The sequence below is a fragment of the Pseudomonas cichorii genome (genome assembly GCF_019719005.1).
Classification (GTDB): Bacteria; Pseudomonadota; Gammaproteobacteria; order Pseudomonadales; family Pseudomonadaceae; genus Aquipseudomonas; species Aquipseudomonas cichorii_E.
In genome coordinates, this window is the sequence record NZ_JAIGPJ010000015.1 from 1 (window position 1) to 57,671 (window position 57,671).

Annotated in this window: 50 protein-coding genes, 2 tRNA genes and 1 pseudogene (1 of these 53 running past the window's edge); 24 read left to right on the forward strand and 29 right to left on the reverse strand. The window is 57.9% G+C overall.

Features of this window, described 5'->3' with window-relative positions:
* The first annotated feature begins 137 nt into the window (after positions 1-137).
* Entirely contained in the window at positions 138-365 is a 228-nt protein-coding gene (locus K5D32_RS13085; protein ID WP_221526883.1) for a YheU family protein, read from the forward strand.
* 3 nt (positions 366-368) lie between these two features.
* On the opposite strand, the gene csrA is transcribed toward K5D32_RS13085, so the two are convergent.
* From csrA to K5D32_RS13105, 4 genes are all read right to left on the reverse strand, one after another.
* The gene (gene csrA, locus K5D32_RS13090; RefSeq protein WP_025261121.1) at positions 369-572 is read right to left on the reverse strand and encodes a carbon storage regulator CsrA; all 204 of its coding nucleotides are present in this window, start codon (positions 570-572) and stop codon (positions 369-371) included.
* Positions 573-739: 167 nt separating this feature from the next.
* A complete protein-coding gene (locus K5D32_RS13095; RefSeq protein ID WP_216703678.1) occupies positions 740-1,072 on the reverse strand; it encodes a YnfA family protein in 333 nt (110 codons plus the stop codon).
* 91 nt (positions 1,073-1,163) lie between these two features.
* Complete coding sequence (locus tag K5D32_RS13100) at positions 1,164-1,979, reverse strand: SDR family oxidoreductase (RefSeq protein ID WP_095067436.1); 816 nt, start codon at positions 1,977-1,979, stop codon at positions 1,164-1,166.
* A 93-nt stretch (positions 1,980-2,072) separates the two neighbouring features.
* A complete protein-coding gene (locus tag K5D32_RS13105; RefSeq protein WP_221594123.1) occupies positions 2,073-2,450 on the reverse strand; it encodes a DUF2784 domain-containing protein in 378 nt (125 codons plus the stop codon).
* Positions 2,451-2,761: 311 nt separating this feature from the next.
* Here K5D32_RS13105 and K5D32_RS13110 point away from each other — a divergent pair, with 311 nt between their 5' ends.
* Complete coding sequence (locus K5D32_RS13110) at positions 2,762-2,920, forward strand: DUF3309 family protein (RefSeq protein WP_038399964.1); 159 nt, start codon at positions 2,762-2,764, stop codon at positions 2,918-2,920.
* Between the two features lie 71 nt (positions 2,921-2,991).
* Here K5D32_RS13110 and K5D32_RS13115 read toward each other — a convergent pair whose 3' ends face one another.
* The 3 genes from K5D32_RS13115 to K5D32_RS13125 all read right to left on the reverse strand — a co-directional run bounded on the left by K5D32_RS13115 (position 2,992) and on the right by K5D32_RS13125 (position 6,024).
* Entirely contained in the window at positions 2,992-4,650 is a 1,659-nt protein-coding gene (locus tag K5D32_RS13115) for a cation acetate symporter (protein ID WP_221575569.1), read from the reverse strand.
* Positions 4,647-4,958 carry a DUF485 domain-containing protein gene (locus K5D32_RS13120; RefSeq protein WP_221575568.1) on the reverse strand — a complete coding sequence of 104 codons (312 nt, stop codon included), beginning with the start codon at positions 4,956-4,958 and terminating at the stop codon, positions 4,647-4,649. Before K5D32_RS13120 ends, K5D32_RS13115 begins: the two co-directional genes overlap by 4 nt.
* A 211-nt stretch (positions 4,959-5,169) precedes the next feature.
* Positions 5,170-6,024, reverse strand: coding sequence for a glycine betaine ABC transporter substrate-binding protein (locus K5D32_RS13125; RefSeq protein WP_198725467.1), 855 nt, complete (start codon positions 6,022-6,024; stop codon positions 5,170-5,172).
* A gap of 1,150 nt (positions 6,025-7,174) precedes the next feature.
* Between K5D32_RS13125 and K5D32_RS13130 the strand changes: the two genes are divergently transcribed.
* Together K5D32_RS13130 and K5D32_RS13135 are read left to right on the forward strand one after the other, a co-directional pair.
* Positions 7,175-8,473, forward strand: coding sequence for a serine/threonine protein kinase (locus tag K5D32_RS13130; RefSeq protein WP_025261128.1), 1,299 nt, complete (start codon positions 7,175-7,177; stop codon positions 8,471-8,473).
* The gene (locus K5D32_RS13135; RefSeq protein ID WP_221575567.1) at positions 8,466-9,278 is read left to right on the forward strand and encodes a VacJ family lipoprotein; all 813 of its coding nucleotides are present in this window, start codon (positions 8,466-8,468) and stop codon (positions 9,276-9,278) included. The genes K5D32_RS13130 and K5D32_RS13135 overlap by 8 nt, the downstream gene beginning before the upstream one ends.
* A gap of 70 nt (positions 9,279-9,348) precedes the next feature.
* Here K5D32_RS13135 and K5D32_RS13140 read toward each other — a convergent pair whose 3' ends face one another.
* Positions 9,349-9,708, reverse strand: coding sequence for a DUF805 domain-containing protein (locus K5D32_RS13140; RefSeq protein WP_221600573.1), 360 nt, complete (start codon positions 9,706-9,708; stop codon positions 9,349-9,351).
* A gap of 295 nt (positions 9,709-10,003) precedes the next feature.
* On the opposite strand from K5D32_RS13140, the gene K5D32_RS13145 reads away from it, so the two are divergent.
* Complete coding sequence (locus tag K5D32_RS13145) at positions 10,004-10,858, forward strand: pirin family protein (RefSeq protein ID WP_221600576.1); 855 nt, start codon at positions 10,004-10,006, stop codon at positions 10,856-10,858.
* 65 nt (positions 10,859-10,923) lie between these two features.
* Here K5D32_RS13145 and K5D32_RS13150 read toward each other — a convergent pair whose 3' ends face one another.
* Both K5D32_RS13150 and K5D32_RS13155 read right to left on the reverse strand, forming a co-directional pair.
* On the reverse strand, positions 10,924-12,108 hold the full coding sequence (locus K5D32_RS13150; protein WP_221594128.1) for a patatin-like phospholipase family protein: 1,185 nt from the start codon (positions 12,106-12,108) through the stop codon (positions 10,924-10,926).
* Positions 12,109-12,141: 33 nt separating this feature from the next.
* A complete protein-coding gene (locus K5D32_RS13155; protein ID WP_221600578.1) occupies positions 12,142-13,074 on the reverse strand; it encodes a lipid A biosynthesis lauroyl acyltransferase in 933 nt (310 codons plus the stop codon).
* 121 nt (positions 13,075-13,195) lie between these two features.
* Here K5D32_RS13155 and minC point away from each other — a divergent pair, with 121 nt between their 5' ends.
* From minC to K5D32_RS13185, 6 genes are all read left to right on the forward strand, one after another.
* Positions 13,196-13,936 carry a septum site-determining protein MinC gene (gene minC, locus K5D32_RS13160; RefSeq protein WP_198725453.1) on the forward strand — a complete coding sequence of 247 codons (741 nt, stop codon included), beginning with the start codon at positions 13,196-13,198 and terminating at the stop codon, positions 13,934-13,936.
* Positions 13,937-14,166: 230 nt separating this feature from the next.
* Positions 14,167-14,979: a septum site-determining protein MinD gene (gene minD, locus K5D32_RS13165; RefSeq protein WP_025261135.1), complete on the forward strand. Its 813-nt coding sequence runs from the start codon at positions 14,167-14,169 to the stop codon at positions 14,977-14,979.
* A complete protein-coding gene (gene minE / locus K5D32_RS13170) occupies positions 14,980-15,240 on the forward strand; it encodes a cell division topological specificity factor MinE (protein ID WP_025261136.1) in 261 nt (86 codons plus the stop codon).
* 91 nt (positions 15,241-15,331) lie between these two features.
* Positions 15,332-15,967, forward strand: a complete 636-nt coding sequence (locus K5D32_RS13175) for an RluA family pseudouridine synthase (protein ID WP_221575562.1) — start codon at positions 15,332-15,334, stop codon at positions 15,965-15,967.
* 67 nt (positions 15,968-16,034) lie between these two features.
* A complete protein-coding gene (locus tag K5D32_RS13180) occupies positions 16,035-17,324 on the forward strand; it encodes a M18 family aminopeptidase (RefSeq protein ID WP_025261138.1) in 1,290 nt (429 codons plus the stop codon).
* A gap of 253 nt (positions 17,325-17,577) precedes the next feature.
* Positions 17,578-17,919: a hypothetical protein gene (locus K5D32_RS13185; RefSeq protein ID WP_221600579.1), complete on the forward strand. Its 342-nt coding sequence runs from the start codon at positions 17,578-17,580 to the stop codon at positions 17,917-17,919.
* Between the two features lie 117 nt (positions 17,920-18,036).
* Here the strand turns inward: K5D32_RS13185 and K5D32_RS13190 are convergent.
* Positions 18,037-18,750 (reverse strand): annotated as a pseudogene (locus K5D32_RS13190) (UTRA domain-containing protein); the annotation flags it as partial.
* A 350-nt stretch (positions 18,751-19,100) separates the two neighbouring features.
* Here K5D32_RS13190 and K5D32_RS13195 point away from each other — a divergent pair.
* The 6 genes from K5D32_RS13195 (at position 19,101) to K5D32_RS13220 (ending at position 24,456) form a co-directional block, all read left to right on the forward strand.
* Positions 19,101-20,168: an ABC transporter substrate-binding protein gene (locus K5D32_RS13195; RefSeq protein WP_200992513.1), complete on the forward strand. Its 1,068-nt coding sequence runs from the start codon at positions 19,101-19,103 to the stop codon at positions 20,166-20,168.
* Positions 20,169-20,250: 82 nt separating this feature from the next.
* Positions 20,251-21,057 carry an alkaline phosphatase family protein gene (locus K5D32_RS13200; RefSeq protein WP_221600580.1) on the forward strand — a complete coding sequence of 269 codons (807 nt, stop codon included), beginning with the start codon at positions 20,251-20,253 and terminating at the stop codon, positions 21,055-21,057.
* Positions 21,054-21,896 carry an ABC transporter permease subunit gene (locus tag K5D32_RS13205; RefSeq protein WP_221575557.1) on the forward strand — a complete coding sequence of 281 codons (843 nt, stop codon included), beginning with the start codon at positions 21,054-21,056 and terminating at the stop codon, positions 21,894-21,896. Before K5D32_RS13200 ends, K5D32_RS13205 begins: the two co-directional genes overlap by 4 nt.
* Positions 21,883-22,680, forward strand: a complete 798-nt coding sequence (locus K5D32_RS13210; protein WP_221575556.1) for an ABC transporter permease — start codon at positions 21,883-21,885, stop codon at positions 22,678-22,680. The genes K5D32_RS13205 and K5D32_RS13210 overlap by 14 nt, the downstream gene beginning before the upstream one ends.
* Before the next feature lies 1 nt (position 22,681).
* Positions 22,682-23,671 carry an ABC transporter ATP-binding protein gene (locus tag K5D32_RS13215; RefSeq protein ID WP_221575555.1) on the forward strand — a complete coding sequence of 330 codons (990 nt, stop codon included), beginning with the start codon at positions 22,682-22,684 and terminating at the stop codon, positions 23,669-23,671.
* Between the two features lie 131 nt (positions 23,672-23,802).
* Positions 23,803-24,456 carry an HAD family phosphatase gene (locus K5D32_RS13220; protein ID WP_221538541.1) on the forward strand — a complete coding sequence of 218 codons (654 nt, stop codon included), beginning with the start codon at positions 23,803-23,805 and terminating at the stop codon, positions 24,454-24,456.
* A gap of 107 nt (positions 24,457-24,563) precedes the next feature.
* Here the strand turns inward: K5D32_RS13220 and K5D32_RS13225 are convergent, their stop codons facing one another.
* Positions 24,564-25,526: an NAD(P)H-quinone oxidoreductase gene (locus tag K5D32_RS13225; RefSeq protein ID WP_221538543.1), complete on the reverse strand. Its 963-nt coding sequence runs from the start codon at positions 25,524-25,526 to the stop codon at positions 24,564-24,566.
* 336 nt (positions 25,527-25,862) lie between these two features.
* Here K5D32_RS13225 and K5D32_RS13230 point away from each other — a divergent pair, with 336 nt between their 5' ends.
* The 4 genes from K5D32_RS13230 to K5D32_RS13245 all read left to right on the forward strand — a co-directional run bounded on the left by K5D32_RS13230 (position 25,863) and on the right by K5D32_RS13245 (position 34,063).
* Positions 25,863-27,710, forward strand: a complete 1,848-nt coding sequence (locus K5D32_RS13230; RefSeq protein ID WP_221600581.1) for a hypothetical protein — start codon at positions 25,863-25,865, stop codon at positions 27,708-27,710.
* 114 nt (positions 27,711-27,824) lie between these two features.
* On the forward strand, positions 27,825-29,660 hold the full coding sequence (locus K5D32_RS13235) for a hypothetical protein (protein WP_221600582.1): 1,836 nt from the start codon (positions 27,825-27,827) through the stop codon (positions 29,658-29,660).
* A gap of 432 nt (positions 29,661-30,092) precedes the next feature.
* Positions 30,093-32,174 carry a carboxy terminal-processing peptidase gene (locus K5D32_RS13240; protein ID WP_221594827.1) on the forward strand — a complete coding sequence of 694 codons (2,082 nt, stop codon included), beginning with the start codon at positions 30,093-30,095 and terminating at the stop codon, positions 32,172-32,174.
* Positions 32,175-32,290: 116 nt separating this feature from the next.
* Positions 32,291-34,063 (forward strand): bifunctional diguanylate cyclase/phosphodiesterase, encoded by a 1,773-nt coding sequence (locus K5D32_RS13245; protein ID WP_221575550.1) that lies wholly within the window; start codon positions 32,291-32,293, stop codon positions 34,061-34,063.
* A gap of 70 nt (positions 34,064-34,133) precedes the next feature.
* Here K5D32_RS13245 and K5D32_RS13250 read toward each other — a convergent pair whose 3' ends face one another.
* From K5D32_RS13250 to K5D32_RS13320, 15 genes are all read right to left on the reverse strand, one after another.
* Entirely contained in the window at positions 34,134-34,499 is a 366-nt protein-coding gene (locus K5D32_RS13250; protein ID WP_198725418.1) for a hypothetical protein, read from the reverse strand.
* A complete protein-coding gene (locus tag K5D32_RS13255; protein WP_221575549.1) occupies positions 34,496-34,837 on the reverse strand; it encodes a helix-turn-helix transcriptional regulator in 342 nt (113 codons plus the stop codon). Before K5D32_RS13255 ends, K5D32_RS13250 begins: the two co-directional genes overlap by 4 nt.
* Positions 34,838-34,938: 101 nt before the next feature.
* Positions 34,939-35,391, reverse strand: coding sequence for a YkvA family protein (locus K5D32_RS13260; RefSeq protein WP_025261153.1), 453 nt, complete (start codon positions 35,389-35,391; stop codon positions 34,939-34,941).
* A 357-nt stretch (positions 35,392-35,748) separates the two neighbouring features.
* Entirely contained in the window at positions 35,749-36,498 is a 750-nt protein-coding gene (locus K5D32_RS13265) for an FKBP-type peptidyl-prolyl cis-trans isomerase (protein WP_198725413.1), read from the reverse strand.
* A 159-nt stretch (positions 36,499-36,657) separates the two neighbouring features.
* Entirely contained in the window at positions 36,658-38,058 is a 1,401-nt protein-coding gene (locus K5D32_RS13270; protein WP_221600583.1) for a DUF4329 domain-containing protein, read from the reverse strand.
* Between the two features lie 97 nt (positions 38,059-38,155).
* Positions 38,156-39,394, reverse strand: a complete 1,239-nt coding sequence (locus tag K5D32_RS13275) for a dipeptidase (protein WP_221600584.1) — start codon at positions 39,392-39,394, stop codon at positions 38,156-38,158.
* Positions 39,395-39,397: 3 nt separating this feature from the next.
* The gene (locus K5D32_RS13280) at positions 39,398-41,722 is read right to left on the reverse strand and encodes a TonB-dependent receptor (RefSeq protein ID WP_221600585.1); all 2,325 of its coding nucleotides are present in this window, start codon (positions 41,720-41,722) and stop codon (positions 39,398-39,400) included.
* A gap of 121 nt (positions 41,723-41,843) precedes the next feature.
* Complete coding sequence (locus K5D32_RS13285) at positions 41,844-42,278, reverse strand: RidA family protein (protein WP_025261158.1); 435 nt, start codon at positions 42,276-42,278, stop codon at positions 41,844-41,846.
* Positions 42,279-42,302: 24 nt separating this feature from the next.
* Positions 42,303-43,883 (reverse strand): FAD-dependent oxidoreductase, encoded by a 1,581-nt coding sequence (locus K5D32_RS13290; protein WP_221600586.1) that lies wholly within the window; start codon positions 43,881-43,883, stop codon positions 42,303-42,305.
* 22 nt (positions 43,884-43,905) lie between these two features.
* A complete protein-coding gene (locus tag K5D32_RS13295) occupies positions 43,906-44,853 on the reverse strand; it encodes an ABC transporter substrate-binding protein (protein ID WP_221600587.1) in 948 nt (315 codons plus the stop codon).
* A gap of 29 nt (positions 44,854-44,882) precedes the next feature.
* The gene (locus tag K5D32_RS13300) at positions 44,883-45,668 is read right to left on the reverse strand and encodes an amino acid ABC transporter ATP-binding protein (protein ID WP_221600588.1); all 786 of its coding nucleotides are present in this window, start codon (positions 45,666-45,668) and stop codon (positions 44,883-44,885) included.
* Positions 45,661-46,632 carry an amino acid ABC transporter permease gene (locus K5D32_RS13305; RefSeq protein ID WP_221600589.1) on the reverse strand — a complete coding sequence of 324 codons (972 nt, stop codon included), beginning with the start codon at positions 46,630-46,632 and terminating at the stop codon, positions 45,661-45,663. The genes K5D32_RS13300 and K5D32_RS13305 overlap by 8 nt, the downstream gene beginning before the upstream one ends.
* Before the next feature lie 78 nt (positions 46,633-46,710).
* Positions 46,711-49,116 (reverse strand): TonB-dependent receptor, encoded by a 2,406-nt coding sequence (locus K5D32_RS13310; RefSeq protein WP_221600590.1) that lies wholly within the window; start codon positions 49,114-49,116, stop codon positions 46,711-46,713.
* A 792-nt stretch (positions 49,117-49,908) separates the two neighbouring features.
* Positions 49,909-49,985 (reverse strand) — tRNA-Asp (locus tag K5D32_RS13315).
* Positions 49,986-50,006: 21 nt separating this feature from the next.
* Positions 50,007-50,082, reverse strand: a tRNA-Val gene (locus K5D32_RS13320).
* A 161-nt stretch (positions 50,083-50,243) separates the two neighbouring features.
* Between K5D32_RS13320 and rdgC the strand changes: the two genes are divergently transcribed.
* Both rdgC and K5D32_RS13330 read left to right on the forward strand, forming a co-directional pair.
* Positions 50,244-51,164, forward strand: a complete 921-nt coding sequence (rdgC, locus tag K5D32_RS13325; RefSeq protein WP_221600591.1) for a recombination-associated protein RdgC — start codon at positions 50,244-50,246, stop codon at positions 51,162-51,164.
* A gap of 82 nt (positions 51,165-51,246) precedes the next feature.
* The gene (locus K5D32_RS13330; RefSeq protein WP_221594580.1) at positions 51,247-52,212 is read left to right on the forward strand and encodes a bile acid:sodium symporter family protein; all 966 of its coding nucleotides are present in this window, start codon (positions 51,247-51,249) and stop codon (positions 52,210-52,212) included.
* A 45-nt stretch (positions 52,213-52,257) separates the two neighbouring features.
* Here the strand turns inward: K5D32_RS13330 and K5D32_RS13335 are convergent, their stop codons facing one another.
* Together K5D32_RS13335 and K5D32_RS13340 are read right to left on the reverse strand one after the other, a co-directional pair.
* Entirely contained in the window at positions 52,258-54,132 is a 1,875-nt protein-coding gene (locus K5D32_RS13335; RefSeq protein ID WP_221594579.1) for an MFS transporter, read from the reverse strand.
* A gap of 149 nt (positions 54,133-54,281) precedes the next feature.
* Positions 54,282-56,159 (reverse strand): membrane-associated oxidoreductase, encoded by a 1,878-nt coding sequence (locus K5D32_RS13340; protein ID WP_260407377.1) that lies wholly within the window; start codon positions 56,157-56,159, stop codon positions 54,282-54,284.
* A gap of 202 nt (positions 56,160-56,361) precedes the next feature.
* Between K5D32_RS13340 and K5D32_RS13345 the strand changes: the two genes are divergently transcribed.
* Positions 56,362-57,671 carry the 5' end (the start) of a PAS domain-containing hybrid sensor histidine kinase/response regulator gene (locus K5D32_RS13345; protein ID WP_221594578.1) on the forward strand. The gene runs 2,164 nt beyond the window's last position, so 1,310 of the gene's 3,474 nt are visible here — the first part of the coding sequence; it begins with the start codon at positions 56,362-56,364; its stop codon lies off the right edge, out of view.

Sequence of the window (57,671 nt, forward strand, 5' to 3'; positions counted from 1 at the left end):
CTGTCGTTGACATCTATAGGATGCCACCGTGGCGCATAGACGCCTCGGCGGGGGCGAGTCCATCTGATTACACGGGTATGGAGCGACTTCAGTCGCGAAGAGGCCTATCATCGCGGGCTACCGATACGAGAACCAGCATGCTGATCCCTTACGACCAACTCGAACCTGACACCCTGACCCGCCTGATCGAAGATTTCGTGACCCGCGATGGCACTGACAATGGCGACGATACGCCTCTGCAAACCCGCGTGCTTCGGGTGCGTCATGCCTTGAGCAAAGGTCAGGCAGTGATTTTCTTCGACCTTGAAAGCCAGCAATGCCAGTTGATGCCAAAGCACGATGTGCCCAAAGAATATTTCGACTAAGGCTCAGGCTGCAGGCGACTCGGGAGCGGCGGCCTGCTGCGAGAGCTTTCGGGCAATGCGCCGGAACACTTCGGCGCGATGGATCTTGATGTCTTTGGGGGCATCGATTCCGAGCCTGACCTGATTGCCGTTCACCCCGAGAATCTGCACGGTGATGTTGTCACCGATGGAAAACGATTCGCCAATTTCCCGCGTTAGTACAAGCATTTTCTGCCTCTCTTGTTATTGCAAAGAGTGCAGAGTGCGCCCACGAAAAGGTCGCTTCAATGAGGCGGCGGCAAATCAGTAACGCCCTTCAAGCTCGCCAGAACACACTGTCGGAAACGTCTTACTTGCAGACCAAACGAGTAGGAAAACTGCCATATCCCCGGCGTTCAGGACGCCGACCAGCGTGGCCCCAACAGGATGATTGTCGCGCCGATGACGCAAAAGGCGACACCCAGCCAGTCGCTGCTCAAGGGCCTGACCCGCTCGACCACGCCCAGCCAGGCAATCGACGCAATGATGTAAATCCCGCCATAAGCCGCATAAGCACGGCCTGCGTAGGCTGACTCGATCCGGGTCAGCAACAGGGCGAAGATCGTCAGGCTGATGAGTGCCGGAATGACCCACAAGGCACTCTTGCCCTGACGCAGCCACAGCCAGAATGCATAACAGCCGAATATCTCGAACAGGGCCGCAAGGAAGAACCAGAGGTAATTGAGCACGCCAGTCTCGTCAGTCAGAGTTTGAATGGCCGAACCCTAGCAGAAAAAGACTTTCCTGACCCCGGCCTTCAAACCCTGACAGGGCAACGGATCAGGCCTTCGTCTGCCGGGCCTTGGCGCGCATCTTGGCGCACATGGTGGTCATCTCGTCATAGAGCGCCTGGGGATGCTTGCGTTTCAAGGTCCAGGCATCACGCCCCTGCTCATGGGGCAGGATCATGAACTCGCCCTTGGCGACTTCGTCGAAGATGTAATCGGCAATGTCACTGGCGCTGATGGGCGAGCTTTCCAGCAGCTTGCCGACCTGAGCTTTCATCGCAGGCGTCGGGCCGCGGAAGGAGTCCAGCAGGTTGGTCTGAAAGAACGACGGACAGACCACATGCACGCCGACGCCCTGCTCGGTCAGCTCAACCAGCAGGCTTTCCGACAGCGCCACCACACCCGCCTTGGCGACGTTGTAATTGCTCATGGCCGGCCCCTGCATCAAGGCCGCCATGGAAGCGATATTGATGATCTTGCCCTTGCTGGCCTCCAGCAGCGGCAGGAATGCCTTGCAGCCTTTGACCACGCCCATGAGGTTGATTGCGATCTGCCAGTCCCAATCTTCCAGGGACAACTCGCTGAAGAAACCACCCGAAGCCACACCGGCGTTGTTGACGATGATATCGATGCCGCCAAAGCGTTCTTCGCAGGCTTGCGCCAGGGCCATGAGCTGGCTGTAGTCGCGCACATCGCAGCGCTGGGTAAAGCCTTCGCCACCGGCTTCGCGCACCATGGCCAGGGTTTCCTGCAAACCGGCATCGTTGACGTCGGACAGTGCCAGGCGCCAGCCTTCGCGAGCCCAGCGAAGTGCAATTTCACGGCCCAGACCAGAGCCCGCGCCAGTAATCATGATGCGATTTTGCATAGAGAGTGCCTTGTGGTTTGCAGGACGTTGTCTGGAGTGTAATCACAGCTGACGGTCTCTAATGCCACCATCAAGACGCTGAATGCCGGCCCCTCATGTCTGCCTGATACGACGCACGAAGCGGATCAGCAGCCAGCCATAGATCGCGGCATTGATCGATACCACGACTGCGCCCAGCCACAACTGGATCTGCGGTGTCAGCGCTGGCGGATAGATCAGCGGAATCAGGTAATGCTCGATGAAGCCACCGTCATAACCCTGCTGACCGGCCTTCTGGCGCAGGGAGTTTTCCAGGGGCGTCAGCGGGCAATACAGGTGAAAGAACTCCACCGAAGCCCCCCACACCATGGCCGGGACATGCAGAAACCCGATCCAGGGTCTGCGCAGTACCAGCAGACCGCCAAACAGCACGAACAGAATAAACAGCAGATGAAACACGACCACGGCATCCGCAGCGAATCGATAAGGCATGGTGCAATCCTGTGTAAAAGTTCCATTGTTTTCAGGTCAATCATTCAGCCATGAAACAGGAGAAGGCGTCATATAAACCCTGAAAAAGTTCAATAATTATCACCGGTAAAAATCAGGTATCAGACACCTCGAAAAAAATATAAGCCATTGATATAAAAGAAATTTTCAAACAAATTAAAAACCCGTGAAATATTTAGAACCTTTCAAGATTCGCAACAGTCGGATAATTCAAGCAGCGAAAATCATATACCTGCTGAACATTGCTTTAACTGCAAACGCCATTCGACACTGACGAAAAGAAGGAACTCATCATGGGCATAAGCACGATTCTTATCATCGTACTGATTCTGATCCTGATCGGTGGTCTGCCGGTCTTCCCGCACTCCCGTAACTGGGGCTACGGTCCTTCGGGTGTTGTCGGTACGATCCTGGTCATTCTGTTGGTGCTGGTATTGCTTGGCAGGATATGACCTTATCGGTCGCCCAATGAAAAAGCAGCCCTTATGGGCTGCTTTTTTTATCGCTGATGAAACCTGCAAGCTTAGTGTGACGATGCACCGCTGGCACCCAGACCAGTCTGCGAACGTACGAATTGCGGGTAGAACAGCGCACGCTCTTCGTCTGCAGCCTTGGACTTGTCGGTGATGGAGAAGAACCAGATACCGATGAAGGCGATGATGATGGAGAACAGCGCCGGGTACTCATACGGGAAGATGGCTTTCGGGTTGTGCAGGATCTGCACCCAGATGGTCGGACCCAGCACCATCAGCACTACAGCACTGATCAGCCCCATCCAGCCGCCAATCATGGCGCCACGGGTGGTCAGGTTTTTCCAGTACATCGAGAGCAGCAGAACCGGGAAGTTACAGCTGGCCGCGATAGAGAACGCCAGGCCGACCATGAACGCGATGTTCTGGCTCTCGAAGGCGATACCCAACAGGATGGCCACGACCGCCAGGGCGATAGTCGTCATCTTGGAAACGCGGATCTCGTCTTTCTCGTTGGCCTTGCCTTTCTTGATCACGCTGGCATACAGGTCATGGGACACTGCCGACGCACCGGCCAGAGTCAGGCCCGCAACCACCGCCAGGATAGTCGCGAATGCCACCGCCGAGATGAAGCCCAGGAACAGACTGCCACCGACCGCGTTGGACAGATGCACCGCTGCCATGTTGTTGCCGCCGATCAAGGCGCCTGCTGCATCCTTGAACGCCGGGTTGGTGCTGACCAGCAGGATCGCGCCAAAACCGATGATGAAGGTCAGGATGTAGAAGTAGCCGATGAAACCGGTGGCGTAGAACACCGACTTACGGGCTTCCTTGGCATCGCTCACGGTGAAGAAGCGCATCAGGATGTGCGGCAGACCCGCAGTACCGAACATCAGGGCCAGGCCGAGGGAGAACGCCGAAATCGGGTCTTTCACCAGACCGCCGGGGCTCATGATCGCCTCACCTTTAGGGTGAACGGCAACAGCCTGGGCGAACAGCTGGTTGAAGTCGAAGTTGACGTGCTTCATGACCATCAGCGCCATGAACGAAGCACCCGACAGCAGCATCACTGCCTTGATGATCTGTACCCAGGTAGTCGCCAGCATGCCACCGAACAGCACATACAGGCACATCAGGATACCGACCAGGATCACCGCAACGGTGTAGTCCAGACCGAACAGCAGCTGGATCAGCTTACCGGCACCCACCATCTGGGCAATCAGGTAGAACGCCACCACCACCAGCGAACCGCAGGCGGACAGGGTGCGAATCTCTTTCTGCTTCAGGCGATAGGAGGCCACGTCGGCGAAGGTGTACTTGCCCAGATTACGCAGGCGTTCGGCGATCAGGAACAGAATGATCGGCCAGCCCACCAGGAAGCCGATCGAGTAGATCAGGCCGTCGTAGCCAGAGGTGTAAACCAGTGCGGAAATACCCAGGAAGGACGCCGCCGACATGTAGTCGCCTGCAATCGCAAGGCCGTTCTGGAAACCGGTGATCTTGCCGCCTGCGGCGTAGTAGTCGGAAGCCGAGTTGTTCTTCTTGGATGCCCAGTAGGTGATGTAGAGGGTGAAGGCCACGAACATCACGAACATGATGATCGCCGGCACGTTCAGGGGCTGCTTCTGCACGGCGCCGGTCAAGGCGTCGGCTGCCATCAGAGCAGGTGCGAATGCTGCAAGGCCCAAGGCCGCGGAGAGACGACGGATCATTGCTGAACCTCCTTGAGGACTGCAGCGTTCAGTTCGTCGAACTCACTGTTGGCACGGCGTACGTAGATCCCCGTCAGAATGAACGCCGAGATGATCAGGCCGACCCCTATCGGCATGCCCCACGTAATGGTTGAAGTCGCACTGATCTTGGCTCCCAGAATATGAGGTCCATACGCAATCAAGAGAATGAATGCGGCATAGAGCCCGAGCATGATCGCCGAAAGAATCCAGGCGAACCGCTCTCTTTTGGAAACCAGCTCCTTGAAGCGCGGGCTGTTTTGAATCGAGAGGTAAATGCTGTCGTTCATTGTTTTTGTCCTCGCAGCACAGATGAGTTGTCACGTCTTCAACTTTAGTCAGGTCCGGCACGTACTCCAGACGACCTTAGTATTAGAACGACATTAATCATTGAAGCACTTCAAGGGACTTTTGCAGGTTCACATCGAACCCGGATAAACAAAAGGCCATCTGCCAGAAATGGCAGATGGCCTTGAACCATGCGATACAGAGGCTTCGCTGTTATTTAGCGGTCCATGCGGCTACACGCTCAGGGTGCTTGGCCACCCACTCCTTCGCCGCGGCATCAGGTTTGGCGCCATCCTGAATCGCCAGCATCACTTCACCAATTTCGTCCTTGGATTCCCACTGGAATTTTTTCAGGAAGGCAACGACGTCAGGCGCTTTCTTCTCCAGGCTCAGGCTGGCAACGTTGTCGACGGTTTCAGCAGCGCCGTATACGCTTTTCGGGTCTTCAAGAAAACGCAGTTTCCACTTGGCGAACATCCAGTGCGGCACCCAGCCGGTGACCACGATGGACTCCTTGCGTTTCTCGGCACGGGTCAGCTCGGCAATCATCCCGGCTCCCGAACTGGCCTGCAGCTTGTAACCGTCAAGGCCGTAGTCCTTGATGGCCTGGTCGGTCTTGAGCATCACGCCCGAGCCGGCATCGATCCCGGTGATCTTCTTCTTGAAGGAATCATCGGTCTTGAGGTCTTCGATGGTCTGGGCCTTGACGTACTCCGGCACGATCAGGCCGATCTTGGCGTCCTTGAAGTTCGGGCCGTAGTTCACGACCTGATCCTTGTATTTGGTGTAGTACTCGCCATGAGTGCCAGGCAACCAGGCCGACAGCATCATGTCCAGCTTGTCGGTGGCCACTGCCTGCCACATGATCCCGGCTGCAACGGATTGCAACTTGACGTCATAGCCCAGTTTTTCCTTGAGCACTTCGGCGGCTACGTGGGTCGTGGCGACACTGTCGGACCAGCCTTCGACGTAGCCGATGGTCAATGTCTTGGTTTCAGCAATGGCCAGCGTGGAGCTGGCGGCCAGTACCAGCGCGGCACCTGCCCCCAGAATTTTTCGCATATTCATCATCACGTCCCCGGAAGTTGCGCGCCGACGGATGTCGGGCTGCATTAACGTTGTTTTTCAGAGTCGCCCGTCATGCCCGGCTTTGGGGCAGACGGTGCCCTTCACGTTTCAGTCGTGCTCGCCCGCCATGACAGGCATCACATCAACTTCTCGATAATCAACCGGCCTGCAGATCGGACATGCTCTGTCAGCGACACGGAGGAACCGGGAAACGACACCACACAGCCATCAGCGACAATGCTCACGAAAAGCGTCAGCAAAGCCGTCTGGTTTTTGTATGAAACAAAACATGCGATCCCCCTCGCCCCCTTGCAGGGCCGGGACTGCGGGATGGGCCTCTGCCCCGTTCTGGTTCACTCAGGGCCGGGAAACAGAATGTGTTACCGCCCATGACCAGCTGCCACGCAAGACGGGTAACACGGAAACAATCGCATTGCCTTTCGCCCTTGGGCTTTACCGAGTTATTTTTCAAACCATTGTTTTTAAAGGACTTTAAAAAGTTGGCACAGCTTCTGCTATCTCTCTGGCACAACAAGAATAAAAACACGTAGCAAACCAACAAGAACAACACGAAACGGCTCTGACATAACAAGAACAACACGGACAGAGGCGCAGCTAACAGATTTTTTTGGAGTGGATAGGCTTTACAGGGACCTCTTGAACGAGAGGCCTCGCAACCGGACAGAGAACAATAAAACTACCTTCAGGTAGCTTCCCGTACCGGCTGGACCATGACGTTGTGCAGACCCATGGTTAAAGTGAATCAGCGCTCAAAAAAATACGTTTGCTCTTGATCCCGGATGGGGATCACACAAGAACGCAGTAAAGGGACTGGTCACCAAAAACAAGAACAGACCGCCCTATAAAAATAAAAAGAGCAGGCAAAAACACATTGGAGGAGAGCCCAGGCTCTCCTTTCGTGTTTTTGGCTTTTCAGCTGCAAGCTGCAAGCTGCAAGACAGACACGTCATTCCCCCCTTTGCGACATTAAAAATAACAAAAAAGCACGGACGCACATTCCAGGCTCCACAGAACGTGTATTGTTTCGCTGGATTTACACAGGTTCGTTCGCTCATAGGGCACTTTGGCACTACACCGGTGGTCATAGGCTGCATACCTCACCAGCACTTCTTTCCCAAGGGATTTAGTCATGCTCCGTTTTCTGCGCTTCGCTACCGTTTTAGGTGGCTTATGTTTGAGTGCGTCCGCTCTGGCGACCAACATTGATCCCGCCACCTATGGTTATCCGCTGACTAACCCGTTTGAAGCGACCATTGCGACCACTCCACCGGACATGCGCCCTGAACTGCCTGACGATGAAGATATCGATCAGGACGTCTACACGCTCAATCTGCACCCGGAACGCGAATTCATCCTGCCAGACAATTTCTGGGCGGTAAAAAAGCTGAGCTATCGCCTGGCCAGGCAAGACCATGCAGCACCGCTGATTTTCCTGATTGCCGGAACCGGCGCGCCTTATAACAGCACCCTCAATGAGTTCCTGAAGAAGTTGTATTACGGCGCGGGTTATCACGTCGTGCAGTTGTCCTCGCCCACCAGCTACGACTTCATGAGTTCCGCTTCGCGTTTTGCCACGCCGGGGATCTCCACGGAAGATGCCGAAGACCTGTACCGGGTAATGCAAGCCATCCGCGCCCAGCAGGCAGACTTGCCGGTGACCGAGTATTACCTGACCGGTTACAGCCTCGGCGCACTCAATGCGGCCTTCGTCAGCAAGCTGGACGAAACACGTCGCAGCTTCAACTTCAAGAAAGTCCTGCTGCTCAACCCGCCGGTCAACCTTTATACGTCCATCAGCAACCTGGACAAGCTGGTACAGACCAACGTCAAGGGTATCAACGACACCACGACGTTCTATGAACTGGTACTGGCCAAGCTGACCCGCTACTTCCGCCAGAGAGGCTACATCGACCTCAACGATGCGTTGCTCTATGACTTCCAGCAGTCCAAGCAGCACCTGACCAATGAACAGATGGCGATGCTGATCGGCACCTCGTTCCGTTTTTCGTCGGCCGACATTGCATTCACTTCCGACCTGATCAACCGTCGCGGCCTGATCACCCCGCCCAAGTTTCCGATTACCGAAGGCACCAGCCTGACACCGTTCCTCAAACGCGCCATGCAATGCGACTTCGACTGCTACCTGACAGAGCAAGTCATCCCCATGTGGCGCGCCCGCACCGATGGTGGCAGCCTGTTGCAACTCGTGGATCAGGTCAGCCTGTATGCACTCAAGGATTACCTGCACACCAGCACCAAGATCTCGGTCATGCATAACGCCGACGACGTGATTCTGGGCTCGGGTGACCTGGGCTTCCTGCGCAAGACCTTCGGTGATCGCCTGACCGTTTACCCATACGGCGGCCATTGCGGCAACATCAATTACCGCGTCAACAGTGACGCCATGCTGGAGTTCTTCCGTGGCTAAACGTCTTTTGCTCCTTGCCGCCATATTGTGCGCAGGTACTGTCCACGCCGCTGACGCGGACACCAGCAACAAAGCCCAGCACCCTGCCACCGTGGTGCGCAACCTTGATGCCGATGGTTTTACCCAGCCGCTGAAATCGCTGCAGTTCAATCCCGGCCTGGACCAGCGCGAATTCGAGCGCGCCTCCATCAACGCTCTGGAAGTCTACGACCCGCTGGAGTCCTGGAACCGTCGGGTCTACCACTTCAACTACCGCTTCGATGAGTGGGTCTTCCTGCCAACGGTCAACGGCTATCGCTACATCACACCGGGTTTCGTGCGCAGCGGCGTCAGCAACTTCTTCAGCAACCTGGGCGATGTGTCCAACCTGCTGAACAGCCTGCTGCAGTTCAAGGGCCAACGTTCCATGCAGACCACCGGGCGTCTGCTGCTCAACACCACCATCGGCATCGCCGGTCTGTGGGACCCGGCCACCATGATGGGCCTGCCACGCCAGACCGAAGACTTCGGCCAGACCCTGGGCTTCTATGGCGTACCGTCAGGCCCGTACCTGGTACTGCCACTGTTCGGTCCGTCGAACCTGCGTGACACCGGTGGCCTGGTGTTCGACTACGCCGCCGAAACCCAGATCAACTTCCTGAACGTGGCCGAGGTCAGCAGCGACCACCCGGAAATCACCCTGCTGCGCGCCATCGACCGCCGTTACGTCACCAGCTTCCGCTATGGCCAGCTGAACTCGCCGTTCGAGTACGAGAAAGTGCGCTACGTCTATACCGAGTCGCGCAAGTTGCAGATTGCCGAGTAACAAATGCGGCAATCAAAAACGCCCGGCCCAGGTTACCTGGGTCGGGCGTTTTTCATGACACCGTCAAACTTCAGTGAGGTGCCGGACCATAGTCGTTCACACCGTTGGTGCCCGGCAAAAACAGCAAGGATATCTGGGACAACGGACCCAGGATTGGAATAAGGCCAATAAACACACACCAGCCGCTGAGATTGATGTCGTGCAGCCTTCTGACGGTCAAAGAGAGATTGGTTATGAACATGGCCACGAACAGGACAGCGGTCGCAGGCCCGAGACCTATGCTCGGATCAAACCAGTCGTTACTGAAATCAATCACCAATGCCACCGCGACTAGCCCGATACAAAGCAGGGCGAAGACGAAGAATTCCATCCTTGACGCCCGGCCACTGAAATCGAATGTTTTTGCAAACGTGTTATACAGATGATTCATCCCTGCTTCTCTTCTTGATGGCTGTATTGGCATCCCGTGGTCAATGACTGACCACGGCCCCTCTAGCGGCGACCAATCTATCGATTTAAAAAAATAGGGATGCAGTCACCCTCCGAAACATCCGTAGGAAAAATCAACAAAGCCAAGACTCTCCATTCTTCGGACGCCATCGAAAGCCCACGGATTGTTTTAATCATCAGAAAAGCTGATTTATGTGCGCCAAAAATCAAACCCATCAATCGAAGCATTCACACTAAGATGGCACCATTCTCACTTGACCAGGAGTGCCCTTTTCATGGCTCAATTTCGTAAAGTGCTGTCGATCCAGGCTGGCCAACCGACTTCCGACGGGGCCGGTGTGCGCCTGACGCGGGTATTTGGCGGCCAGGGGGTCGAGCAGTTCGATCCGTTTCTGATGCTTGATGAGTTCGGTTCGGACAAGCCGGACGACTACATTGCCGGCTTCCCGCCGCACCCGCATCGCGGCTTTGAAACCGTGACCTATATGCTCGAAGGCCGCATGCGCCATGAAGACCATATGGGCAATGTCGGTCTGTTGCAGAGCGGCGGCGTGCAGTGGATGACGGCGGCACGGGGCATCATTCACAGCGAGATGCCCGAGCAGGAAGAAGGTGTGATGCGCGGCTTTCAGTTGTGGCTGAATCTGCCGGGCAAGAACAAGTTGATGGACGCCAGTTACCAAGACATCCAGCCGCAAGACATCCCGCGCCTGACCACCGAAGCCGGTGTTGAGGTGGTGGTGATTGCAGGCCGGTTTGACGATGGGAAGGCTCAGCAGGACGGTGCCGTGCAACGGCCGGATACCGAGCCGCAGTATTTCGACTTTCACCTGCCCGCAGGCCGCAGTATCAGTCCGCGACTTCCTGAGGGGCATCGGGCGTTGCTCTATGTGTATGAAGGCACTGTCGAAGTTGAAGGCTGCCCGCAGGCCGTTGGCGCAAGCCGTCTGGTACGGTTGGCCGATGACGGAGAGTTGCAGATCAACAGTGCGAATGGTGCGCGAGTGCTGCTGATTGCCGGCAAACCCTTGCGCGAGCCTGTGGTGCAATACGGGCCATTCGTGATGAATACCCGCGAAGAGATCGAACAGGCATTGCGGGACTTCCGGGATGATCGGTTGACGGCCTGACTGGAAGAAGCATCGCGAATGAATTGCTACTACTGTGTGGGAGCGAATTCATTCGCGAAAAACGCTTACTCCAACCGCAAGAACCGCTTCAACTCGTCCCGCTGAGCCATGGCATCGCGGCGACCAAGGTCGATCAGTTCGCTGCAATAGCCCGCCTCGAACAGCAGATAGCTCAGGACGCTGGCGCCGCTAGTCTTGGTCGCACCCGGGCCGCGCAGGAAGGTGCGCAATGCCGGTGGCAGTTCGTGGCGATGACGGGCGGCGATTTCATCCAGTGGCTGGCTCGGGGAAATCACCAGGACCTCCACGGGTGCCATGCCAGGTTGGCGCCTGGCCTGCTCGTCTGCCAGCAATGAACTCATCAGGTTCAGTCGCTCAAGCAGTTCAATATCGCTTTCCAGGTTGTCGATGAAGGTGCTGTTGAGCATGTGGCCACTGATTTGCGCCAGGCTCGGTTGAATGCCGCTGGTGGCCCGATGGATCTGCTTGTTGGGCTGCACGCCTCGCGGGTTGCCGCTGACACCCACCACCAGCACGCGATTGGCACCCAGATGCAGTGCCGGGCTGATGGGGGCCGACTGCCGCACCGCGCCATCGCCGAAGTATTCATGTCCGATTTTCACCGGTTCGAACAGCAGCGGGATCGCCGAACTGGCCAACAGGTGGTCCACGGTCAATGCTGTCGGCAGGCCGATGCGTCGATGGCGCAACCAGGGTTCGATGGTGCCGCCACCCTGATAGAAGGTCACCGCCTGCCCGGACTCGTAGCCAAAGGCTGTTACCGCTACAGCCCGCAAATGATTGCTGTCGATGGCAGCATCGATACCCGACAGGTCAAGCCGCTCGCCGAGCAGGTCGCGCAAGGGCGAACTGTTGAGCAACGCGACAGGAATGTCGCGGCCCAGCCCGGTCAGGCTGCGCCCGAAAAAACGCCCCGCCTGGCGAATCACGCCAGGCCAGTCGCTGCGCAGCACCTGGTGGCTGCGAAATGACTGCCAGAACTCCGTCAACTGGCGGATCGCGATACGAAAGTGCAACGCGCCACTGGCCAGTTTCACGGCATTGATAGCGCCGGCCGAGGTGCCGACGATCACCGGAAACGGGTTGGCGGCGCCTGCTGGCAGGAGGTCGGCAATCCCCGCCAGTACACCGACCTGATAAGCAGCACGAGCGCCACCTCCTGACAGGATCAAACCGGTAACCGACTCTTTCTCGTTCACTGCATTTGTCACTACTGCGCGCTCTGGCATCTACAACGGACCTCAGTGAACAACCATTTCTTTTTATTTATGTTTTTTGTATAGCTTCGGTTCACCCTCCGGTCGACTTTTAAAACGTCGATGCGCCCAGAGATATTGCTCCGGACATTCAGTGATGGCAATTTCAACCCACTGATTGATGCGCAAACAATCCTCTTCATCGCTCTGGCCGGGGAAATCCGTCAGCGGCGGATGAATCACCAACTTGTAACCACTGCCGTCTGCAAGGCGTTGCTGGGTGAACGGCACGACCTGGGCGCGCCCCAATTTGGCGAACTTGCTGGTGGCCGTCACTGTAGCGGCCTGAATGCCGAACAGCGGCACGAACACACTCTGCTTGGCGCCGTAGTCCTGATCCGGTGCATACCAGATGGCCCGGCCTGCCCGCAGCAGCTTGAGCATGCCGCGCACGTCTTCGCGCTCGACGGCCAGTGAATCGAGGTTGTGCCGCTCGCGACCACGACGCTGGACGAAATCGAACAACGGGTTCTTGTGTTCGCGATACATGCCATCGATGGTGTGCTGCTGGCCCAGCAAGGCTGCACCGACCTCAAGGGTGGTGAAATGCAGGGCCATGAGAATCACGCCCTCGCCCTGTTGCTGGGCGCGCTGCAAATGCTCCAGCCCCTCGATGTGGGCAAGCTTTGCCAAACGGCCCCTGGACCACCACCAGCTCATGGCCATTTCGAAGAAGGCAATGCCCGTGGAGGCAAAGTTTTCCTTGAGCAACTGCTTGCGCTGAGCGGCGGACAAATGCGGGAAACACAGCTCCAGATTGCGCGAGGCGATATATTTTCGATCAGTGGCCACGCAGTACATCGCCGCACCCAGCAGGCGACCGATCACCAGCAGCACTCGAAACGGTAACTGGACAATCAGCCACAAGAGCCCCAGCCCCAGCCACAGCGGCCAGAAACGGGGGTGAAGAAAACTGGCTTTAAAACGCGGGCGATCCATTTAAGCTTCCGTCAGGACAAAGGCTGCGCATTCTACATCGGTTCGACCCGGCTTGCGGCTCGCGGGCGTTCTCGTTATAAGTCTCGGCACTTTTAGCGACAAGCTGTTGTGTATCCCGACCATGAGCCAGATCGAATCGCAAAACCCGGACCCCGTGTTTCAGCTCAAAGGCAGCATGCTGGCCATTACCGTCATGGAGCTGGCCCGCAATAACCTCGACGCACTGGACCGCCAATTGGCGGCCAAGGTCGCCCAGGCACCGAACTTCTTCAGCAATACCCCGCTGATCCTGGCACTGGACAAGCTCGCACCCAATGAAGGCACGGTGGATCTACCCGGCCTGGTGCGCGTCTGCCGTCAGCATGGCCTGCGCACGCTGGCGATACGGGCCAACCGCATCGAAGACATTGCCGCCGCCATTGCCGTCGATCTTCCCGTGCTGCCGCCTTCCGGCGCCCGGGAGCGTGTGCTGGAGCCAGTGGAAGCAGAAGCGCCAAAAAAGATTCCCGAAAAACCGCCTGAGCCCACCATCAAGCCGACTCGCGTGATAACCGCTCCCGTGCGCGGCGGACAGCAGATTTATGCCCAGGGCGGCGACCTGGTGGTCGTGGCACCAGTGAGCCCCGGTGCGGAACTTCTGGCCGATGGCAACATCCATGTTTACGGCCCAATGCGCGGCAGGGCACTGGCAGGCATCAAGGGCGACACCAAGGCACGGATTTTTTGCCAACAACTGGGCGCCGAGCTGATTTCGATTGCCGGGCAATACAAAGTTTCCGAAGACTTGCGCAGGGATCCTCTCTGGGGTGCTGCGGTACAAGTCAGCCTGTCCGGTGACGTGTTGAACATCATTCGTCTTTAACGGATACTGCCGCAATTTTCAAAGCATCTCTGATTCGTCGCGAAAACGTAGTAAAGGTTGTAGGAAATCCGGAGAAACACCTGTTTCTCGATGGTTACACCCATCGAAGTAGTGGCTCAGCGCCATCTTTGAAGGCGAGCTTCCGTGATTTCCGTCATTCTTCGATTAACGTCGCTTCAAGGGATGCTCTTCAGGGACTAACTGTCCTTTTCCTCTAGGGGTGATACACCTTGGCCAAGATTCTCGTGGTTACATCCGGCAAGGGTGGTGTGGGCAAGACCACCACCAGCGCCGCCATCGGCACAGGCCTCGCTCTGCGTGGTCATAAAACAGTGATCGTCGACTTCGACGTCGGCTTGCGTAACCTGGACCTGATCATGGGTTGCGAGCGCCGCGTGGTGTACGACTTCGTCAACGTCGTCAACGGCGAAGCGACACTCACTCAGGCCCTGATCAAAGACAAGCGCCTGGAAAACCTCTACGTGCTTGCAGCGAGCCAGACCCGCGACAAGGATGCGCTGACCGTCGAAGGCGTCGAGAAGATCCTCGATGAGCTGAGAGAAAACTTCGAGTTCGTGATCTGCGACTCCCCTGCCGGTATCGAAAAAGGCGCCCATCTGGCCATGTACTTCGCTGATGAAGCGATCGTCGTGACCAACCCGGAAGTCTCTTCGGTACGTGACTCGGACCGCATGCTGGGCCTGCTGGCCAGCAAGTCGCGCCGCGCAGAGCGCAACGAAGACCCGATCAAGGAACACCTGCTGCTGACCCGCTACAATCCTGAGCGCGTTACCAAAGGTGAAATGTTGGGCGTCGAAGACGTCGAAGAAATCCTCTCGATCCGTCTGCTGGGCGTGATCCCGGAATCCCAGGCGGTCCTGAAGGCTTCCAACCAGGGTATCCCGGTCATTCTCGACGACCAGAGCGACGCCGGTCAGGCGTACAGCGATGCGGTCGATCGTTTGCTGGGCAAGGACGTTGCTCATCGTTTCGTCGATGTGCAGAAGAAAGGATGGTTCGAGCGTCTTTTTGGAGGCCGCTAAATGAATATTTTTGACTTCTTTCGTGACCGCAAAAAAGAAAGCACGGCCTCGGTAGCGAAAGAGCGTCTACAGATCATCGTGGCGCACGAACGCGGCCAGCGGAGCACACCGACACCAGACTATCTTCCTGCCCTGCAGAAAGAACTGGTGGAAGTGATCCGCAAATACGTCAACATCGAGTCAGACCAGGTACAGGTCGCTCTGGAGAACCAGGGCAGCTGTTCGATCCTGGAACTCAACATCACCCTGCCAGATCGCTGATCAGGCAGTTGTCCACGGCGGTATGGGCGGCACCTCTTTCGGAGTGCCGCGCATACCGCCGTTGGCGTTTACAGCGTTTCGAGGCCGTTGCATGCCGTTGTCGAACATCCGCATCATCCACCAGGACGCCGCCGTTCTGGTCATCGATAAACCCACATTACTGCTTTCAGTCCCAGGTCGTGCCGACGACAACAAGGATTGCCTGATTACCCGCCTGCAGGAAAACGGCTACCCCGAAGCCCGAATCGTGCACCGACTGGACTGGGAAACGTCCGGCATCATCCTGCTTGCACGGGATGCCGATACCCACCGCGAGCTGTCTCGCCAGTTCCATGACCGCGAAACCGAAAAGGCTTACACCGCCCTGTGCTGGGGTCAGCCAACCCTGGACAGCGGCAGCATTGACTTGCCACTGCGCTACGACCCGCCGACCAAGCCCCGGCATGTGGTGGATCATGAGCACGGGAAGCACGCGCTGACCTTCTGGAAGATTGTGGAGCGCTACGACACTCACTGTCGCGTGGAACTCACGCCGATCACCGGTCGCTCCCATCAGTTGCGTGTACACATGCTGTCCATCGGGCATCCGCTGCTGGGTGATGGTTTGTACGCCCATCCAGAGGCATTGGCTGCGTATCCGCGCCTGTGCCTGCATGCCAGCATGCTGAGCTTTACTCATCCGGTCAGTGGTGAGCGGTTGAAGTTCGAGTGTGCGGCACCGTTTTGATGTGTTCGCGAAAAGCACGACTGGGGCCAATACGGTAAACTCGCGCCATTGCTGTCTGGAGCTACCTATGCGCGAAGAGCTGAACAAAGGCCTGATCGACTTTCTCAAGGCCTCCCCTACCCCGTTCCATGCCACTGCAACCCTTGTAAATCATCTCGAAGCGGCCGGTTTCCAGCGTCTGGACGAGCGCGAAACCTGGGCGATCGAAACGGGCGGGCGTTATTACGTCACTCGCAATGATTCCTCCATCGTCGCGTTCAGAATGGGCCGCCAATCGCCACTGACTGGCGGTATCCGCATGGTCGGTGCCCATACCGACAGCCCATGCCTGCGGGTCAAGCCGCAGCCGGAGCTGCAGCGTCAGGGTTTCTGGCAACTGGGTGTGGAGGTCTACGGCGGCGCGCTGCTGGCACCCTGGTTCGACCGTGACCTGTCGCTGGCCGGGCGTGTAACCTTCCGCCGTGATGGCAAGGTCGAAAGCCAGTTGATCGATTTCAAGCTGCCTATCGCGATCATTCCCAACCTGGCCATTCACCTCAATCGTACCGCCAATGAAGGCTGGGCGATCAATGCCCAGAACGAACTGCCGCCGATCCTGGCCCAGGTGGCCGGTGACGAACGCGCCGACTTCCGCGCCCTGCTCACCGAGCAACTGGCCCGTGAACACGACCTGAACGCCGATGTGGTGCTCGATTACGAGTTGAGCTTCTACGACACCCAGAGCGCAGCCGTGGTCGGCCTCAATGGCGACTTCATTGCCGGTGCCCGTCTGGACAACCTGCTGTCATGCTTCGCAGGCTTGCAGGCGCTGCTCAACAGCGACACCGATGAAACCGCTCTGCTGGTGTGTACCGATCATGAAGAAGTCGGCTCCTCGTCGACCTGCGGCGCAGACGGCCCGATGCTGGAGCAGATCATCCAGCGCCTGCTGCCCAACGGCGAAGACTATGTGCGTACCATCCAGAAATCGCTGCTGATCTCTGCGGACAACGCCCATGGCGTCCACCCCAACTACGCCGAAAAACATGACGCCAACCACGGCCCGAAACTCAATGCCGGGCCGGTCATCAAGGTCAACAGCAACCAGCGCTATGCCACCAACAGCGAAACTGCCGGTTTCTTCCGCCACCTGTGCATGGCCGAAGAAGTCCCGGTGCAAAGCTTTGTGGTACGTAGCGACATGGCTTGCGGCTCGACCATCGGCCCGATCACAGCAAGCCACCTGGGCATTCGTACCGTGGATATCGGCCTGCCGACCTTTGCCATGCACTCGATCCGAGAACTGGCCGGCAGCCATGACCTTTCCCATCTGGTGAAAGTGTTGAGTGCGTTCTACGCCAGTCACGAGCTGCCGTAGTTTCCCTTCTTCGCGAATGAATTCGCTATCGCGGATTCATTCCCCTCAGAAGGCTTCAAGCGCAATGCCGAAGCCTTCATTGCTTCGTGTCGACTAAAAACAGTTGACAGAAACTAACAAACTCCTGTTCGCTGCTATTCAACCTCAAGAAATAATCTTGAGTGGATTCAATCAACAGACATGACAAGTGCAGACCTGTCAGGAGTGCCCATATAAGGCCTCCATGAATACAATAAAAATAAGGAAATTAATCATGAACACACAAATGCAAAAGAAATTACCAACCCCTTCGTTACCTCAACTAAACGACGACGGTGCATTGAGCCTGGCGCAGCTTCTTGGAAGCGGTATCAAGGTCGTTGTGCCCGTTTACCCGGCCATGAAAGCTGGCGACATGATTTCAGTCCCATGGGAAGGCACGCCTCAGGCACCCGAGCTTACTTTCCCGCAGATTCATACTGTTCAGCAGGTAAAAGAACTAACACTCCAGATCCCCTATTCGTCCGTTTATTCAGGATGGAAAAAGCTGAAGATTTATTACCACGTCAACGACGTTGGTGATTCCGGGGCGGTGGAAGTTGATATCGTTCCCTGACTGATAGCAGTGATTTACATAATACTTAGTTTAATAGTGATTCGCCTCCCGGCTTACTTGGCCCAGAGGCGAAACACTCTCTTGGGTGTCGCCGACAACCGGCAGACTGGACAGAAAATCCCCCGCCACCGCACTGACATGAATCGCATCATGCCGCCAGTATTCGAGGTCGCAATCGATCAGGCGACCACGCTGATCGTAGTTGACCCTGGCAATGCACAAGCCCGGGCTGCCCACTGAAACCTTGAGCGCCGCACAGGCATCGGCATGCAGAGCCGTAGGCACAATCTCGAAATGCACCTGACCATAGGACAGATCGTAGCGGCTGGCGTACAGCTCGGTGAGGGACTGGCTGAAGTCGCAGTCGAGGATGCCGGGGAAGTATTCCGGGTTCAGGTAATGCTCGACATACAGCACCAGGCGCTGATCGATGCGCCGCGCCCGGCAGATCTGGATCACGCTGGACAGCGCTGGCAACTGGAGCTTTTCACAGATTTTCGCCGAGGCCGGTTGCAACCGTGCTGAAATGACCTGGGTTTCGGCTACACGCCCCTGGGCCTGGACCATTGCATGAAAATGGCTACGGCGGATCAGGTCATAGGCCAGACGCGGGGGCGAAACAAACCAGCCACGACGCTCCTCGCGGTAGATCAGCCCCTGGGCTTCCAGCTGCACCAGGGCTTCGCGCAGGGTGATACGTGTCGTATCAAATACTTCACTGAGCTTGCGCTCGGCAGGCAGTTTGCTACCAGACGGTAACAAGCCGTGCTCGATCTGCTCCTGCAAGGCATTGCAGATGGTGGTTACCGCTCGTGGTACATCTTCGCGCATCAGGATACCTGGCTGGACTAGACCAGCTCCATTAAAGGGCACGCTTCGAGACTTGAGCCCTCATTGAAAGTGCTTTCAAGCCTAGGTCGCATATATGACTGTCATGTGACAAATCGCTTCACATTCCATGCCAATGGTCGCTTGAACACCGGGAAAGTCCTTGGAGAACAGGCTATCCAGGATGGTCTACGCTTAGCCTTCAGCGCAGCTCACAGGCTCTGACCATAGAACAGAAAACACCACTCGACACAAAAATGTCATGCAAGAAGCCTAACTTGGCTCAGGTATTGCTGATCTAGACCAACCATCCGCAACGAACGCTTCCTGAAGAAGTGCAAAAGGAGATTTGAATGAAACACCTATTGTTGGCATCACTCCTCGGTTCCGCCATTGCCCTGAGTACCTCGGTTATGGCAGCGGACACAGACCTCAAGACGCTGGAAGCCGCAGCCAGAACCGAAGGCGCGGTCAATAGCGTCGGCATGCCGGATGACTGGGCCAACTGGAAAGCGACCTGGGCCGACCTGGAAAGCAAGTATGGCCTCAAGCACATGGACACCGACATGAGCTCGGCTCAGGAAGTGGCCAAGTTCGATGCGGAAAAAGACAACGCCAGTGCTGACATCGGCGACGTGGGCGCAGCCTTCGGCCCGATTGCCGTTGCCAAGGGCGTCACCCAGCCCTACAAGCCAAGCACCTGGGAACAGGTCCCGGACTGGGCCAAGGACAAGGACGGCCACTGGGCTCTGGCTTACACCGGCACCATCGCTTTCATCGTCAACAAGAAGCTGCTGCACGGTTCTGAAGTACCAACCAAATGGTCCGACCTCAAGAGCGGCAAATACATGGTCACCATCGGTGACGTGAGCACCGCCGCCCAGGCCGCCAACGGTGTGCTGGCGGCTTCCATCGCCATGAAAGGCGATGAGAGCAACATCGCTCCAGGCCTGCAACTGTTCACCGAGCTGGCCAAGCAGAAACGCCTGGCACTCAACAACCCGAACATCCAGAGCATGGAAAAAGGTGAAGTCGAAGTCGGCATCGTCTGGGACTTCAACGGCCTGAGCTACAAGGCCAAGATGACCAACCCGGACGATTACGTGGTGCTGATCCCGTCCGATGGCTCGGTGATTTCCGGTTACACCACCATCATCAACAAATACGCCAAGCACCCGAACGCGGCCAAACTGGCGCGTGAATACATCTTCAGCGACGCCGGCCAGATCAACCTGGCCAAAGGCAACGCACGTCCGATTCGTGCCGAGCACCTGACCCTGCCGGCAGAAGTTCAGGCCAAACTGCTGCCAAACGAGCAGTACAAGGGCGTGACCCCGATCAAGAACGCAGCGGCGTGGGAAGCGACTTCCAAGAAGCTGCCTCAGATGTGGAACGAGCAGGTCATCGTTGAAATGAACTGATCAAGGCAGAGGGCGAGTCAGCGTGTCTGCTCGCCCTTGCCTGTAACACCCTTGTATCGATTGCAGTTGGAGCGACCGGCTCATGAAACACAATGTCATCCTCATCGTGCTCGATGGCCTCAACTACGAAGTGGCAAGGCATGCGATGGGGCATCTTCAGGCTTACAGCAGCGCAGGCCGGGCCGTGCTGTACAAGCTCGAATGCGAATTGCCAGCGCTGTCACGCCCCTTGTACGAATGCATCCTGACCGGGGTCACGCCCATCGAAAGCGGCATTGTGCATAACCAGGTTTCACGCCTGTCCAACCAGCGCAGCATGTTCCACTACGCCACCGATGCCGGACTCACCACGGCTGCGGCGGCCTATCACTGGGTCAGCGAGCTGTATAACCGAACGCCGTTCGACGCCGCCCGGGACCGTCATACCGACGACCTGGCGCTGCCGATCCAGCACGGGCATTTTTACTACGCCGACCATTACCCCGATTCGCACCTGTTTGCCGACGCCGAAAGCCTGCGGGTCAGACACTCACCGAATCTGTTGTTGATCCACCCCATGAACATCGACGACGCCGGGCACAAGCACGGCCTCGACAGCCCGCAATACCGTAACAGCGCACGCAGCGCTGACATCCTGATTGCCGATTACCTGCAACGCTGGCTCGACGCTGGCTACCAGGTGCTGATCACCGCCGATCACGGCATGAACAACGACCGATCACATAACGGGCTGCTTCCCGAAGAACGTGAGGTGCCGCTGTTCGTGCTGGGCGATGCATTCAGTCTTGACGCACAGGCAACCCCCAGACAAACCGAGCTGTGCGGCACTGTCTGCGAACTGCTCGGCGTGCCCCACGACAAACCGGTCTGCCGGGAGATCCTCAATTGACTACCAACAATCGTGGCAAATGGCTGGGGCTGCTCTGCCTGCTGCCGTTTGCCCTGTTCTTCATCGTGTTTCAAATTGCGCCGCTGGTCTGGGTCATGATCAACAGCCTGCACTCCGAAGCAGGCTGGGGGTTTGACAACTTCGCCAAGGCGTTCAGCTCCCGCTTCTACCGTCAGGCCATTCAGTTCAGCCTGGAGATCAGTTTCTGGTCCAGCCTGTTCGGCATCGTGATCGCGGTACTGGGCAGTTACTCGCTGCGCAACGTGGATTCGCGGCTACGGGACTTCGTTAACTCCTTCGCCAACATGACCAGCAACTTCTCGGGTGTGCCGCTGGCCTTCGCCTTCATCATCCTGCTGGGCTTCAACGGCGCTGTAACGCTGATGCTCAAGAAGGCCGGGATCATTGAAGACTTCAACCTGTATTCCAAGACCGGCCTGATCATTCTCTACACCTACTTCCAGATCCCTCTGGGCGTGCTGCTGCTCTACCCGGCCTTCGATGCCTTGCGCGAAGACTGGCGCGAATCCTCGGCTCTGCTGGGTGCCAGCAGTTTCCAGTACTGGCGCTACATCGGCCTGCCGGTCCTGACGCCTGCGCTGCTGGGTACTTTCGTGATTCTGCTGGCCAATGCGCTGGGTGCCTACGCCACCGTCTATGCCTTGACCACCGGCAACTTCAACGTGCTGCCGATCCGCATCGCAGCCATGGTGTCCGGTGACATCAGCCTCGACCCGAACATGGCCAGTGCCCTGGCGATGATTCTGGTAGGCCTGATGACGCTGGTCACTGTCGTTCATCAATGGTTGCTGAAGAGGAGCTACCATGTCTCGCGCTGAAAGAGGTCCCGCTGGGATCTACCACCGCTTCGTGGTCTATGCCCTGTTCTTTATTCTGCTGCTGCCACTGGCCGGTACGCTGCTGTACTCGCTGTCCACCAGCTGGTCGGCGAGCATTCTGCCCAGCGGCCTGACCTTCAAATGGTACATCGCGCTGTGGAGCGACCCGCGCTTCCTCACCGCATTCGGCCAGTCGCTGCTGGTCTGCGTGGGCGCGCTGATTCTGTCGGTGGTGCTGATCCTGCCACTGCTGTTCGTGGTGCATTACCACTTCCCGCGCCTGGATGCGCTGATGAACATCCTGATCCTGCTGCCCTTCGCCGTGCCACCCGTGGCCTCGGCCGTAGGCCTGTTGCAACTCTATGGCTCCGGTCCCTTTGCCATGGTCGGCACGCCCTGGATTCTGATCGGCTGCTACTTCACCGTCGCACTGCCGTTCATGTACCGGGCCATCAGCAACAACCTGCAGGCGATCAACCTCACCGACCTGATGGACGCCGCCCAGTTGCTGGGGGCTAACACCTGGCAGGCGGCTTTCATGGTGGTGCTGCCCAACCTGCGCAAGGGCTTGCTGGTGGCGTTGCTGCTGTCGTTCTCCTTCCTGTTCGGCGAGTTCGTCTTCGCCAACCTGCTGGTGGGCACCCGCTATGAAACCCTGCAGGTGTACCTCAACAACATGCGCAACAGCAGCGGGCACTTCAACAGTGCGCTGGTGATTTCCTATTTCCTCTTCGTGCTGGTGCTGACCTGGGCCGCCAACCGACTGAACAAGGACAAAGACTGATATGAGTTTTGTCAGTATCGAAAACCTGCAGAAAAGCTACGCCAGCACAGCGGTGTTCAGCGATATCAACTGCGCCATCGGACGCGGCGAGTTCGTCACCCTGCTCGGCCCGTCGGGCTGCGGCAAGTCGACCCTGCTGCGCTGCATCGCCGGGCTGACGTCGGTGAACAGCGGACGCATCCTGCTCGATGGCCAGGACCTGGTGCCGGTCACCCCGCAAAAACGCAATATCGGCATGGTATTCCAGAGCTACGCACTGTTCCCCAACATGACCGTGGAGCAAAACGTCGCGTTCGGCCTGCGCATCCAGAAGGTCAACGCCGACGACGTCCACAAGCGTGTCGCCGAAGTGCTGAAGCTGGTCGAACTGACCGATTTCGCCAGCCGTTATCCGCACCAGATGTCCGGCGGCCAGTGCCAGCGCGTTGCCCTGGCCCGCTCGCTGGTCACTCGCCCGCGCCTGCTGCTGCTCGACGAGCCACTGTCGGCACTGGACGCACGGATCCGCAAACACCTGCGCGAACAGATCCGCGCCATTCAGCGCGAACTGGGCCTGACCACCATCTTTGTCACCCACGATCAGGAAGAAGCGCTGACCATGTCAGACCGAATCTTCCTGATGAACCAGGGTCGTATCGTCCAGAGTGGCGATGCCGAAACCCTTTACACTTCACCTGCGAACGTCTTTGCGGCCGGTTTCATCGGCAACTACAACCTGCTTGAACCCGACGACGCCTCTCGCCTGATGCAGCGTCCGATCAACACCCGCGTTGCCATCCGCCCCGAAGCCATCCAGCTCAGCGTGACCGGCGCACTGGAAGGCGAAGTGCTCAGTCACAGCCTGTTGGGCAACGTGATCCGCTATCGCGTACAGGCCCGTGACGTGGAACTGGTGGTCGACGTACTCAACCGTAGCGCGAAAGACCTCCACCCGAACGGACAACGTGTGAGCCTGAACATCGAGCTTTCGGCTTTGTGTGAGGTGGGTTAGGGGCAGTGGCAAGTTGCAAGCTTCAAGCTGCAAGTGAAGAGCACGCAAAACCGCTTGAAGCTTGCCGCTTATAACTTGCAGCTGCACGCCCACCACCCACTCACCCGAACAACAAACCTAAGGAGGCGTGCATGCCTTTAGCAATTTTCGACCTAGACGAAACCCTGATCGGCGGTGACTGCGCCAGCTTGTGGAGCGAGCAGATGGGACGTCTGGGTTGGGTCGATCCCGAGTCGTTCATGAAGCGTAACGACGAGTTGATGGCCGCCTACAGCGCAGGCAAACTGGCCATGGAAGATTACATGGCCTTCAGCCTTGAACCCATGGCAGGCCGTACACCAGAGGAAGTCGATCATCTGGTCGGCCCATGGGTCGAGGACTTCATCGAACCGATCATCTACAGCGACGCCTGCAAATGCATCGCGCAGCATCGCGCCAAAGGTGACCGCATTCTGGTGATTTCGGCGTCGGGCGTGCATCTGGTCAAACCCATTGCCGAGCGCCTGGGCATCGATGAAGTGCTGGGGATCGAGCTGGATGTGCAGAATGGCGTCTATAGCGGCGCAACCGTAGGCGTGCTGACCTACCGCGAAGGCAAGATCACGCGCCTGATGGACTGGCTGGATGCCGAGGGTGAAAACCTCGAAGGTGCAAGCTTCTACTCCGACTCACGCAACGATTTGCCGTTGCTGCTCAAGGTTGACCATCCCCATGTGGTCAATCCGGATGCCGTACTGCGCGAGCATGCCGCAAAAGCAGGCTGGCCGGTGCATGACTGGAAGTAATCCAACATCATGAATCAAAACGCATTTCCGTAGGAGCGAATCCGGCGGCGCTCCGCTCATTCGCGAAGGCCCTTCGCGAATGAATTCGCTCCTACGCGGCAATGGCGCTAAACGAGGCTCTCGTCGATCACCAGCACAATCTTGCCCGACACCTGATTGGTCGCCAGCTCAGCAAATGCGGCTTCGGCGTCCTTGATCGGGAAAGCCTTGGCCAGTTGCGGTTTGAGGCGTCCTTCAGTGAATAGCGGCCAGACGTGCTGACCCAGATCGCTGAGCAGGTCGGCCTTGAACTGCTCATCACGGCTGCGCAAGGTCGACCCGAGAATCTGGATACGCTTGCCCAATACTTGAGCCAGGTCCACCTGCGCCTCGCGCCCGCCCATCAGGCCGATCAGCACCCAGCGACCATCGAGCCCCAGCAGCTTGACGTTCAGCGCTGCGTAATTGGCGCCGACCGGGTCGAGGATCACATCGAACGGGGCAAAGTCACTCAGGCTTTCCAGGCTGTCGCTGCGCACAACGCCGCCTTGCGCACCCAGTTCAACACAATAGGCCAGACGCTCGGTCGAGCCGACGCTGACCCAGACCGGGCTGCCGAAAGCCTTGCAGAGCTGGATACCCGCTGAACCCACGCCACTTGCTCCGGCATGCAGCAAGACTTTTTCACCGGGCTTCAGACCTGCCAGTTGGAACAGATTCAGCCATGCCGTGGCATAGACTTCCGGGATCGCGGCCGCCTCATGCAGCGACAGACCTTCGGGCACGCGCAGCACATGACGCGCATCGACCACCACCTCTTCGGCCATGGCACCGCCCGCCAGCAGCGCGCAGACGCGGTCGCCAACCTGCCAGGAAGTGCCCGGCCCGACTTCGTCGATCACGCCCGAGCACTCAAGGCCCAGGATCGACGTGACGCCCGCCGGTGGCGGATACAAACCCGCACGCTGCAACAGATCAGCCCGATTCAGGCCCGCGGCAGCCACTTTGATGCGAACTTGTCCCACATCAAGGGCCGGACTTGGCTCTTCGACCCATTCCACATGTCCTTCAATGCCTTGTAATGCCTTCACAGTGCCTCCGTAGTGAGTCAGGGCAATCGCCCGGGCTTTTGAATTATGCGACCGGGTTCACGAACGGGCGACCTTTAATCTGCCCGACTGTCCGGCACTGTCATTTCTGACAGTGACACGCAGATTCATCGGTTAAATACTCCCCTGACATTGCCACATCGCAGAACTCCGGAAAAGATTTTGGAAGATTCAAATCATGGCCAGCGCTCACCTGAAATACACCGCGCTCGATTGCATCGTCCCGGCCTGCTCCGATCTTTAGCCCGGACCTCAACCGACAGGCATCGCTACGGTGATCCGCCTTAAAGGAAGTCATGACTTAGCAAGGAGCCATTCGTGAATACATCCTCCCCACCACCCAACCAGCAATCAGGGAAACTGACTGCCCTGCAGATCCCGTCAATCGACATCAGCGAAAATGCGGGACTGGGTTGGGCCGACCTGAAGGATCCGCAAAAGGGCGTGGCGCTGTTCGCAGTCAAACCGCCCGGTATAGTCAAAGGCGATCTCATCGAGTTGTGGTGGAACGGTCAGGTCATCCAGAGCCTGTTCGCAAATCCTGATCGGTCCTCCATCGACTTTTCAGTGCTGCCTCAGGATATCCCCGATGAGCCAGAGGTTTGCGAGGTGTTCTACCGGATAACGCCCGCTGCGGGCGGTACACCTGAGGATTCTCCCGTGCGCCAGGTACGGGCAAAACGCAGCGTGCCCGGCGGCCTTGATACGGATAACTACTCGCCCTACATCAATGACAATCTGGCACCTGTAGAAAACCTGCCTTCACATATCGAGGTGCCCGCCGATCTGCCGCTGACCATCGCCGCCTGGGACAACATGCAGGAAGGCGACATTCTCCGTGTGTTCTGGGGCAGTAGAGAGTTCGTTGTTGAAAACCCACCGTTACCGTCCAGTGAAACAGGCAAGCCACAGACTGTCATCGTACCGATTGCGTTGCAGTTGGAAGCTGGCAACGGCGACACCTTCACTGTCTGTTACGAAATCCGCGACCGGGTGAGCAACTGGTCGGGCTATTCGCTCGTCGCGTTCACCACTGTCGATATCTTCGTGACGCCCGCACCGACGGTGAAGGAAGCGCCCGATGGCGAGCTGGACCCTATGCTGGCCCTGGCAGGTGCAACAGTGGTGGTGGCTTACCCCGACATGCGTGACACCGACAGCATTCGCGTACGCTGGGACGGCCACGAGGACGTGACCGATCCTGCTACCCTGCCCGGCAATCCAGCAGGAAGTGTGCAGTTCACCGTCAAACCTGCCGCAATTGCATCTGCCTTGGGCAAAACATTCCAGGTCACTTATGTCATTACCCGAGGACCGGACGAGCAGGAATCAGATCCTCTGCCCTTGAAAATACAGGCACTACCTGACTCGGTCCTGCCGACGCCAGGAATCCCGAAAGCCGGCTGGAGCAAAATGCTGCCAGTCCAGATACTGGAAGCCGACGTTAGTCTGACCGTACAGGCGTGGCCGTTCATCGCAACCGATCAGCGCATCTGGCTGCGTTTCGAAGGCACCGCAGAGGATGGCTCGGCCCATAACTGGAATCACCCGATCTGGCAGGATTTCGCAATCACCACTGACACAGCCCAGAACACCAATGTGGCATTGAGTGAACTGCAGAAACTCAAAGGCGGCAGCAATCTGCGACTGATCATGGAAATATCGTTCGATGGCGGGCTGAGCCGGACACCACTCCCGATCGAGACGATTGGAATCATTGTTTATCACCCGGTCAGCGGTTCCGAAGATTGGCAGACTTTCCAGAAAGAGGAGTTGCCACTGGGAGTTGACATACCATGTTCGAATGGCTCCGACCTCAGAATATTCGATGTTCCTGCGTCCATTGTAGACGTGAGAGGCACTTATCCCGAGTTCGGCGACCGTACGCTTCAGCTCACAGGTGACTCCAGCATAGCGTTTAACTGTGGAGGCTTTATCGAAACGCTGACCTTGTCTCATGCCAGAGCGGACTCGGATGAAAACTACATCAGCTTCTTCGACATTATGGACGTTGAGATTGCAAGAGAGACAATCCAGTCGGGCACCACAGTCGTTACATACAAAAAGACCCTCAACTCGGCCTGCCGGTATTTCCGGATAATTATTAAGAACAACACTGACACAGTACTTCTGGACAACCTGAGTTGGACGGCATGGAGCCCTTGAGCCAGCAACTAACCTGGCCGTTGCTGCATGCCTCGATATCCGGGCATCCAGCAATTGAAGGGAAATCGTAGCGGCCCTCTTTCAACGAAGTCATGACATAGCACGGAGCCATTCATGAATACGTCCTTTACATCAGTCAACCAACAATCCGGGCAATTGCCCGCGCTGCTGATACCGTCAATCGACCTCAACGGCCATAGCGGACTGGGTTGGGCCGATCTGAAAGACCCGCAAAAAGGCGTGGCGCTGTTCGCAGTCACGCCGCCCGGTACAGCTAAAGGCGATCTCATCGAATTGCTGTGGAACGGCAAAATCGTCCAGAGCCTGCTCGCCAATCCTGATCGCCCCTCCATCGACTTTTCAGTGCTGCCTCAGGATATTCCCGATGCCCCGGAAGTTTGCGAGGTGTTCTACCGGATAACACCCGCTGCGGGCGGTACACCTGAGGATTCTCCCGTGCGCCAGGTACGGTCAAAACGCAGCGTGCCCGGCGGCCTTGATACGGATAACTACTCGCCCTACATCAATGACAATCTGGCACCTGTAGAAAACCTGCCTTCACATATCGAGGTGCCCGCCGATCTGCCGCTGACCATCGCCGTCTGGGACAACATGCAGGAAGGCGACGTCCTCCGTCTATTCTGGGCGAGCAGCGAATTCGTAGTCGAGAACCCGCCACTGCCTGCGGACCAGACAGGAAAACCGCAGACCATCACCGTGAGCGCCGCGTTGCAGAAGGCTGCTGGCAGTGGTGACAACCTGACGGTCTATTACGGGATCAGCGACCGGGTTAGCAACTGGTCGGGCTATTCACTCGTCGCGTTCACTGCCGTCGATATCCTCGTAACACCCGCCCCACGTGTGAGCGAAGCGCCTGAAGGCGTACTGGATCCACTCCAGGCCGTGGCAGGTGCAACCGTGGTGGTTACTTACCCAGGCATGCTCGACACCGATAATATCCGCGTACGCTGGGACGGCCATGAGGATGCTACCTACCCTGTTTCGCAGCCCGGTAATCAGGCCGGAAGTGTCGAATTTACCGTTACGCCTGCAGCTATTGCCTGCGTGCTAGGGAAAACACTGGAGGTCACCTATGTCGTGACCCGTGACGCGAACGAGGTGGAGTCAGATCCGCTGTCTCTGACGGTAGAGGCCTTACCAGAATCGTCTTTGCCGACACCGAGAATCACACAAGCTCCCGGCAAGATACTGTACATGAACCCATTAAACGACGATGTCGACCTAACGGTCGAGGCCTGGCCGCTCATCGCAGCAGGTCAGCGCATCTGGCTGCGCTTTGAAGGCACCGCCCGCGATGGCTCGGTCTATAACTGGAATCACCCGACCTGGCAGGATTTCGCGATCACCAGTGACACGGCCCAGAGCACCAAAGTGGCGTTGAGTGAACTGCAAAAACTCAAGCACAACAAATACGTGCGATTGGTCATGGAGATATCGTTCGACAACGGGCTGACACGGGTGCCGTTTCCGATCGACAACGTGTTAATTATCCATTACTACCCGGTCAGTGGCTCCGAGAACTGGGAAAGTTTTCCCACCCAGGATTTGCCGGTTCCACACACATTGTATTGCTCGGATGATATGAATCTTTCCATCCATCATAGGCCGCTTTCTATTGTAAACGTCAGCGCAACTCATCCAGCTTTTGGCAGCCGCAGCCTTGAAGTCAAAGGAGATAATCAGTTCATATTCAACTTTTCCGGCCTGATCAAGACCCTGACGCTGTCTCACGTTGGCGCTGACCCGACAAGGGATCAAATCACCTTTTACGACATTGATGACAAGCCTGTTGTTAGTGCACAACTACAATCCGGTACCGGGATCGTCTCCCAGGAAATTCACCTGAGCCAAGGATGCCGTATTGCCAGAGTATCAATGAGTCAGCAGCAAGGCACGGTGCTTCTGGACAACCTGATCTGGACGGCATGAGTTCCTTGACTCAGCCCTGAATGCAGATGCATTGCGGGGCGGGCTTCTACCAGCGGGGCTCTGATGGCACACACATGGCCCCGCTTTCGAAGCACATGCATTGAGCAAAAGCTGAATGCCGGCTGAATCAACCCTGTTTGGCAGCGGTGCTCGTCAGGACCTCCAGATGCTCACCTGTCGCATCGTGTGCCGCGACAAGCGCCGCGATCCGGAGACGAACGCACTCTGTATTCATCACCGAACCTGATGCCTTCAGCTGCGGGACATATGCTTGGGCACCTTGCAATGCCTCTACAGTGCCTCCATAGTGAGTCCAGACTGAGCCCGAAGCTGTTTAGCCGGGCTTTTGCATTATGCGGCCGGGTCCGAAGGAACCGGCGACCTCAAAGACGGCCTAATATGCGTTCTCACTTGTCACCACGTCGAATCAGCATGAAGCACTTACTCCCAAGCACCGCCCTCGCACTGTCTATCGGTCTGAGCCTGTTGCCGATGTCAGCCAGCACTTTTGCCGCCAACAGCTGGGATAACCTTCAGCCGGACCGCGACGAAGTGGTTGCCAGTCTCAACGTGGTCGAGCTGCTCAAGCGGCATCACTACAGCAAACCACCGCTGGATGACAAACGCTCGGTCATCATCTATCAGAGCTACCTGAAACTTCTGGACCCGGCCCGCAGCTATTTCACGGCCAGCGATATCACAGAATTCGACAAGTGGCAGACCCAGTTCGACGACTTCCTCAAGAGCGGCGACCTGAACCCTGGTTTCATCATGTACAAGCGTTATCTGGATCGCGTGAAAGCGCGCATGGATTTCGTTCTGGCAGAACTGAACAAGGGCGTCGACAAGATCGACTTCAACACCAAGGAAACCCTGCTGGTCGACCGCAAGGACGCCGCATGGCCCAAGAACGAAGCCGAACTCGACGAGCTGTGGCGCAAACGCGTCAAGGATGAAGTCCTGCGTCTGAAGATCGCTGGCAAGGATCCGTCGAAGATCCAGGAAACCCTGACCAAGCGTTACAAGAATCAACTGGCGCGCCTGGGCCAGACCCGCGCTGAAGATATCTTCCAGGCGTACATCAATACCTTCGCCATGTCCTACGATCCGCACACCAACTACCTGTCTCCCGACAGCGCGGAAAACTTCGACATCAACATGAGCCTGTCGCTGGAAGGCATCGGCGCCGTGTTGCAGAGCGACAGCGACAACGTGAAGATCGTGCGTCTGGTACCGGCAGGCCCGGCAGCCAAGACCAAACAGGTCGCTCCGGCCGACAAGATCGTCGGTGTCGCCCAGGGCGACAAGGAAATGGTCGATGTGATCGGCTGGCGCCTGGACGAAGTGGTCAAACTGATTCGCGGGCCAAAAGGCTCGGTGGTACGCCTGGAAGTCATTCCTGCCAGCAATGCGCCCAACGACCAGACCAGCAAGATCGTTTCCATCACCCGCGAAGCGGTCAAGCTTGAAGAGCAGGCGGCGAAGAAGTCGATCCTGCACCTGAATCAGGATGGCAAGGACTACAAGCTCGGCGTCATCGAGATTCCAGCCTTCTATCTGGACTTCAAGGCCTACCGTGCCGGTGACCCGCAGTACAAGAGCACCACCCGCGACGTCAAGAAACTGCTGACCGAGCTCAAGGCAGAGAATGTCGATGGCGTCGTGCTGGACCTGCGTAACAACGGCGGCGGCTCCCTGCAGGAAGCCACCGAGCTGACCAGCCTGTTCATCGAACAAGGCCCGACCGTTCTGGTGCGTAATGCCGACGGCAAGGTCGATGTCCTCGAAGACGAAGCCAAAGGTGCCTTCTACAAAGGTCCGATGGCATTGCTGGTCAACCGCTTGTCAGCATCGGCCTCGGAGATTTTCGCAGGCGCCATGCAGGACTATCACCGCGCACTGGTGATCGGCGGGCAGACCTTCGGTAAAGGCACCGTTCAAACCATCCAGCCGCTCAACCATGGCGAGCTGAAACTGACACTGGCCAAGTTCTACCGGGTATCCGGTCAAAGCACCCAGCATCAGGGCGTGGTGCCGGACATCACTTACCCGTCGCTGATCGACACCAAGGAAATCGGCGAAAGTGCCCTGCCCGAGGCCATGCCATGGGACAGCATCAAGCCGGCGATCAAACCTGCCATCGATCCGTTCAAGCCATTCCTGGCGCAGTTGCAGTCGCGTCATGAAACCCGTACAGCCAAGGACGCCGAGTTTGTCTTCATCGAAGACCGCCTGGCCCTGGCCAAGAAGCTGATGAGCGAAAAAACCGTCAGCCTCAACGAAGCGGATCGTCGTGCCGAACACAGCGCGATCGAAAACAAACAACTGGCCCTGGAAAACACCCGCCGCAAGGCCAAGGGTGAGGAACCGCTCAAGGAGCTGAAAAAAGAGGATGAAGATGCCCTGCCGGTAGAAAACGAGAAGACCAAACCCGAGGATGATGCCTATCTGGCAGAAACCGGGCGCATTCTGATCGACTACCTGGGTCTGAGCGGTTCGGTAGCAAAGAAGTAATCGCTCATCGTTAATGGCCAAATAATGGCATCTGTCATTAAACAGTCATTGATCTGTAGTGTAATAAGGGGCTGAGCGTAAGCGCGTTCAGCCCCTTTTTATATCCAGAGACCGCCATGACGATGAATGAGCAGTTGAGTGCACTGAGTTCTATTCTGGCTCGTAGTGATTTGCACAGCTTGTTTCAACCCATCGTTTCGCTCTCGGGACGCAGCATCCTGGGTTATGAAGCCCTGACCCGCGGCCCGTCCAACAGCAAGCTGCACTCCCCCATCAATCTGTTTTCCGTGGCACGCAAGGCAGGTCGCCTCAGCGAGCTGGAACTGACCTGCCGCGACGGCGCCTGTCGTCGCTTCAGCCAGCAGAAGCTGCCGGGCAAGCTGTTTCTCAATGTCTCCCCCGAATCGCTGCTGGAAGCCTCCCATCCACCGGGTCGCACCCTTGAAATGCTGCAACGTTACGGCATCGCCCCGAAAGATGTGGTGATCGAACTGACCGAGCAGATGCCCACCGATGATTTCGAGCTGCTGTACAACGCGCTGCACCATTACCGCGACATGGGGTTTTCCATCGCACTGGATGATCTGGGTGCCGGTTACTCCAGCCTGAGGCTGTGGTCGGAACTGCGCCCCGATTACGTGAAGATCGACCGGCACTTCATCGATGGCATTCATCAGGATGCGGTCAAGCGCGAGTTTGTCGGCTCCATGCTGCAAATGGCAAAGGCTTCACGGGCCACGGTGATTGCCGAAGGTATCGAACTGCAGGAAGAACTCGCGGCGCTGACCGAAATGGGCGTGGACCTGGTGCAGGGTTATCTGCTGGCCCGCCCTCAGGAACGCCCATCGCGGGACGTGAGGGTCATGCTGCCCAAGACCGAAGTGGCCACCACGTCCCTGAACGAAGAAGCGTCGGACCTGAGTGCCCTGCTCAACCCGCAACCTTCGGTCAATCAGGAAACTCCGACCGCCGACGTGCTCGAAGCCTTCCGCAAACAGGCAAATCTCAATTCACTGGCCGTGCTGGACGAGAACTTCCGGCCCTGCGGCATCGTCCATCGCCACTCATTGTCCGAAGTGCTGCTCAAGCCGTTCGGCACCGAGCTGTTTGCCCGCAAACCCATCAGCCGCCTGATGAGCGATGACTTCCTGGCCGTGGAAGTGAACCAGTCCCTGCAACAGGTCAGCCGCCTGCTGACCAGCCGCGCACGTCAGCGTATCGAAGAAGATTTCATCATCACCAGCAACGGCATCTACATTGGCCTGGGCCGGGTGATCGATGTTCTGAAACTGATTACCGAACTGAAAATCCAGCAGGCCCGCTACGCCAACCCGCTGACCCTGCTGCCGGGCAATGTGCCGATTCAACAATGCCTGACGCGCCTGTTGCAGCAAGGACGTGAATCGATGATCTGCTATGTCGATATCGACAGCTTCAAGCCGTTCAATGATATCTACGGCTACGCCCGTGGCGACGAAGTATTGCTGTGTCTGGCGCAATGCCTGAACGACCGTATTGACCCGAGCCGTGATTTTGTCGGGCATATTGGCGGCGATGACTTTCTGATGGTGCTGGGCTTCGAGGAGTGGGAGAAACGCCTGCAGTCCCTGCTTGATGACTTCCAGAACCAGTGCCGACGTTTCTACAGGGCCGAACACCTGCAATCCGGCTGCTTCACGGCCCTGAACCGCCAGGGTCAGCGTCAGGAGTTTCCACTGCTGTCGCTATCCATTGGCGTCGTACACCTGCGCGAAGAAAGCTGCTCGCAAGTGGACGCCAGCCAATTGGCCGACCTGGCCTCCCAGGCCAAACACTTCGCCAAGGACGTGGCGGGCGCCAGCGTGCATGTGATCGATTCGTTGCGGCTGGATTTGCTGTCCAACGCCTGAAGCGATTCGCGAACTTGAAGATATGTGGGAGTGAATTCATTCGCGAAGGCCAAAACTCGCGAATGAATTCCTACAGCGGCTCGGGGTAGGAGAACTCGAACACTCGCACCACTTCCGAAGCATGCCATGCAGCAGCGGCTACTCCGTCGGAAGGCCCGGAAAACCTGCCCAGTCGCTCAACACACTCGAAAAAGCCGGTACGCGGTAAACGGCTCGCGCCCTGGCTGATGACCAGCGAACTGCGCAACGGCTGTTCGGCGCGCACGTCCAGAGCGGCAAGGTGCTCAAGGGCTGCGGTGAGGGTCTGCATGGCCGGGCTGGGTAATTGCAGACGCTCCAGCAAGGCCCTGTAAGTCACCAGATGACGCTGGCGGCGCGCATCGTCCAGTTCGCTCAACAGTCCATCCCAATGCTGACGACTGATGCGCACACTCATGGCTCGCTTCTCCAGCCTGGAAGTCCCAGCTCCCATGCCAGGCTGCGTTTGATCGCGGCATCGGGTTCACGGGTTCCGTTTTCGATCAGCTCCAGATAGGACGGGCTGATACCCACTGCCCGCGCCAGCTTCGCGGCTTCAAGCCCCTTGGCTTCGCGCAGCGCAGCCAACTGGTCAAAAGCCGGGTAATCGGCACTGGAAGCTTCGCTGGATGCCTGAACAGGCTCCGTACGTTTCTTTTCCGCAAAGCCTGCGGCTTTCAGGAGCGCCTGATACTGAGCCCACGGCAGAACTGCATATTCCGGCTCTCCATCACGAGAAATCACTTGAAGATCCATACACCCCCCTGTAGGACAAAAACACATTTTGTATAGGCTTGCTCCAGATGCAGGCATAGTAACAGCGGATTGATACAGCTGGTGTAACAGTTCTGAAACGGTCAGAGCTTACCGCCTTCCCTTTCCAGCGCTGCCTGAGTCTCGGGCAGCCGTTCAACAACTATGAGCTTCTCGGGTGACTGACGCTCGCGCCAGGCACGAAAGGCGTCCAGTTCGTCGGTCAGGTGCTTCATGATCCAGGCCAGAACCGCAATGTCATCGAACATCCCCAGGCCCGGGATCCAGTCGGGAATCGCGTCCAAGGGGCTCAGGAAGTACATCAGCCCCGCCACGATGGACAGAATGGCCTTGGGACTGATGTCACGGTATTCGCCGCGCCAGTAGGCCAGACAGAGCGCTTGCAACAGACGCAGATCTTCCTTGATACGTCCCAGCCGGCTGCCCTCGGTCGAACCTTTGCGCGCCACGGCAAACAACAGGCCCGGCAATCTGCCAGCGGCCAGCAGGCGGCGGGCTCCGGGCAGGTAACGAATGAAGTTCCAGGGTGCTTTCATGTTCACTCCCGCTCAATGAGGTGATGTCGGTAAACAAGCTCCAGCCTGCTGTCCGTTTACAAGGTTATCCACATAAGCTGTGGATAACCTTGTGAACAGCGCCCGTTTTCGTGCCTGAGCGCCCCGTTCTACGGGGGTCCAGCTTAAATCGGGCATTTTTTACTCACATAAAAAGACCCATAAAATCGTTGACTTACAGGTTTAACGCGACTAATCCCGTGCAATCGTGACGTACTGTCAGACAATCTTCATCGCGCCATGATACTGGGACTGTACGGGTAACGAAGCGTTCGGGAAATACGCCAGATACAAAAACGCCCTGTCGAGACAGGGCGTTTGGAAAAACCGGGCCAGATATTACTTCTTGGCCTTGGCCGGAGCCGGTTCTTCTTCAGCTTCAGGTGCCGCAGCAGCCGGGTCCTTGATGCCGAGCAGTTCCAGATCGAAGACCAGAACCGAATTGGCAGGGATTGCCGGGCTCGGGCTCTGTGCGCCGTAGGCCAGGTCGCTAGGGATGAAGAGTTTGATCTTCTCGCCCACGTGCATCAGTTGCAGGCCTTCGACCCAGCCTGGAATCACGCCGCCGACAGGCAGATCGATCGGGCTGCCGCGCTCGACGGAACTGTCGAATACCTTGCCATCAGTCAGCTTGCCTTCGTAATGAACAGTTACAACGTCAGTCGGCTTTGGCTGAGCGCCATCTGCCTTCTTGACGATTTCATACTGCAGACCGGAAGCAGTGGTGACCACACCCGGCTTCTTGCCGTTTTCTTCGAGGAATTTCTTGCCGGCGGCAGCCGACTCTTCGCTCAGCTTGGCCATGCGCTCTTCGGCACGCTTTTGCAGCGCAGCGAAGGCTTCAACCAGCTCTTCGTCTTTCAGTTTCTGATCTTTCTTGCCAACGGCGTCTTCGATACCCAGGGCCACAGCCTTGGAATCCAGATCGTCCATACCTTCCTGAGCCAGGCTTTTGCCCATGTTCAGACCAATACCATACGACGCTTTTTGTGCCGGGGTTTTCAGCTCGACAGTGCTGGCTTGCTTGTCACAACCTGCGAGTACCAGACCGACCAGGGCAATCGCCGCTGCCAACCGATGCTGTTTCATGCTAATTCCTTGTTCATGCGCCAATAGGGCAAACGAGTAAAGCCGCGAGCTTATCAGGCCGCCGCGATCAATGGCTACCGGCATGAGAGGCGCGCAAGCTCGATAAGTTCAGGTAAATAAAGGTTTTCTCCGGTTTACACGGCACCGTTCAGTCGCAGTTCAGTTTCCCGCTTGCGATACAGGCGGGACAACCACACCCGCTGTCGGCCAGTTCTGGCTGCGATTTATCACCCGCAGCCGCCCCGCCTGAGCCACCCGGCGTACAAAGTCAGTCCATCCAAGTGTGCCGGCAGCCAGTTGCGCCTGTATCGACTCGCTTCCCGAATAAACCCGCGAAAGCTGCCTGAGCAACTGATATTCAAGGGCCGAATGACTGGGCGTATAGCCCAGCAAGGCCCCATCGGGGGACGAGAAGTAAACCTCGGACATCGTGAAGCCATAGCGCACCGGCACCCATTTCGAGCGACGGGGCGGTATATAGCGATACTCGAACATGCGGTGCAGATCATCCGGCTGAAAGAAGTTGCGCCTTTCAGGCCGCTCCCCCTCGGCAATCACGGTATCGGGCGAAAAATACATGCCATCGATGCGATACCCTTCAGGCAATGGAGGCCGGTAATAGGCATCGGGATGGAATGCCGAACAAGGCGCGTAGACCATGCTCCCGTCTTCCAGGCGCGGGGCCGCCGCCCGGTACACGCCCCGCTGCGGATCGATCAGCAAAAAACCGATGGCCTGTGAATGAGCCCAGGCCCCGATCCGGCCATGCGCATAGCGTGCAGCTTCATCGGCACTGGGGAATTCCGGGCTCAGGAGTAACGGCGTCACCGGCCAGACCGTCTCGCAGACAGCAGGCGCAGGCATTGGAGGGTAAGGCTGCCAGTCATCCGCCACCTTGCCCGGTTTGCCCCATAGCCGACTGGTGACGACCACGTGCAAATCCCCGGCATGTGCCAGCATCCGGACCAGATCGCTGGGCATGAGAGTTTGCGCCTGCAACCCTCTGTGTACGTCGCTGAGCACGCATTGGTGAGGCCTGTCAGCCGGGCCGGACACCCTCCTGAAAAGGGCCTGCTCCGCTTCGGAATGCGAAAGGGTGTATTTGATCAGCGAGCCATCCGGCCCCGACAGATAGGTCACCGAACAGACTTCATGATCATCGATCACCGCATGGATATCGGCCACGGAAAGACTGTTGGGGTAAGTGGCCTTTTCCCTTTCAGACCACGCATCGAGGCCGGCAAAAAACGCGGGATGGGAATGGTAGATCGCATAATCGGCATGCCCTGCCGGGTAATAGACATATCCCTCCTGTTCGTGGCTCGGGAAGACCTCATTGGGATCGAACTCAAAGGTCTTGCCAGCCATGGGTTCGGTGGCGACGTACTTGCCATCACCGCGCACAAGAATGAAACCGCCGTATTCCCGATCACGCCTGTTACCGATGACTTCATGGACATACCGCGCCACATCATCGGGATGATCGAAGGGCTCGCTGAGCGCAGGCATGCGTGGATGAGAGGCAATAGACCGCCTGGTGCGTCGTAGTCTGGGTTGCATATGAAAGCTCCTTGATAGCCTTGGACTGAATGAGTCCAAAGCGTAAGGAGCTCCCGAGGAAGAGATGACATATGCGGATATGACATCAAGCGCTTGTTTACAACCCGGCCTGCTGCGGCTGGCCCGCATCCTGCGCCGCCTGAAGAACCCGCAGCAGGTTCTCGCCCCAGATATTGGCCAGATCCTTCTCGGTATAACCCGCTCGCAGCAGGCGCTCACTGATTTTCGGCAACAGGCTGACATCTTCCAGCCCTACCACCCCGCCACCGCCATCCCAGTCAGCACCGATGCCCACATGTTCAGGCCCCACCACGTCGAGGATGTGCAGCAGGTGTTTCATGAACACCTCAAAGTCGGGCTTGGGCGGCCCGTAGCGCTTTTTGATCGCAGCGACCTCGCTGTGCAATTCCTTGACCTGATCGGGCGACAGGGCTGCCAGGTTCCGATAACGGGCATAGAGCGGTGCCAGTGCCTTCTGCCGCTCAGGGTCGACCTTCTGGGGGATCAGATAATCGCCGTAGCTGTTGACCTGCACCACACCGCCCTTGGCCGCCAGTTGTCGCAGCCTCTCATCATCAAGGTTGCGTGGGTGCGCGTTGACCGCCTTGCTGCTGGTGTGGGAAGCGATGACGGGAGCCTTCGAGATGGCCAACACCTGATCGAACACCGCGTCCGACGCATGGGAAACATCCAGCAGAATCCCCAGACGATTGGCGGCCGCCACCAGATCGCGCCCCTTGGGGCTCAGGCCGTTCCATTCGGGCAAGGCCGTGGCCGAATCGGCGATTTCATTGGTGCTGAAATGCACCAGGCCCAGCATGCGCAGACCTTGTCGGTAATAGGTCTGGATCAGTTGCGGATCCGAGCCCAACGGGTCGGCGTTTTCCATACTGATAAACACCACACGCTTGCCTTGCGCAGCAATGCGTCGGGCATCAGCAGCCGTCAGGGCCAGCTCGAACGAGTCCGGGGAACGAGTTGCCAAGTCGCGAATCCGCGCCAGCATGGCAAGACCGTAGTTGCTGGCATAGGCCCGGCCCTCTTCGGTACGTGGGCCGGGCGCGGTGTAGATCACCCAGAAGCCACCATCCAGGCCACCCTCGATCATGCGCGGCAGATCCACCTGGCTGCCATCTTCACGGTAAGTGTGCCGGGCCAGAATGTCCCAGCCGGGCCGGGAAAGCTGCATCGGCGTATCCAGGTGGCTGTCGAGCACCAGCAGGCGCTTGTGCAGTTCCAGGGTGCTGGCGCGCACTTCATCGTCAGCAAAGGCGGCTTGAGACGCGATGACCAGCGCCAGAGGGGCCAGGGAAGACAGAAAATGTTTGCAGGTCATGGCTCAGAACTCCGCACTCAAGGTGGTCTGGAAGGTGCGGGGCGAGCCGGGTCGATAGAAAGCAGGCCCGCTGGTGCTGGTCAGGATGTAGCCCAGGTAATCCTTGTCGAACAGGTTGTCGATGTTGAAGCGCAGCTTGACGCTCTTGAGCGGCCCGTAACGCAGGTTGTCGCCCCCCAGGTCCAGATAGGCGTTGTAGAGCGTGTAGCCCGGCACCGACTCGGTATTGGTGAAATTGCTGTAGCGCGAACCGATATGACGGGCCGAAAAATTCAGCACGGCCCACGGCTGCAATTCGTAGGTCACGCCCGCCTGCGCCAGCCAGCGAGGGCTATCGGGGATGTCGTTGTCACGCAGTGCAAAACCGGCCGCATCGTCCTTGAAGCGGGCAATGTTGTAGGTCAGGTTGCCGTTGAGCACGACCTTGTTCGACAGCACCGGTGGCTTCCATTGCCCGCTGAGTTCCGTGCCATAGGCCTCTGCCTTGCCGACATTCTGGAAGAACGTCTCCACCGTGCTGCTGCCCGCCACTGGCGAGGCGAAGGCTTGCAGGCGGTTATCGAATTCAGTGCGATAAAAGGCCCAGGAAGCGTTGAAGGTCGGTCGGTTGAGGCGATAACCCACTTCGTAGTTTTTCGAGGTTTCGGCTTCAGGTGCCGGAGCGTTAGGGCTGGCGGCACGAAATACATCATCGGCACCACGGGGCAGTGCCATGTTTTCCGAATAGGACGCAAACACCTGAGAGTTGGCCGTCACGTCATAGACAAACCCCACCTGCGGCAGGAAGTGATCGTTCCATGACGTGCTCAGGCGCGGTTGCCGGTTGGCGATGTAATCACCCGCATTGCGATAGCCTTCTATGCGGTAATCCAGTTCCAGGCGTTTGAAACCGTATTGCAGCCTCAGCCGGTCATCGAGCAGGGTCCAGGTGTCCTTGAGATGGAACTGCACAGAGTCGCGGGTCGAACTGAAATCCCCTTGCAAGTGCACCGGCTCGTTGCGCAGCGGCGTACCTGCCGGGCTGCCATCCACCAGGTTGTAACGCGCCTGCAAGCGATTGAAGACGTCCTTTTCAACCCAGACGCCGGTCTCGATGGCATGGTTGCCCACATGCCATGTCAGGCTGCTGAGTGCGCCATAACGATGACCACTCAGAGCGGAAAGCCCGTATTGCACGCCACGCGGCGCAACCAGTCCCGCCACGCTGCCGCTCTGGGCATTATGAAGAGCCAGCGACGTGGCATAGGCTTCAGGTGAAACTCCATAACCTTTCTTGGCTTCGTAATAGACGCTGGTACGGCTTTCCAGATCCGGGTTGAGCTGGAAGTTGCCGGTCAGGCTGTAGAGCGTATCCCGGCGCTGGTTGATCGCCTGCTTGTAATACTGGTTGTAGCCCGCGTTGCTGTAAGGCACGCCCGCGGCCGTTTCCGGCAGATCGGGAAGTTCGCCCAGATAGGCGAAGTCGCGACCGGAACGACCAAACTCGTCATTGGCAGTGCCGTTGTACTGCGCCAGATTCACATACGGCGAGTCGTAGTCGAAAAAGTCGTTATGCACAGCACGAAACAGCAGTTCATGCCCGTCGCCGAACGCGTAGCGAACCTTGCCTTCAAGATGTTCGCGGTCGATGGTGCCGGGGCCGCGCCATAAATCACCATCGATTTTCGAGCGACTGAAATAGGCTGAAAGCCCTTGGTACTCGCCGGTCTCCAGCTTGATGAAACTGCGCCGCAGGCTGTCGCTGCCCAAGGTGTAGGACGTGCTGATCCCGCTTTCACGCGAAGGGTTGGACGAGACGTAATCGACGTAAGGCCCAAGGGAGGTATAACCCGGCTGCGAGACGTCGCCCGCGCCGGTGGATGCGGTCACCCGCTGGGTATTTTCGTTATCCACATAGCGATAGATCGGGCTGCCGCCAAACTGATCGCTGCGCCCCAAGGGCACGCCGTCGATGGAAAAACCGATCTGCTGAAAGTTGAAGGCGCGTACGAACACCGAGTTGCCGAACTCGTACAAACCCAGCGCATCGTTGACCTGCACGTTGAAGCCCGGCAAGGCTTCAAGCATCTTCAGGCCGGAAGTTCCCGCCGGTGCCGACAGCAAGGCCTGATGGGAAATGGACAAGGTATTGCTGATCTGGTCAGTGCCGATAGCCTCGTCCGCCTGGGTCACTCGTGCGCCCACCACTTCGACCTTTTCCAGCCGGGCATCCTGTGAGGCTTCCTGCGCCAGAACCGATTCACCCGCCAGCCCGATCATCAGCAAGCCACTCAACCATGACTGCCTTTGTACACTGCCACTCTGTAACGCTGCACGCTGATGAGTCATCGTTCATCCTTGTCGGCATTTCGCAGGCACGCAAAGCCCCGCCAGGGTTTGAGCGCCAAGCGCCCGAACCCCGGTATCCGATTTTTTGGGTTTTAAAAAGGTCTGGAAAAAGCGTGAAGCCTTACGCTGTTCTGGCAGCGATGGCCTCGATTTCCACCAGTGCGCCCGGCAATGGCAGGGCTACGACTTGCAGCGCAGTGCGCGCCGGTTTGTTGGGTTGCTCAGCCGTGCCGAAGAACTGCGTGTAGCCTGCCTGCAAACCGGCGAAATCCAGCTTGCCGCCGGTTTCTTCAGCGCCCACCAGAAACACCCGCAATTGCACGATATCGCCCAGATCCAGATCCTGTTGCCGGAGGATATTGCGGATCTTGTTGAACACCGAAACGGTCTGGGTTTCGGTATTGCCGAACGCCGCTGGCGTGCCCTTGGGGGCTTGCGGGTCGGCGACATCCGGCAAGGTGCCGCTGACAAATATCAGGCTGGCCGATGCCGGAACGGTCACGGTCTGCGAGATGGGAAAATCACCGACACTGGTGCGTTTGATCTGGTCGCTCATGGTTGTTGCTCCTTCAATGGATAGTCATGCGCCGATAGCGGCTTTCTGTCGCTGCTGGATAACCCGTTCGCCCAATTGCGCCACCACATGGCGTGCCGAGTTGGCTGCCGATTCCTGCCAGATGCCAACCCCGCTTTGCACAAGCCCGTCGCCAGCGAAATACACCCGGCCATGGGCCTCTTCCAGCAAAGCACTGGCCTGGGCCGGGAACAGTTCGCGCTGTAACCACGGGCCTTCGCTGAACGGAATCTGCTCCCAGGACACCACCAGTGGATTGCGCAACTGCTGCGAATAACCGGGGTGAAGTAATTCCACCGCTTCACGGGAGGTCGCAAACTGAGTGTCGAGAGGCTGGGTGCCGAAAGTATCGGCCCCCTCGCCCGTGACATAGCCGGCCACCAGCAGCCCCTCGCGGGTATTGAGGTCGTTGCTGGGATACCAGAGCAGTCGCGCCGGATGCTCGATCCAGGAAATCCCGCCATAGGTGCGGTACTCGCTTTCCCAGAAGCGCGGCGACTGCCAGGCCACTTTGGTTGCGTGGCCATTGTGGGTGCTGAGCAGCGCGGCCTTGACCGGATCACTGAAATCCGTGTCGAGCCTGGCCAGCAGCGGCAGCGGCAATGTGGACACCAGATAGTCGGCACGCACCACTTGCTCGCGGCCACTGTGTTTATCGTGATACGTGACCGCCACGCCCTCTTCGAGCTGACGGATGCGGCGCACCTGAGCGCCCAGTTGCACCTGATCAGTCAGGCGACTGTAGAACGCATCGGTAATGCGATCCATGCCGCCCACCGGTTGAAACATGGTGGCCGAGAACTCGGGAAACTCCGAATGCAGTAACGCGCCCCACAGCTCGGGATGCAGCAGTCGATCCAGCGTTACCGGTGCCAGACTCCCCGGCAAGGCACCCGGATGGCTGGGGGAATCCTGATGCCCGGAACGAATGCTGCCTTCATAGGCCAGCTCCTGAGACAGGTCGCCATAGACCTGCAGAAACGCCAGCAGACGAGTACGTTCTTCAGCGCTCAAGACATCGTCCAGTGCATCACGCTGCACCGCCCTGGCCAGCAATCCAGACAGATGCCCGCGAGCATCGTTGAGCGCCTGCCCTACCGTGAAAGCAGGCCGCTCCAGATCAGGACGCACTTGCGCGCCATGACTGGTATTGACCAGCACTTCCAGAGGCACACCCAGTTCGCTGCAATAGTCGAGCAGGGTTCGATGCTGGCTCGGAATCCGCGCAGGGCCGGCATTGAAATACACACCCTGATCGAACTGCGCGGTTTGCGTGCGGCCATCGAGATAATCGACCTTGTCGCCATTGCGCAGGGTCCAGGTACGGCCACCCACGCGCTCGCGAGCCTCCAGCACTTGCACCTTGAACCCGGCGCGGGTCAACTCAAGTGCAGTGACCAGCCCGGCAATCCCGGCACCGAGCACCAGCACGCTTGCCCCCTGCCCCGTATCGGCTTTCAGCTTCAAGGGTTGTGGCCGCCGGTGCGACGAAGGCCCAAGCCCCAGAGCCGCCAGCGCGCCCTTGACGGCTTGCTCGCCGCCTACCGCCGCAATGCTCGAAAGCGCTTCGCGTCGTGTCAGTCCCATGTTCATGTCCTCCCTGAATGGCTCAATCCGGCAAGCCTGGCGGGTTGATTTCCGATTGATCGATGCGCTCCACATCCAGTCCCCAGCGCTTGAGCACCTGATCGTATTGCCCACCGGCAATCACGCCCTGAAGCGCAGTGTGGATCGGCTTGACCAGGCCGTTGTCCTTGCGCGTAGTCACTGCGATATCGGCGCGACGCGGCCAGCCGCCGTTGACGATGCCCACCCGCTTGATGCCGTTGGTCAACGCCTGGGAATAAGCCGAAAGCGCGTTGGGACCAAAGGTGGCATCGACGCGCCCCGACTGAACCGCCAGTTGTGCGGCCGCCACGTCGTCGTAGTACTGCAGCAAGGCAGGCTTGATACCGGCCTTTTCGTTTTCCTCGTTCCAGGCCAGCAGGACTTTTTCCTGATTGGTGCCGGAGCCGACGATGATCTTCAACCCGGCAATGTCGCTGGCCTGTTTGATGGAGGTGATCTTGCTGTTGGCCTTCACATAGAAGCCCAGTACGTCCTGTCGATAGGTGGCGAAATCGAAGCGTTTCTTGCGCGCTTCGGTGACGGTCACGTTGCTGATCACTGCATCGTATTTGCCCGAGCTGACACCCAGCGGCCAGTCTTCCCAACTGGCCTGTACCACATTCAGTTCCAGACCAAGGCTGTCGGCCACCAGTTGCGCGGTATCGGCTTCACTGCCGATGGTGGTCTTGTCATCGGAAGCCAGCAGCGCCAGGGGCGGCCCGGCAATCCCGGAGACACCCACCGTGAACTTGCCCGGCTGGGCGAACTTGAAGCCCTGAGGAATCTGCGCGATGGCTTCCTCGTTGCGCGGCGCGCGGATGCGCTGCTGGTCGGGGCTCAGATTGACCTTTTGCACGGTCGGCGGCGTAGCACTCTCAGCGGCAATGACAGGTTGAGCCAGGCCGATGGCTATCGTCAGCAGCGCCAGACGCGCGGTGTTTGCAAGCATGCGAAGTCACTCCTTTAACACTCGAAAGTTCACAGCACCTTGCCCAGAAAGGCGATGGTGCGAGGATGGCGGGGTTGGCGAAATATCTGTTCGGGTGGTCCTTCTTCGATCAACTGGCCTTCGCAGAGAAACACCACGTGGTCGGCCACCTCTTTGGCAAAGCCGATTTCGTGGGTCACGACTACCAGGGTCACGCCGAGCCGGGTCAGGCCCTTGATGACATCCAGCACCTCACCGACCAGTTCCGGGTCCAGCGCGGAAGTCGGCTCGTCGAACAGCAGCACTTTCGGATCGAGTGCCAGGGCTCGGGCGATGGCGACACGCTGTTGCTGGCCGCCTGAAAGTTGCCGTGGATAGGCGTCGGCCTTGTCTTGCAGGCCCACTTTGCCGAGCAGTTCCAGAGCCCTGTCCCGGGCCTCGGTCTTGCTCCAGCGCTTGTGGGCCAAGGGCGCTTCGGCGATGTTTTCCCAGGCCGTCAGGTGCGGGAACAGGTTGAAGTTCTGGAACACGAAACCCACGTCGATGCGACGCTTGAGAATCTCGCTTTCCTTGAGTTCATAGAGCAGGTTTCCCTGGCGGCGATAGCCGACGTATTCACCGTCGATGGTGATGTGCCCGCTGTCGATTTTCTCCAGATGATTGATGGTCCTGAGCAAGGTCGACTTGCCGGAACCGGAAGGCCCGAGAATCACCGTGACCTTGCCCGGCTCGATGGTCAGGTCGATATTCCTGAGCACTTCCTGATTGCCGAAACGCTTGCCCACGTTCTGGATCTGGATGCGCCCGGCGCGCACCGCCGTTGCCGACTCAGCCATGGGTCTTCTCCTTGAACCAGTGGCGCAGACGCTGAAAAGGCGTCGGCGGCAGGACACGCGCCGTGCCACGGGCAAAATGACGCTCGATGTAGTACTGGGCGCAGGTCAGCAAGGTGGTGATGATCAGGTACCAGACGGCGGCGACGATCAGCAGCGGAATCACCGCCTGGGTGCGGTTGTAGATCACTTGCACGGTGTAGAACAGGTCCGGCAGCGCCAGCACGTAAACGATGGAAGTGCCCTTGACCAGACCGATGATTTCGTTGAATCCCGATGGCAGGATCGAACGCAGGGCCTGAGGCAGGATGATGCGGAAAATCCGCCGCTGTGCGGGCAGGCCAAGCGCAGCCGCCGCTTCATGCTGGCCGTTGTCGACGCTGATGATGCCGCCACGAATGATCTCCGCGGTATAGGCCGCCTGCATCAGGCTCAGGCCCAGTACCGCCACGGTGAACTGGCTCAACACGTCGACTGTGGACCACTCGGCCAGCACGATCCCGGTGAACGGCACGCCCAGTACGATGTGGTCATAGAGGTAGGCAAAGTTGTAGAGGATGATCAGCACCAGCAAGGCAGGCATTGAACGGAAAAACCAGATGTAGCCCCAGGCCAGCGACGCCAGCAGCGGCGACTTCGACAGACGCGCCAGTGCCAGCACCGTGCCCAGCACAATACTGAACACCGTGCTCAGCACCGTGAGCAGCAAGGTCTGGCCCAAACCTCGCAACACCGACGGCGAGAAGAACCATTTGGCAAACACATCCCACTCCCAGCGCGGGTTGGTGGCCAGCGAATGGACGATGCCGAACAACACCAGTGCGGCGAATACAGACCCGACCCAACGCCAGGGATGACGAGCCGGCACAATCTGCAAAGCCCCGGCAGGAACCACGGCCTGAGGCTCGGATACCTTGTAGTGAGTCTCCTCGTCTCGGAGGTCGAACGGTTTGGCGACAATAGGCATCTCGGGTTCCTCGCACGCAATGACACGTGATCGCGTCTTGTTAATGTCGAATAGCTTGAGCGCAGTGACTGCGTTCACTTAAAAGGCATACGTCAGGCGGGTGTAGTAATAGCCACCGGTAAATCCGAAGGGCGAGTAAGTGCCGTAGCTACTGGTCATGGTGTTGCTGGGGATGCCCTGTTTCTTGGGGTAGACGTCAAACAGGTTCTTGGCACCCACGGCGATGTTCAGGTCTTTGGTGAGGTTGTAGCCGACGTCCAGATCGGTGATCCATTTGGCGGCATAGATGCGATCCAGGGAGCGGTTGGCGGAATCGTTGACTTCCTTGTAGGAGCCATAGCGGGTCAGGGCCAGGTTGATAGTGAACTTTTCGATGCTCCAGTCGCCGCCCAGGATCAGCTTGGTCCTGGGCTGAATGCCGGTCACATCGTTGCGGGCTTCACGGTCCATCAGGTCATAGGAAGTACCCAGAATGGTGGTGGAAGCCTTGTAGCTGAGGATTTCGGTCTGGTTCCAGTTGAACGCCGCAGTCCATTTCACAGAACCGAGCGCGCCCAGGTCCTGGCGGTAATTACCGACCACATCCACGCCCTTGGTCCGGGTGTCGGCACCGTTGATGAAGTACTGGCCGCCCAACGTCGAGTTGATGCCGTTGTTCTGCAACACCTGGGTGACCTCATCGCCCAGCAGCGTGCCGGTCAGGGTGATGCGATCGCGGATGTTGATCACATAGGCATCGGTGGTGAGGCTCAGGCGATCAGTCGGTGTCAGGGTGAAGCCCAGGCTGAAGTTGGTGGAGCGCTCAGGCTTGAGGTCTTCGGCACCCAAGGCTTGGGCTGCGCCCGAAGCCACCGGCAGCACACCGAAGTTGATGGACTGATAGACGCCATTCACCACGCCATAGGTGGTCGAACGAGCACTGAACAGACTGTTGGCCAGCGAAGGCGCACGAAAACCGTTGCTCACGGTCGCCCGCACGGCGAACTCGGGGGTGAAGTCATAACGGGTGGTCAGCTTGCCGCTGCGGGTCGCGCCCACGCCCTGGTTGTAGTGCTCATAACGCAACGCCGTGCCCAGATACCACTGCGGCAACGGGTTGAAACCTACATCGACATAACTGGCGACACTGTTACGGGTGGCGCTGCTGGCTTCATCCGGGGAAATACCGTTGGTGACCTGCGCGCCGGAAGAGGCGCAATTGCCCGGCGCAACGCAATAGCCACCGTTGGCATAGGAAGCCCAGTCACCTTCCTGAACCTCATAGCCATCGCGGCGATGCTCGAAGCCGTAAGACAGGTCCAGAGGTTTTTGCAGGCCGATATCGAAGCCGCGCTTGAAATCCAGGTTGGTGGTCAACTCGGTGGCGATCCAGGTGCCGGAAGTGAAATGGTTGGGTGTGGCCTCACCCAGTGAAGGGTTCTGGTTACGCTCGGTGCCCTGCTCGGCTTCGTTACGTCCATAAGTGGAAGACAGGTCCCAGTCCCACTCGCCGACCTGGCCCTTGGCGCCGAATGCCGCCTGGAAATCCTCTTCGTCGATGTACCAGATAGGCACATAACCGCCCGGGTAGCCGTTGGGGCCGGTGGTGATGGTGTTGGTGATGGTCGGTAAACGAAAGTTCTGGCCTTGCTCGGCTTTGCGGCGCGAATAGGTGGTGAACGAATAAAGGCTGAGGTCGTCGCTGACCGGCAGTTCCGCGTTATAGCCCAGGGTCAGCAGGTTGATCTTCGGTGTGCCGTAGCCCCCATAAGTGGACTTGCCCGCCCGATCCAGCGCCTGCTCGTAGGTGTAGCCGTTGGCACTGGCCTTGTTGTCATCGTTCTGGCTGCGGGCATCGAGCGCCAATTGCACGATACCGCCATCGCCAATCTCGAAACCCTTGTTCAGGCTCTGCTGAACCGTCTGCTTCTTGCCGTCATACCCAATGCCCGCATTGGTCACAGCCGTGCCGCTGGTATCGGCCTTGAGGATGATATTGATCACCCCGGCGATGGCGTCGGAGCCATATTGAGCGGCAGCACCGTCGCGCAGCACTTCGACATGATCGATGGCGCTGATGGGAATGAAATCCAGATCGGCAGGAGCCGCGCCCGTATTGATACCGTTGATGTTCAGGGTTGCACTGGTGTGGCGACGTTTGCCATTGACCAGCACCAGCACTTCGGCGGCACTCAGGCCACGCAGGTTCGGCGCACGGGCCATGCCGCTGGCGTCCCAGCCGGTTTTTTCCGGCAGGGTCAGGGATGGAATCACCGCACTCAGGGCTTCCATCAAACCGGGCTTGCCGGTGCTTTGCAGTTGCCTGGCGCTGACCACATCGATCGGCACCGGGCTACTGGTGACAGTGCGCTGCTCGGCACCACGGTTACCAGTCACCACCACGGTAGACAGGGTATCGCTGCTATTGGACGCCGTTTCCTGAGCCTGAACCGCTCCGGCCAACAGCATACCGCCCACGGCCAGCGCCAAGGGATTCAAACCCATGGCGCGCCTTGGCCCATGAACATCCTGTAAGACTCTCTGCACATCCACTCCAAAGGGCCGCCATTGCAGCCCGCTCATCCAGATTGCGCGGTCGGGCACTCACGCCGTCATCGAGACAGCGCGTCGTGCGCTTATGGGTTGATGCCAACATCCGGTCCCGACGCCTGAAAACAGCCGGGACAAAACGAAAGCTAACTGTGCGCAGCCGGACGAGCAGGAGGCTGGAATACTGCAGAGCGCCTGTCAGCGACAGGGCGAGAGGAACCCGGATAGCGGGATTGAAGTGGCAACATACATCGAACTCCCTTCCAACGATCCTGCAACGGGGGTCAGTGGTGGATCACCCCGGCATGCCTTGCAAACTCAGGCTCCTGGCCTGTTTGCGCGACGGCATGCGCGCAGAACCTTGATCACGATTGGTACCATCCGAGGTGAGGGGTAGGCTGTCGAAACCAAACATAACGGAATCAATGGCGCAGAAAAACTTCTATTTCGCTATAAGCTAATATGATAAATATTGATTTTTCATTAAGAACTTAATCCAATAAATGAATATAAGCAGCGCCACGCGGGCGTAAGAGCGAATTCATTCGCGAATAAATTCGCTCCTACACACAATCGTGAGAGCACCGCAGAACGCGACGGTGGTGAAGGCCTCGTTCCGGCTGTGATCCGGTGGGGCCGAACCCGGAGCAATGACTGAGGTTTTTCCGGACAGCAGAAAGCAAAAAAGCGACCCTAAGGTCGCTTTCTTGTTTGCTTCAAGGAGTTCAAGGGCCTTGAAGCTGAATATGGCGCAGCGGACGGGACTCGAACCCGCGACCCCCGGCGTGACAGGCCGGTATTCTAACCGACTGAACTACCGCTGCGCGTAACACTAAGAGAGAGATTGGTGGGTGATGACGGGATCGAACCGCCGACCCTCTGCTTGTAAGGCAGATGCTCTCCCAGCTGAGCTAATCACCCTTCACTCTCGGTGTGGCGCGCATTCTACGGAGCGACCCATACTCTGGCAAGCACTTTTTTAAATAATTTTTATAATCCTTCCAAAGGCTTAGCGCAGGGTTGGCCCGGACGTCCGAGGAGCGAATAATGCCCTCCTTTGTATGGAAGGAGAGATTCACCTCATGTGGTTCAAAAACCTGCTTATCTATCGCCTGACCCAGGATGTACCTTTTGATGCCGAGGCGCTGGAAACTGCACTGGCGACCAAGCCGGCCCGCGCCTGTGCCAGCCAGGAGTTGACCACTTACGGTTTCGTCGCGCCGTTCGGCAAGGGCGAGGACGCGCCACTGGTACACGTCAGCCAGGACTTCCTGCTGGTTGCTGCGCGCAAGGAAGAGCGCATTCTGCCCGGCAGCGTGGTGCGTGATGCATTGAAGGAAAAGGTCGACGAGATCGAAGCCGAACAAATGCGCAAGGTCTACAAGAAGGAGCGCGACCAGATCAAGGATGAAATCATCCAGGCCTTCCTGCCCCGCGCCTTTATCCGCCGCTCGGCTACCTTTGCCGCCATCGCGCCGAAACAGGGCCTGATCCTGGTCAACGCTTCCAGCCCGAAACGTGCCGAAGACCTGCTGTCGACCCTGCGCGAAGTCATCGGCTCGCTGCCGGTTCGTCCGCTGACCGTCAAGACCGCGCCAAGCGCAATCATGACCGACTGGGTCAAGACCCAGAAAGCTGCCGACAACTTCTTTGTGCTGGACGAGTGCGAACTGCGCGACACCCACGAAGATGGCGGCATCGTACGTTGCAAGCGTCAGGACCTGACCAGCGATGAAATCCAGCTGCACCTGAACACCGGCAAGGTCGTCACCCAGCTTTCCCTGGCCTGGCAGGACAAGCTGTCGTTCGTGCTGGACGACAAGCTGGTGGTCAAGCGCCTGAAGTTCGAGGACCTGCTACAGGATCAGGCAGAACAGGACGGTGGCGACGAAGCCCTGGGCCAGCTGGACGCCAGCTTCACACTGATGATGCTGACCTTCGGCGAGTTCCTGCCCGAGCTGTTCGAGGCACTGGGCGGCGAAGAAATCCCGCAAGGGATCTGATTCGTCCGTCTGGACTGCAACAGGACCGCGCCGCCTATATAGGCGGCGCCTCTTTTATGGATACAGGAAAAAGGAGCGAGCCATGCGGGCACTGGTAGCCTTGAGCCGTTTTGTAGGGAATACGTTTGCGTACTGGGTGCTGTTGTTCGCCATTCTGGCGTTCCTGTTCCCTCAGGTTTTCATTGGCCTGAAAGGCTGGATTGTCCCGTTGCTGGGGCTGGTCATGTTCGGCATGGGCCTGACCCTCAAGCTGGAAGACTTCTCTGAAGTGGTGCGCAACCCATGGCGCGTAGCGCTGGGTGTGGTCGCGCACTTCGTGATCATGCCGGGCGTTGCCTGGTTGCTGTGCCAGATATTCCATCTGCCACCGGAAATTGCCGTGGGTGTGATTCTGGTGGGCTGCTGCCCGAGCGGCACTTCGTCCAATGTCATGGCCTGGCTGGCCAAGGGCGATCTGGCGCTGGCCGTGGCTATCGCAGCCGTCACCACCCTGCTCGCCCCGTTGCTGACCCCGGCCCTGATCTGGTTCCTGGCCTCGGCCTGGCTGCCGGTGTCCTTTCTGGATATGTTCTGGTCGATCCTGCAACTGGTGATGTTGCCGATCTGCCTCGGCGTCGCTGCCCAACGCCTGCTCGGTGCCCGGGTCAGCCATGCGGTCGACGTACTGCCGCTGATTTCGGTGGTCAGCATCGTGCTGATCGTCTGTGCCGTAGTCGCCGCCAGCCAGGCGAAGATCGCCGAGTCCGGTCTGCTGATCATGGCGGTGGTGATCCTGCACAACACCTTCGGCTTCCTGCTGGGTTACTTCACCGGCAAGGTATTCAAGCTGCCGCTGCCACAGCGAAAATCCCTGGCCCTGGAAGTCGGCATGCAGAACTCGGGGCTGGGCGCAGCACTGGCCAGTGCTCACTTCTCACCGCTGGCGGCGGTCCCCAGTGCGCTGTTCAGCGTCTGGCACAATATCTCGGGCGCCCTGCTCTCTACGTACTTCCGCAAGATGCCGGAAGAAGTGATTCAACAGCCGAGCGAAAAACCTGTAGCCCATTAAGGTGACCTTGAAGGGGCCGCAGTATTGCGGCCCCTTCAGCACTGCCTACCGCCCTGCCCCTCTCAACGCCTTCACCTGTTCACGCACATCGGCAGGCTTCGCTGCATCGGCGGCAATTGCAGGCCCTGCGACCAGCACCACTCTCGACCACAGGCGGCGAAAGAGTTTCTTGTCCGGCGCATAACTGAAGAAACTGCCCCACAACCCCTGCAACGCCATCGGAATCACCGGCACCGGTGTCTCTTCGATCACACGACTCATACCGCTCTTGAAGCCACTGATCTCGCCATCGCGGGTCAGTTTGCCTTCAGGGAAGATGCAGACCAGTTCACCGTCCGCAAGGTAGTGGGCAATCCGTTTGAACGCCTGCTCGTAGATTTCCAGGTCCTCGTTGCGACCGGCAATCGGGATGGTCCCCGCAGTGCGGAAAATGAAGTTGAGCACCGGCAAGCGGTAGATCTTGTAATACATAACGAAACGGATCGGTCGGCGCACGGCACCACCAATCAGCAGCGCATCGACAAAGGACACATGGTTGCAGACCAGCAAGGCCGGGCCTTCTTCGGGGATCAGGTCCAGGCTGCGATGCTCAACGCGGTACATGGAATGGCTGAGCAGCCAGATCATGAAACGCATGGTGAACTCGGGGACGATCTTGAAGATGTAGGCGTTGACCGCGATGTTCATCAACGAGATCACCAGGAACAACTGCGGGATCGACAGTTTGGCGAAGCTGAGCATCAGGATGGACACGATGGCCGACACCACCATGAACAGCGCATTGAGAATGTTGTTGGAAGCAATGACCCGCGAGCGCTCTTTCTCCGGAGTACGGGACTGGATCAGTGCGTACAGCGGCACGATATAGAAGCCACCGAAAACCCCGATCCCGAGAATATCCAGCAATACCCACCAGGCCTGACCGTAGGACAGCACCGCCAGCCAGTCATTGGGCTGCACGTTCTGCGGAAAACCGCCCGAATGCCACCACAGCAGCAGGCCAAATACCGTAAGCCCCATGGAGCCGAACGGCACCAGACCGATCTCGACCTTGTGGCCGGACATGCGCTCACAGAGCAGCGAGCCCAGCGCGATCCCGATGGAGAATACCGTCAGAATCAGGGTGACCACGGTTTCGTCGCCGTACATCCACTCCTTGGCATAAGCCGGGATCTGGGTCAGGTAGATCGCACCCACGAACCAGAACCAGGAATTGCCGACTATCGAGCGCGACACCGCGGGCGTTTGCCCGAGCCCCATGCGCAAGGTGGCCCAGGACTGGGTGAAGATGTTCCAGTTCAGCTTCATTTCAGGAGAAGCCGCCGGTGCTTTCGGAATGCCGTAACTGGCCACAAAGCCCAGGCACGCCACCAACACAATGGCGGCGGACACCACAAAGGCGTAATGACTGGAGGACATCATGACCCCGGCACCAATGGTGCCTGCCAGGATCGCCAGGAAGGTGCCCATTTCCACCAACCCGTTGCCGCCTACCAGTTCGTGCTCGCGCAGGTGCTGCGGCAGGATCGAATATTTGACCGGCCCGAACAGTGCCGAATGAGTACCCATGGCAAACAGCGCCAGCAACATCATCCACAGATGATCAAACAGAAACCCGGCAGCACCGACCATCATGATGCCGATCTCTGCCAGCTTGATAAGCCGGATCAGCGCATCCTTGGGGTACTTCTCGCCAAACTGCCCGGCCAGAGCCGAAAACAGAAAGAACGGCAGGATGAACAGCAAGGCGCACAGATTGACGTAGATCGAACGGTCGCCCTCGATGCTCAGCTTGTAGAGGATGGCAAGAATCAGCGATTGCTTGAAAATATTGTCATTGAACGCCCCAAGGGACTGGGTGATGAAAAACGGCAGGAAACGCCGCTTTCCGAGCAGGCTGAATTGTGACTGTTGGCTCATCGTCAGAGGTCCTGAATGGCTTGGCTAATTGGAAGTTCTGAATCCAGTCCGGAGCACATTGAAGACGTATCACTTCAGGATGTCGATAGCCATATCAGGACAAGCGCTATTACGGGGCGTTTCTGCGAGCTGAAAACGCCCAGTGACGTTCACTCCTTGCGTTGTGCCTGCCCAGACACCACTGCGACGAACAACAGACTGAAAATCCAACCGGCGATAATCTCAAGCCACATAACGAACCTGACCCAGCGTTTAGGACTGGTGAAAAAGCTGAAAAACTCGTCGAGGGCATTAGCCTTGGGGGTGTCGATCACTGGTGCCCAGTCGTCCTCCTGATGCAGATTGACTAGCGGGAGCAGCAAATCCAACGAGAAGGCTATCGGACTGAAGGCCGTGTACTCCTGAGGTAGCGCGTCACACAAATACCAGTTGCCAGTGCCTGCTGGTTCGTTTTCGGTCGGATCAAGCGGCGGCGAACAGTGTTTGTAGCTGACATTCTGGAAGACGAGCGGGTCGCTGGGGGCAAAGATGGCTTTTTGATCCGCGGCCCACCAGTAGAAGACGGCGCATAGCAGCCAGATACCAAGAAACCACGGCAGCAGAAATATGGGGCGGTAGCCGTACCCGCCGAGTGACCGATACACCCAATGCAAAAACACCATCAAGCAACGATAAGCATTACGCAGTGGTTCGGGCCAGTGTGCAGGGCTCTGGCCGACCAGTCCCTTCTCACGCAGCCGGTCTTCAAATGTAACCCCCACTTGCCGAGCATCTTCAGCATGCCCCATCTCGTTCAGGACTTTCTGAAGTTGCCGCCATGGTTGTGGGTAGAACTCTGGAAGCTGACCTGACTTGGTCGATGGAACGCGCTGCTTATCAAGCCAATCCAAACGATCGCTAATCGACGTCTGCTCGCTGATATGAATAAAGCTGTAGACGAAGCCATTGATATCAAGATCATCACCCCAGGACTTGCTATCGTCATTCAAAGACCCCGCGCGAGCCCCAGTAAATGAAGCTTTCCCTATGGGGTTGCTCAAGTTTCTCAGGATCAAAGATCCTTCAATATTGATCCGCTGGGCTTTGATCTCCGTTATCTGTTCTGCGTCACGGATTACTAGATCGCCTTTTAGCACGGCACCGCGTAATACAACTGCCCCTCTAGCTTTGAACCCACGCCCCAGAAAAAGAGAACCACCGACGAAGGCCCCGTCCATTGCCAACGCGTCCGACCTACTGCCTTCGAACTCGCCGCCAATACAATTGAATTGTCCATGAACCTTGGCACCCAAGAATCGTACACCTCCCTTGGCCAAGAACCCATTCCGCATAAAAACACTGCCCTCGACAATAACTCTGTCTGCCGAAAAAGCAGGCCCTTTAGATACGCTAAAACAGGCCCCATCACACGTAATCCCTCCTCCAATCCGTGATGCAAGCAGGCTTATCATTCCGTTGGCCTTGACACCGCCCAAGTGCAGGCTTCCCTGGCAGACTATATTTTCGGCCGACAGCGCCCAGCTTCCCTTACCGTCAAGGTTTGCTTCTGAGAACGTGATCTGCCCCTTAATATCAGCGCCATCAAGGTTCACCTTTCCGACTGATGTAACCTTTTTGAGTGATAAAACACCCGCAATCTTGAGGCGCGCAGCCTCTACACCTTTAAGGCTTGAACCGTACAAAAGCAGCGAATTGCTCAAGGAGGCATCAGTTAGTCCCAAGGGGCGCTCGAGCTCGCAAAATCGAAGCGACAACGCCACAGGCACCGTCGTACTTTGCAGATTCAGCCTGCCCTTAACGTAGGCACCTCGTAACTGCACTCCATGCTCATGCACAGGCGTATGTTCATCCCCTCCCAGAGCTAGAAAACGAATGAACTCGGCACGCACCTGGTTACTGTCCGATGGCTCAACGGGGAGTTTAAGACCCACCTTTGCTTCGGTGCCCATTTTACAATGCTTCAAAAGCTGAAGCTCCGCAGGCCAAAGCAAGCCAAAGTCAGTCAGCGAGCGTCCATAGGGTTTCATGCCATATCCTTATAGGTTCACGGAGCAAGAATCTCGGCTAGCTCGTGAAAAAAAGCAGGATATTAGACAGAAGGCCTATGGCCATCAATGATTAACTGTCGACCCTGCGACGAAGCGCCACGCTCGACCTTGGTCGAGAAAGACGAACGCCAGGCATCGTGCGAGACTGCCGCATCGAGATCGATACACTCTGGAAATTCATATGTCGCTGTCCAGCGGGCTGATTGCTGCCGTTGCCCTGACCTACATGGCCATTATGTTTGCCATCGCCTTCTACGGCGACCGGTACAGCGCCTCGCTGCGCCCGACCATGCGCGCCTGGGTCTACAGCCTTTCGCTGGCGGTCTATTGCACCAGCTGGACATTCTTCGGCGCGGTGGGCCAGGCGGCCGAGCAATTGTGGTCGTTTCTGCCGATCTATCTGGGGCCTATTGTCCTGATGCTGCTGGCGCCCTGGGTGCTGCAGAAGATGGTGCTGATCAGCAAGCAGGAAAACATCACCTCGATTGCCGACTTCATTGCCGCACGCTACGGCAAGTCGCAACCGTTGGCGGTGATGGTGGCGTTGATCTGCCTGATCGGGATGCTGCCCTACATTGCCCTGCAGTTGAAAGGCATTGTGCTGGGGGTCAACATTCTGATCGGTGCGGGAGCCGACTCGACCGGGACCAGTGCCCAGGACACCGCGCTGGTGGTGTCGCTGATTCTCGCGCTGTTTACCATCGTGTTCGGCGCACGCAATCTGGACGTCACCGAGCACCACCGCGGCATGGTGCTGGCGATTGCCTTTGAAGCGCTGGTCAAGTTGCTGGCGTTCATGGCGGTCGGCGTCTTTGTCACCTTTGGCCTGTACGATGGCTTCGACGACCTGTTCAATCAGGCAAAGCTCGCACCGCGCCTTGAGGAATACTGGCAGGAAACGATCAACTGGCCTGCGATGATTGTGCAGACAGGCGTGGCGATGATGGCGATTATCTGCCTGCCCAGGCAGTTCCACGTCACAGTGGTAGAAAACATCGAGCCACAGGACCTGAACCTGGCCAAGTGGGTGTTCCCCGCCTATCTGGTCCTGGCCGGATTGTTCGTGGTGCCCATCGCCCTCGCCGGGCAGATGCTGCTGCCGGGCTCCATGCTCCCCGACTCCTTTGTCATCAGCCTGCCGCTGGCCCATGCGCATCCCTCACTGGCGCTGCTGGCCTTTATCGGTGGCGCGTCGGCTGCCACCGGCATGGTGATCGTCGCCAGTGTCGCGCTGTCGACCATGATTTCCAACGACATGCTGCTGCCCTGGCTGTTACGGCGCAAGAATACCGAGCGGCCGTTCGAGGCGTTTCGTTACTGGATGCTTTCGGTACGCCGCATCAGCATCGTGATGATCCTGTTGCTGGCGTATGTGAGCTATCGCATGCTCGGCTCCACGGCGAGTCTGGCGACTATCGGTCAGATTGCCTTCGCCGCCATCACCCAACTGGCTCCCGCCATGTTTGGCGCGCTGTACTGGAAACAGGCCAA

What these genes read in the sequence shown, in the direction of transcription:
- K5D32_RS13085 (WP_221526883.1), top strand. Translation starts at nt 138, where the DNA reads ATGCTGATCCCTTACGACCAACTCGAACCTGACACCCTGACCCGCCTG.
- csrA (WP_025261121.1), bottom strand. Translation starts at nt 572, where the DNA reads ATGCTTGTACTAACGCGGGAAATTGGCGAATCGTTTTCCATCGGTGAC.
- K5D32_RS13100 (WP_095067436.1), bottom strand. Translation starts at nt 1,979, where the DNA reads ATGCAAAATCGCATCATGATTACTGGCGCGGGCTCTGGTCTGGGCCGT.
- K5D32_RS13105 (WP_221594123.1), bottom strand. Translation starts at nt 2,450, where the DNA reads ATGCCTTATCGATTCGCTGCGGATGCCGTGGTCGTGTTTCATCTGCTG.
- K5D32_RS13110 (WP_038399964.1), top strand. Translation starts at nt 2,762, where the DNA reads ATGGGCATAAGCACGATTCTTATCATCGTACTGATTCTGATCCTGATC.
- K5D32_RS13115 (WP_221575569.1), bottom strand. Translation starts at nt 4,650, where the DNA reads ATGATCCGTCGTCTCTCCGCGGCCTTGGGCCTTGCAGCATTCGCACCT.
- K5D32_RS13120 (WP_221575568.1), bottom strand. Translation starts at nt 4,958, where the DNA reads ATGAACGACAGCATTTACCTCTCGATTCAAAACAGCCCGCGCTTCAAG.
- K5D32_RS13125 (WP_198725467.1), bottom strand. Translation starts at nt 6,024, where the DNA reads ATGAATATGCGAAAAATTCTGGGGGCAGGTGCCGCGCTGGTACTGGCC.
- K5D32_RS13130 (WP_025261128.1), top strand. Translation starts at nt 7,175, where the DNA reads ATGCTCCGTTTTCTGCGCTTCGCTACCGTTTTAGGTGGCTTATGTTTG.
- K5D32_RS13140 (WP_221600573.1), bottom strand. Translation starts at nt 9,708, where the DNA reads ATGAATCATCTGTATAACACGTTTGCAAAAACATTCGATTTCAGTGGC.
- K5D32_RS13145 (WP_221600576.1), top strand. Translation starts at nt 10,004, where the DNA reads ATGGCTCAATTTCGTAAAGTGCTGTCGATCCAGGCTGGCCAACCGACT.
- K5D32_RS13150 (WP_221594128.1), bottom strand. Translation starts at nt 12,108, where the DNA reads ATGCCAGAGCGCGCAGTAGTGACAAATGCAGTGAACGAGAAAGAGTCG.
- K5D32_RS13155 (WP_221600578.1), bottom strand. Translation starts at nt 13,074, where the DNA reads ATGGATCGCCCGCGTTTTAAAGCCAGTTTTCTTCACCCCCGTTTCTGG.
- minC (WP_198725453.1), top strand. Translation starts at nt 13,196, where the DNA reads ATGAGCCAGATCGAATCGCAAAACCCGGACCCCGTGTTTCAGCTCAAA.
- minE (WP_025261136.1), top strand. Translation starts at nt 14,980, where the DNA reads ATGAATATTTTTGACTTCTTTCGTGACCGCAAAAAAGAAAGCACGGCC.
- K5D32_RS13175 (WP_221575562.1), top strand. Translation starts at nt 15,332, where the DNA reads ATGCCGTTGTCGAACATCCGCATCATCCACCAGGACGCCGCCGTTCTG.
- K5D32_RS13180 (WP_025261138.1), top strand. Translation starts at nt 16,035, where the DNA reads ATGCGCGAAGAGCTGAACAAAGGCCTGATCGACTTTCTCAAGGCCTCC.
- K5D32_RS13185 (WP_221600579.1), top strand. Translation starts at nt 17,578, where the DNA reads ATGAACACACAAATGCAAAAGAAATTACCAACCCCTTCGTTACCTCAA.
- K5D32_RS13195 (WP_200992513.1), top strand. Translation starts at nt 19,101, where the DNA reads ATGAAACACCTATTGTTGGCATCACTCCTCGGTTCCGCCATTGCCCTG.
- K5D32_RS13200 (WP_221600580.1), top strand. Translation starts at nt 20,251, where the DNA reads ATGAAACACAATGTCATCCTCATCGTGCTCGATGGCCTCAACTACGAA.
- K5D32_RS13210 (WP_221575556.1), top strand. Translation starts at nt 21,883, where the DNA reads ATGTCTCGCGCTGAAAGAGGTCCCGCTGGGATCTACCACCGCTTCGTG.
- K5D32_RS13215 (WP_221575555.1), top strand. Translation starts at nt 22,682, where the DNA reads ATGAGTTTTGTCAGTATCGAAAACCTGCAGAAAAGCTACGCCAGCACA.
- K5D32_RS13220 (WP_221538541.1), top strand. Translation starts at nt 23,803, where the DNA reads ATGCCTTTAGCAATTTTCGACCTAGACGAAACCCTGATCGGCGGTGAC.
- K5D32_RS13235 (WP_221600582.1), top strand. Translation starts at nt 27,825, where the DNA reads ATGAATACGTCCTTTACATCAGTCAACCAACAATCCGGGCAATTGCCC.
- K5D32_RS13240 (WP_221594827.1), top strand. Translation starts at nt 30,093, where the DNA reads ATGAAGCACTTACTCCCAAGCACCGCCCTCGCACTGTCTATCGGTCTG.
- K5D32_RS13245 (WP_221575550.1), top strand. Translation starts at nt 32,291, where the DNA reads ATGACGATGAATGAGCAGTTGAGTGCACTGAGTTCTATTCTGGCTCGT.
- K5D32_RS13250 (WP_198725418.1), bottom strand. Translation starts at nt 34,499, where the DNA reads ATGAGTGTGCGCATCAGTCGTCAGCATTGGGATGGACTGTTGAGCGAA.
- K5D32_RS13255 (WP_221575549.1), bottom strand. Translation starts at nt 34,837, where the DNA reads ATGGATCTTCAAGTGATTTCTCGTGATGGAGAGCCGGAATATGCAGTT.
- K5D32_RS13260 (WP_025261153.1), bottom strand. Translation starts at nt 35,391, where the DNA reads ATGAAAGCACCCTGGAACTTCATTCGTTACCTGCCCGGAGCCCGCCGC.
- K5D32_RS13265 (WP_198725413.1), bottom strand. Translation starts at nt 36,498, where the DNA reads ATGAAACAGCATCGGTTGGCAGCGGCGATTGCCCTGGTCGGTCTGGTA.
- K5D32_RS13270 (WP_221600583.1), bottom strand. Translation starts at nt 38,058, where the DNA reads ATGCAACCCAGACTACGACGCACCAGGCGGTCTATTGCCTCTCATCCA.
- K5D32_RS13275 (WP_221600584.1), bottom strand. Translation starts at nt 39,394, where the DNA reads ATGACCTGCAAACATTTTCTGTCTTCCCTGGCCCCTCTGGCGCTGGTC.
- K5D32_RS13280 (WP_221600585.1), bottom strand. Translation starts at nt 41,722, where the DNA reads ATGACTCATCAGCGTGCAGCGTTACAGAGTGGCAGTGTACAAAGGCAG.
- K5D32_RS13285 (WP_025261158.1), bottom strand. Translation starts at nt 42,278, where the DNA reads ATGAGCGACCAGATCAAACGCACCAGTGTCGGTGATTTTCCCATCTCG.
- K5D32_RS13290 (WP_221600586.1), bottom strand. Translation starts at nt 43,883, where the DNA reads ATGGGACTGACACGACGCGAAGCGCTTTCGAGCATTGCGGCGGTAGGC.
- K5D32_RS13295 (WP_221600587.1), bottom strand. Translation starts at nt 44,853, where the DNA reads ATGCTTGCAAACACCGCGCGTCTGGCGCTGCTGACGATAGCCATCGGC.
- K5D32_RS13300 (WP_221600588.1), bottom strand. Translation starts at nt 45,668, where the DNA reads ATGGCTGAGTCGGCAACGGCGGTGCGCGCCGGGCGCATCCAGATCCAG.
- K5D32_RS13305 (WP_221600589.1), bottom strand. Translation starts at nt 46,632, where the DNA reads ATGCCTATTGTCGCCAAACCGTTCGACCTCCGAGACGAGGAGACTCAC.
- K5D32_RS13310 (WP_221600590.1), bottom strand. Translation starts at nt 49,116, where the DNA reads ATGGGTTTGAATCCCTTGGCGCTGGCCGTGGGCGGTATGCTGTTGGCC.
- rdgC (WP_221600591.1), top strand. Translation starts at nt 50,244, where the DNA reads ATGTGGTTCAAAAACCTGCTTATCTATCGCCTGACCCAGGATGTACCT.
- K5D32_RS13330 (WP_221594580.1), top strand. Translation starts at nt 51,247, where the DNA reads ATGCGGGCACTGGTAGCCTTGAGCCGTTTTGTAGGGAATACGTTTGCG.
- K5D32_RS13335 (WP_221594579.1), bottom strand. Translation starts at nt 54,132, where the DNA reads ATGAGCCAACAGTCACAATTCAGCCTGCTCGGAAAGCGGCGTTTCCTG.
- K5D32_RS13340 (WP_260407377.1), bottom strand. Translation starts at nt 56,159, where the DNA reads ATGAAACCCTATGGACGCTCGCTGACTGACTTTGGCTTGCTTTGGCCT.